We start from the raw sequence: 56528 nt of genomic DNA on the forward strand, positions 1-56528 counted from the left end.
TTACAAGCCTTGACGAAAGCATGTTCGCCAGTGCCTTTAAATTCTTTGCCGTTGTCTGAGTAGGTGTATTCGATGGTGTAAGGGCATTCATCGACCACCTGACGCAGAAAGAGTTCGGCACTGTGTTGTGTCTTGTCCGGGAATACCCCTGCATAGAGTTCCCGGGAATAATCATCAATGGCGACGAACAGATACTCGCGTGGCAGCGTCTGATCTTCGCCCTTGATCAACGGGAGCCGCTTGCTGTCGAAGTGAACCAGCTCTCCAGGATATGATTTGTTGTAGCGTCTGGCTTCTCTTTTTCGTTTTTCTTCGAGTTCGCGCTCGACTTTAGCCAGCCGCTTCAGCCCATACTTGAGGCTACGAAAACGATCGTTGACACTCTTGCGGGGTACAAACTCCTGCTTCCTGGCCCGTGCGAGTATCTTGTAGATCGTTGGCCTCGAAACCCGGTAGAGTTCTGCCAGGCGACTGACCTTGTATTCGCCAGTCTGCCAAAGCTGCCAGATCTTCTGCCGATCATGAGGCGTTAACCGAATGTTTTTGTGCATGACCATGTTTACAAAATCCTCCCCTCGATATTATCGGATTCTGTAAACAACGCGTCAATTTCTTACACCTAAGCACTCCAAACATATCCGCTGAACCTATGAAAACGCATCGGGTCTGACCCGGGTATGGCACATCGGTGCGGCAGTTGCAGTCTTTCGCAAATCTCATGAGTTTTGACCGTTGGCTTGGTTTTTGGGAGGTTTACGGGCGGCCAAAGGTCAGTAAAAAAATGACCCTTGGTCAGAATTTACTTTTTCTTCTGAACTCCATCCAGGTGTTTTTGCGTAAAACCTTTCACATGTTATCAGTCAAAACTATCCAGGCATTCTTGGTCTAACGCCATCCATCAATTATCATGGCTACTGGCTTCCCGAATTGGGGGTTCTCGCCTAAAAATAGTGTGATGTGATTTTTTTCTCTCATGAGGCTTCTGACACAGCTTTCAATGTATATAAGATTTGACAGATATAATAATTCCGGTAAATTGTCGTGCGAGTAAGCTTCTTGGTGAATGAGAATTCATACTTCTGTGAGGGCAAAATCAGAGTAACCTGATGACGCAAAGCGACGGGTCCTGACAATTGGACAGCCAGGCCACCAGGGGCAGATGTAAAGTTGCAGATGGCTTGTTATGTCTTGATAGCGTTTTGGGTGTTTAAAATTTGAGCTAGCGAGGAGGGCGGATGGATCCCGAACTATTCAATGTTGTCTTTTCAGGGGAAGTCAAAAAGGGGGCTTTGGTAGACGAGGTGCAACAGCGCTTGGCGGCAATCTTTAAAATGTCGCCAGAGAAGGTTTGTGCAATTTTCACTGGACGCCCTGTCACGATCAAGTCCAACCTTGAGCTAACCATCGCTCAAAAATATCAAAGAGCCTTTGAAAGTGCGGGTGCCATTTGCGAAATTATCCCTGCTCAAAAAGAGCCCGAACCGTTAAAGTCCGTTCCTGCTGAAAATGCGACTACCACCGCAGACAAACCCGCTGCAACTAAATCATTCCCGGTGCAACCAAAGACGTCGAAATCCACCATATGCAAACCGAACCTTTCCGGGTTCTGGAGAAGAATATTGGCCTTCGTCTTTGACACAATCCTACTGGGTGTTTGGGGGACGGTGCTCGGTGTCTTTTTCTTTGATCAATTTGCACAAATGGGGCAATTCGGGCGCTTAGTCGGGTTTGTCTTCGCTATCCTGTATTTCGGTCTGCTGAACAGTGCTGTTGGGAAAGGCCAGACGCTTGGTAAGCGGTTGATGAAGATCCGGGTTGTTGACGCTGAGGATGGTTCCCATATCTCATTGGCTAAGTCTGCATGGCGTTATGTTGTTCTCTCTCTACCATTCCTTTGCAACGGACTTGTCCTACCACTTGACAATCAGATCGTCACGCTGCTGTTGGCTTTGGTTGTTTTTGGAATGGGCGGTTTGTTGTTCTACCTGTACCTTTTTAATCGCAATACGCGTCAGTCCATTCATGATTTGGCCGCAGGCACATTGGTTGTTCAATGCAAGCCAGGTGGCAGGCTCTATAGGCCCGGTATCTGGAAAGGGCACATAGTCATAACTGTTCTTTGGGTTGGGTTGATTGCCGTTGGTGTGCTGGTCGGTTTCCCAATGATTTCGCAAACGGGAACATTCCCAGAGATGTTGACACTCCAGCAAGAACTTATGAAAAATAAGGACATCCATGTTGCATCAGTCGCTTCGGGTGTGACTTCTATCGATGGGAAAGAGGCTGATTGGACGGCGGTAACAATTGTTGTGACGGATAGCGAAAAGATGGGTGAGGCGACCGCGAACCAGGTTGCATACGAAACATTCGCCCATTTTCCTTCCGCGAAAGAGAAGGACCTGCTTCGGATCACCGTCAATTATGGCTATGATATCGGGATAAGTTCTCGATGGCAGAATGATCGCTATAGTTACCCTCCTGAAACGTGGGAAAGTGCGATTCATGAACAGCAAGCGAGAAACCCAAATGTCATTGTAGAGAAGCAAGGAAACATAACAAACTTACATGTCGAAGGCAGTTTGGGTAAATCGCATGATCTCCCGTGTATTACTATCGATCAAGCGAAGAACATCTATACGCCAGCGGACCTCTATGCGAGTGCCGCAAGGTGTGTCATGGACGGCAGAGATAGTGATGGGGCCCAGATTTTTTACTTGGCCAGTGTATATGCTGTATATGATGCTTCTCGTGTTTCTGATAAGACAGCCAGCGGGGCCAGGCAGGTCCTTATTTTAAACAACTTTGGCAGTTTAGATCAGGAGAAGAGGGACCGTTTCACCCTAGAGACAGAGAAGATAAAAGATAACAACACTCAGAAATCCAAAGACTTTTGTCGTAAAGTAAAAAACTTGGGCAAGCCGGATTATCATCCTCAATATATGATACTGCACGGGATGAGTAACTTTTTGGATGGCCCCGAGGGTGATGGCCTTATTTCCGACTATGATCCGAATAAAAATTGGGATGAAGCACTGAGTGCCCTAACGTGGTGTAACGATTAAAAGCCTGCAACGAAGATCCCCGTAACACGAGAATAGTTATGGCAACATGTTGAATGCTAGGGAAGGGCAATGACCAAAACTGACATCGTAGAAAGAATCACCCTCTAAGGAGATATTTAAGCTGGGCCTAATGGAAATGTATATGTAGCCATCTATTTTTTATGGATGGCTTCTTTACTGTGAGGTGGGTTAATGGGAAATATCTACCGCATTACTGACCAGCCGTTTTTCAGTCGTATATCAGAGCCGTTTACGCCTTAGCTCATCGAGGCTCCACGGCCCGCCGCCGACGACAAACAAATAGAGAAAAATAAAACAGTAGAGGACGGCCAGTTCGCCCTTGTTGATAATCGGTAAAAAGCCTTCCGGGGCGTGAACCATGAAGTAGGCAAATGCCATCTGCCCTGACAGGATAAAGGCGGTCGAGCGGGTAAACAGCCCGAGCAAAATCAAAATGCCGCCGAAAAATTCGAGGATGCCGGCGAAGCCCATCAGGGAAAAGAGTTCAGCCGCCTCCTTACCGCCTGGCATCCCAAAAAGCTTCTGCGTGCCGTGGGGGATAAACAGGAAACCGGTGATAATCCGCAACACACTCAACAGTCGAGGCGACCAATGATCCAGAAGTAGTTCGAAGTTTTTCATCTGGTACACCATCCTTTTCTTTTTCGATAGTTAGGTTGTGAAACCGCGCTGTACTTTAAATATATTCGATCTGGAGACGGTTTCCACTGAGTCGGCCGGTTTTCTCTCCAACTCGTTTTGACTTGGCCATAGGTGAGAGGCATTTTACTGCCTGAAATGGTTAGAAGTGCAGACACTCTGGAGCCCAACCTGAAATCACCAGGTTGGGCTGCCTTGTATTTTGTCCCATATCTGGGTCTTGTTTTACCTGGAACTCGTCAATCAAGTTGCTGAAGCTTCAGGGTAACGAAAGGTGGTCGGATTTCAAGTGGATTGGTTTGGCGAATACGGATAGCGGGTGAGAGCAGGTGGAAATTTTCGTTGATAATAAGCAGAGTCAGGAGGTTTTTTGCGACCCGTGCAATCCCGGCAGCGACCAGGAGCGCAATCGTGGGATAAGACCCCGTCGCGCGTCAGTCTTCGACCGGGCGGGCTGGCGATTCCAGGAGCAACTGATAGAAAGCCAGATCAAGCCACCGGCTGAACTTGAAGCCAACCTGCGGCAGGGTGCCGACATGCTTGAAGCCGATTTTTTCATGAAGCACAATGCTTCCCGTGTTTGTCGCCTCAATGCCGCCGATCATCGCATGGACATCCTTCTGCCTGGCGGTTGCGATCAGTTCGCACATGACATCGCGTCCAAGTCCTTTTTTTCGATGATCCTTGTGCACATAAACAGAATGCTCCACGGTGTATTTGTAGGCGGGCCATGCCCGAAACGTACCATAGCTCCCGAAGGCTAAAAGTCGTCCCTCGCTGTCTTCAACGCCAATGACCGGAAAACCACCGGCCCGTTTGGCGTCGAACCAAGCAACCATACTCTCGGATGTCCGAGGTTTGTAGTCGAAGAGTGCCGTGGAGTTCAGAATGGCGTCATTAAAAATGTCAAGAATCGGTTCAGCATGCCGCTCGAAGGTACAATGCACGATGGTTTTCCCGTCCATTCGGGTCTCCTTGGAGGTTATGGGATGGTGGTTATAGCCGCGAGAAAGCGCGCTGGTTTGCGCGTCGGATTGCTGAAATCGATCTGGTGGCAAGCGTCATGGCAAGGCAATCGCCCTTTTGAAGCAGCACCTGATACCTCGGAAAACAAGGCAGCCTGGGTGATCCACGGCAGATGCGAAGAGCCCGGATTCGTTTGGCACTGAGGGGATTGATGTCCATGGCTCCAATATATTGGAACACAAAATTATTTACACGCCCGTTCTCGGATTGTATTCAGGAACACCTCTATCGCCAACGCCAAGGGTTATAGGCTTTTCCCGTCACAGGCTGTCTCGTTTGACATCCCCAAGGCTGAGACTATTCTTTCTTCATTGAACACCCTAACACAATGGAGACGGATATATGTCCCGGCCTAACGACACGTCTTTTTACCGAACTCTCCCCTTGGCCAGTGATCTCGCCCTGCGCCGTGGTTTCATGGTCGTAAATGAACCCTTGCTCGGCAACTTTCGTTTCGGTCGTCTGTTGGAGGTCCTTGACAAAGTCGCGGAAGAAACGGCGCTCCAATACGTTTGCCAATTCTATCCCGAAGCCCGCGTGGTGACGGCCGCTATTGACGAAATTCTGATCAAGCATGCCGCCGATGTTGCCCGTGATCTCGTTATAAAGGCCCGGATCAATCATGTCGGTCGCACGTCAATGGAAGTCGGCATCCGGGTCGAACATCCAGGCGACCCGGAGGTCCATATTGCCTCCTGTTTTTTCACCATGGTGGCCAGGATCGGTGTCGGTAGTCAGTCGGAGAGCGTCACAATACCGCCGCTTGAGTACGCCGATGACCTGGAAAAACAGCGCTATGCGAATGCCATTGCCAGTCGCGAGGCTTACCGGACAGCGCAGAGCGTGGCGCAGGAGCCCCCCACGCGGGAAGAATATGACCTGTTGAATCGTTTGCATCGCGCCCAAGAGGAGCCGAACTTCAATGGCCTGGTCGCCAGTCAGCTGGTGGCCGATTCCTGGGAGCGCATGTACCCAGAGCAGGAGAATGTTCCCACCACGATTTTCGGTGGTTACCTGGTCCGACGAGCTTATGAACTCTCGTCGATCTGCGCGGAACTGGTGGCTCCCAACCGACCGGTCATTGTGGCGGTGAACCGGATCAATTTCTTTCACCCCGTCCGTCTCGGGGACAAACTCCACTTCACCACCCGTGTGGTTTACACCGGAAAAACATCGGTGTCCGTCGAGGCAAACATCCAGAGAATAAGCCGCGACCGCACCAGTCAGGCGCTTTCCAACTCCTGCCTGTTTACTTTTGTGAACGTCAACAAAGACTTGACTCCCCAGCCAGTACCGACCATTTATCCCACCACCTACAGTGAGGACGCCCGCTATCTGCAAGCGTTTCGTCGAAGCAAGGGGTTGGGGCGACACCAGCATTAGGCCCGAGAAAATATCAATTATAGGGTTACGGTTTTTTGGATAGCCCTTTCATGAGGTGAGCGCCAGGAATGGTGGGTAGCGCCTTGAACGGCATCCAATAAAAAAGAGTCCCCCGGAGTAGATCTCCGGGGGCTTGGCGTTGACGATTAGTTTTCGGAGGATAAACTGCCGCTCTCCGCGTCGTCTTCAACCCCTTTCTTTTTCTTTCGAAGAATCGCCGCAGTGGCCAGCAGGAGGCCCGGTCCGGCGCAGCCGAAACAGGCGCCGCAAATCCCCCCGCAACCCGCTGACAGCAATACGGCGCCCAGACCGCTTCCGGTGGCCAGCAGCGACCAGGTCCAGTTTTCAGCTCTTTTTGCCATAACGGATCGCCCCTTCGTCGCAGATTCGCTCGCACTTCCCGCAGGGCATGCAGGAGTGGTGATCGATGACCGCCTTTTTGTGTTCTCCCTGGCCCTCCATGGCGATGGCCCACGTCGGGCAGATCGGTTTGCAGGATCCGCAGCCGGTACACTTGTGCGTGTCGATGCGGATACGTTTGCCCCACCTGCCGCCAAAGCGATTGGCTAGTGAGTCGAGGGCCCCTACCGGGCAGAGAAAGTTGCAGTAGGCGCGGCCCCCTCGGGCGAGAAACCCAAGCAGGAAGAGCAGCACCAGGTTGACAATGCCGTAGATCCGGAAAAAGTAGACCAGGTCGGCCTGGGTGTAGAGGGCTCCAAAAAACCGTGGCACCGCGGCGAAATTGCAGTAGGTGCAGCAAAGACTACCGAGCCCTACTGCCGGTGCGATGAGATAGGCTGCCAGGTAGCCGTAGCGCACCGGTGGCGCCGGGATGGCGCTATAATTGATCTTTAACCAGTTGGGGACCAGCCGACTGCCCAGTTCGGTGGCGCCTCCGATCGGACACAGGTGGCTGCACCACCAGCGCCCGAAAAAGAAGGTCGCGGCCAGGATAACCAGAACCAGGAGGACGCCGAGGAAGCTGCGCGCAAACCCCATCAGGAAGGCGTTGAGACTCATCCCCTCCCGCCAGGTGAAGAACATGCGCGGGCACCAGCGCCCACAGAAGTCGCCATCCCCCGTCGAGACCTGGAAAATCAGGGCCAGGGGCGGAAGAAAGAGCAGCAGGCTGATGATTAGGATGAGGGTGCGGTGGCGTTGGAAGAAGCCCCTGTGAACCCTGGGGTTAGTGCGTTTCGCCATGGCCTGCCCCTCTCTCCGTCCGAAATCTGATCGGCATGCTGAGCACCTGCTTGCCGCTGCTCAGGTCGTAAAAAGCCAGCATCTGAGCCGAAGGCTCCGGCTGCGTCGAAACCTCCCCCGTAGGACTAGGGGAGGTTTCGACCACGGGACAGCATTCCGGGGAGGCTTCCCTGGCTTGCTTTTCTGAAATAGTCTGGCCTGCAGAAGCGACCCCCGGACCCTTGCGTTTCAAAACCACCCAGAGGGCGATGCGATCGCGGGGCTTCACATTGACCAAGACATCGTCGCGGAGTTGCGGTTGCCGGTGCGGCGAGAGATCGAGGGCCGGAACGTTGTTGACAATCTCCACCTCCATCTCTGGCATTCCTTCGACGGCTATACGCACGTCGCCACGATAAGGCGGGATCACGGTGGCGGTGGCGATCAGGGTATAGCGGTCGAGTCCCTGGTCGAGCACGATCGGGTGGCGGGCTCTTCCGCCGTCGGCTTTGATCAGTCCCATGCTGTGGGCCGAATCGTAGAAGCGGGTGGAGGCGGCGACCAGGAAAAACACCAGGGCTCCGAGAAAAATTACAATTGTTTTCCATCGCATAGGCGTTCTCCTAGAACCGGTACATAACCTTGCCGAAAGCCGTGATGGGGGCTCCGGGACGGTAGGACACCTTGCCCGTGGTGTCTTTGGTGACCTCCATGGCGTAGCGTTTGTCAAAGATGTTGGCGATATCGAAGACGATATCCCAGGGGCCCTTTTCCCAGCCGACCATCAGGTTGGTGAGAAATTCGTAGCCGGGATATTTCTCGGTATTGGCGTTGTCCATGTAATAGGACCCCCAGGTGTTGGTGTCGATACGTGCCTTGAGGCCGGAGGGGTGGCGCCAATAAGCGAACAGACTGTACTGGTTTTCCGGAATGTAGGGCAGGGCGTTACCGTCGCGGGAGATATTCTCGGTAACAAAGGTCGGCGGCACGGTGGGCAGACGTGTGGTCACCGGCTCGCTGAAGGCGTCAAAGGTGAAGTCGCTGTAGGTGTAGGTGCCGCCCAGCTGTATTCCTCCCATCGGCCGGGTGTGCAGGGTAAGCTCGATCCCTTTCTTCTCGGTCTTACCCGCGTTGCTGTAGGTCGACACACCCCCTTCGGCGATGGTCTGGATGATTTCGTCGCTCACGGTCATGTAGAACACAGCGAGATCCAGAAAATCCCCCCCCTCGGTGCGAGCTTTGATACCCGTTTCGTAGTTGACGGTTACCGCCGGATCTAGACGCGGGTTGGTGGAGATCTCGGTGGATTGAGGCGTCTGGAAGCCCGTTGAGATGTTGCCGTAGAGGTTCACCTCGTCGGTCAGCTTGAAGACCGCGCCGATGCGCGGGCTGACGTAGTTGTAGGTCTCGCTGATGTCGATGTGCGGGTCGTCGGGAGTCACGTAATTGCCGGTGCTCCAGGAATATTCCTGGGTGATGTCGGCAGAAATATCGAAGAGAACCTGGTCGAAACGTACCCCGGCGTCCACCAGCCAGTGTTTGCCTAGAGAAAGCGACTCCTGCAGGTACACGCCCCATTTGGTCACCGTGTCGGCATCCTCTTCGATCTTGGCGCCTTTGCTGTCTGAGAGGGTTGCGGTGATGCGCCCGGTCAGGGGGTCGCCCGTCGTGGTGGTGTAGTCGCGATAGGCGTACTTGTCCCCCTCGGAGTCGTCGATCTGCAGGGTCACGCCGGTTACCAGCGTAGCGTCCGCACCAAACAGGGAATGCTTGAGAGTGAGCTGCTGGTCGGTGCCGTAGACCTGGGCGCCACCGTCATTGATTACCCCTGGAACCGGGTGCAGGTGATTCCAGTTCTGGTAATAGAAGATCGGCTTGTAGGTCAATGCATGAGTGAACTCTTTGTTCCCTTTTATCGACAGGAAATAGATCTCGCTATAGCGCCCATTGTGGCGGAAGGGTTCACTGGTACGCTGGCGGATGTTCTCCTCGAACTCTTCCCTGGTCAGGCTGCCGGGCAGCTGCAGATCGGCGGCGGTATAGGTCAAGGATACGTCGACCGATGTGCTGGCGTTGACCTGCTGACCGAATTTGAGGCCAGCTTGGGTAGAGTCGAAGGCGTTCCAGGCGCGCCAGCCGTCCGAAGACTTACGGGTGCCGAAAAGGGTCAGGTAGGAGGTGTCGTCAAAATTCTTACTGAAGATGAGGTTACTGAGGGTCGTATTGTTGCTGCCGTAGCCTAATTTAAAGCTGCGGATCTCCTCGTATGGGTTGACGGTCTGGATGTTGACTACCCCGCCAGCGGCGTTGGCGCCGTACAGAGTTGAGTTGGGGCCCTTGAGCACGTCAATGCGTTCAATGAGCTGGGTATCGACGAAGTCGAAGCGTGAGAGCCCATCGGGATCGGTGATTGGCACGCCATCGAGCAGGACCATGATTTCGCGCACGCCATAGCGGGCCTTGAGGCCGGCCCCTCGAATAATAAGGCGGGAATCGTAACCGTCGTTCTTTGTTTCCGATTGCACGCCGGCGATGCCGGACAGGCTCTCCTTGATGCCCAGCATACGGCTGTTTTTGATTTCATCACCGGTAATGACGGTGACCGCCGCCGGCACCTCATCAACCTGGCGCTCGGTGCGGGTCGCCGTGACCACGACCCCCTCGAGGTCGTGTGTGGATGGCTTGGGGAGTTCCTGGGCCGGACAGGTTCCGGCCCTGAGCGCCGCAAGGGCGCCCAGAATAAGCAATGACTTTTTCATGGAATGGTCTGTCTCCTGTCTTTGGATATAAGGGCTCGGACCTTCCCGAAGGAAGGATAGAAAATGCCCATCATGCCAGCCCCTGTGAAAAGGGGTGACCCATAACATGCGAAAAGGGATCTGATTTCAGGTGACAGGAGATATCTTTGGGGGAGGGATCTGCGGTCTGGGGTACTGGTGGATTGGATATTCAGGCGGTGTCGGCGGGTATTTCTCGAGGTGATTCAGCGCAACCGTCATGATCTTCCGGGGCATGAGAAAAACGTCCACGGTCTGCATCATAACCGGGTCACTGATGCCGCAGGGAAGAGATGCGATGGCTGGGCCCTGATCTGTTTGGTTTGGAGAGGGTTCTTTCTGACAACAGGCGGGTCGCTTTGCTATGGCGCAGCAGCAGGTCCCGGTGGCAATACGGGAGGGGGGGCAACCACACAGAGCGTGATCTCCCTGACAGACGTTGTAGGGCTTGGCCGTCGCCAGTGCTATGGCTATTGGTGGGGTCAGAAGGGCTACCTGGAGGACGAACAGCGCCAGCAGCTGCATGACAGCGGCGATACGTGCTCGTTTTTTTCTGATCAAGCCTGGCATTCGCTTCTCCGGGCGACAGCAGGGAGATCACCTGACATGACCTTTTATGCGCATTAAACGGGCATCAGAGTATCGGAAGCCCGACCAGCGTGATGACGCGATAGGCGGTTGTCAGGGCAAGATTTAGCATTTAGGTCAAGAAAGCCAGAATTCACCAGAACCCATCCCTGATGTTTAGCCTTTTTGTGCTGTCAAATCAGCGTTAACGCGGGAAAGGAGGCGTCCATTTCTGGGCTTCATATCATAAAATGCGCTAGACCAATGGATGGATATTTACCTCTTTTATTCCTTGAACTGTAGAATACGGCGAGCGCCTTTAAGAACGATCAGGCCGATGATGGTGCCGATTATGAAATCAGGTTAGGGGAACCGGTCCAGGCGACGAGTCCGCCGGCGATAATGACAACCAGGTTGACGATAACATCGTTGGCGAAAAAAATATAGCTTGCTTTCATGTGGGCGCCGCGTTCTTTTTTGGGGGAGTCGAGAAACAGGGACGTGACATTGGCCATCAGCGCCACCAGACCCATAACAATCAAGAGTTCGGAAACGGGTTCGCTTCCCGGAATGATGCGGAGCAGAACCTCGCCCAAGGCGCCGAGGCGAGCACCAGCTGCAGTAGCAACTTCAGACTTTTTGGCGACGTCAATAGGTGTGGATTCGAGGAGTCGTGCGCCCAAACCCAGGGCTTCCCGTTTTTAGAGAATGCTTGCCGAATCGCCCGTGTGGATAACGGCGACCTTTCTTTGAGAGAAGTCAAAGGAGATGGAAGTGATGCCCTGGGTTTTTCCAAGACCGTGCGGATAAGGTTCTTTTCGACAGCGCAGTCCATTTTGGGCACGGACAAAATAGTGCGGTGGTGGCTCTCGGCCGAAGTTGTCGCGGTAGAAAACCTTCTGAGATATTTTTTGAGGTCCAGTTAAAAACTGAAATGGCATTGTATCCCAGGGAAGTAGAAAAGATGGAATGTTTTTTGCTCTAAATTCAATGGTGCCCGGCAATTTTGCCCGAGCCAGTATCTCCGGGATGTGCCGAGTCAAAGGTTTGACAATCACGCTGTTGGGAGAGAGTGGTTTTGCCAAAGCGGCTATATACCTCCACTGCTGTAACAAAAAAATGCTCTGTCTCAATTTCTCTTGCCAAGAGGTGCCGCATGGATGAAACGCGTTCCATCGAAAAGAAGCTAGCGTCTACGCCCATCCCTGAACCTCGTATCCCTGCCCATCTGAAGGTTCGTTTTGGCGTCGAAGGAGAGAGGGCTCTGGAGGACTTTTCCGTTAATCTGAGTTCGGGCGGGATGTTTCTCGAAACACAGCGCCTGATGCCCCCCAATACACCCCTTCGTTTGGAATTTGATCTGCCGGCACCGCGGTGCACCATTCAATGCCGGGGACGGGTCGCCTGGGTCAACGAACTGCGCTCTGAAGGGCGCTGCAATCCCCATCTTCCTGCCGGCATGGGGGTGCAGTTTGTCGACCTGCCGCTGGACGACCTGGCTCTGCTACGGGAGTATATCCGGGGCAACAGGGTGTTGTCCGACTGGTAGGTGCATTCTTTGCCTCTGTCATAAATGCTGTATGGTGGGGGGTATTTCCTGTCTTGTTATGAAAGACTGTTTGTGCCTTGTTGGGTTTTTGTTTATTTTGACGGTTGTTTTGAAATTCGGTTTGGCATTGTTATGCCCAGGCGATGAGGGAAGATAGACCCTATGCATAAACCAGGCTTTTTACACGCCAAAGTGACGGAAAGCGCGATCACCTCGTTTTTTATTTACCTGCTTCTGGTGATGGTGGGGTTTATCTCAGCGGTTTATCTGGGTATTTTCCTCACCAACAAACAGACCATCGAAGACGGTCTTCTTACTCAAGGGCGCTGGATCTCTGAGAGCATCATTTTTGCACGAAACTGGAATTCACGATACGGGGGCGTTTATGTAGAAAAGGGACCGGGGGTCGAATCCAATCCGTATCTTGCCAACCCTGATTTTCAGGCCGTCGACGGCACCATCTACACCAAGAAAAATCCGGCGTTAATGGTTCGGGAAATTTCTGAAATGGTGGCCAAAGAGGGCACTTTTGATTTTCGTATAACCAGCCTAAACCCTGTCAACCCCGGCAATGTTCCGGATTCTCTGGAACGAGCGGCCCTGGCAGGTTTTGAGTATGGTGAAAAAGAGTTTTTTGCGCGGGAGCGCCAAGGGGAGGAAATCTATTTTCGCTATATAGCCCCCTTGGTTTTTGAATCTTCCTGCCTGGAATGCCACTCATCGGGATATGAGGTCGGCGATGTTCGGGGGGGGATCAGTGTCCGTTTCAATATTGGCGAGGTTGAACGGGCTTTACAGCGAAATCTTTATTTCATTGTTGGCTTGGCCATTTTGTCCTTCATCTCTCTGCTCGGTATTATCTACCGCCTGGTATATGGTTTGCGTGCTCGGCTGGTCGAGGCGGAAGACCGGTTGCATCGCCTGGCGGTGACCGATGAGTTGACCGGCCTGAAAAATCGCCGATACCTCCTGGAGCGGCTGCGTATTGAGCTGAAAAACGGTCTCCGTTACCATAAGCCCCTTGCCTGCATCATGTTCGATCTGGATCATTTCAAGCGCGTGAACGACTCGTATGGCCACGAGATAGGGGATCGCGTACTGAAGACTGTGGCGGATGTCGCCGAACTCTGCCGTCGGGAAAGTGATACCCTGAGCCGGTTTGGTGGTGAGGAATTCATGATTCTGTTACCGGAGACGGATGCAAGCGGGGCTGAAGTCGTCGCGGAGCGTCTTCGAAAGCAGATCGCGGATAACCCTATACCCTTGCAGGATGGTCGTACCTTGCAGATAACCGCCAGTTTTGGTGTAGCCGATCTGCGGCGAGTTGAAGAGGGGCTGAGCGAAGCGGAGAAGGATTTACTGCTGCGCGTGGATCATGCCCTCTATCAAGCCAAAGCCCATGGTCGCAACTGTGTGATAACACAAAAAGGCAAGGCCTAATCCATGAAAGATACCGAAACGTTTGAGGTTTGATGGGGTTTATTGTATTTTGTCCGCACTCAGATTTTGGCGGATACTGAATGGTGTGGCCGGTTCATTGTTGAACATGATTGAAAGTGGATTTGAATGAAGGATTGGTCGGGGAAAGAGCTCTGCTTTGAGTGTGCCGGCAAGTTGGGCGCCAATATCAATATAGGCCGCAAGATTAAGGGACGCTGTCATCGGTGCCACAGTGAGCAGACGCTGTTTAAGGTAACTGATATGCCCGTTGTCCCGGTTGCCGGCGAGGATGTCTGCGAGGAGTGCGGCCATCCTATCGGCACCCATGCTGCCAGCTGCCGCCGTTCGGAGCTGAAGGTGCTGCTCAATGAACGACAGGAGCTCATCGGGCTGCTGGAGGAAGAGGGCGTCTATCGCTCGGAGGAACCGTTGGCGGAGCAGTTTCGCCAATTGCTGCAAAAAGTCCGTAATGGCCGGCGCTCCTAGACCAATGATCTACTTTCCTTCGGCTGCTCTGGCGCAGTCGATGCACACCGGCGTGGCCGGGTCTATCTGCAGGCGCCCGGCGGGGATTTCCTCTTCGCATTTCACACAATACCCGTAATTGCCCGCCTGCAGACGGGAGAGGGCGGCGTGGAGCCGTTGTATTTCCTGTCCGATGCGGCGGGCCGAGGCCTGGGCCATGGCCTGCTGCTGCATGGCGTCCATGCGCGACAGGCGACCGACCCTGGTCTGGTCCAACTCCACCGGATCACCTTCCTTGCGTTGTTCGTCCCGGGCCTGCCGTATGGCGGCCAGTCGCTCTTCCAGTAATTTACGATAGTCTTCCAGATTCAGGTCTTCACGCATTGTTCGATCCGCTCGTTTGTTGGGGTGGATGGATGGCGCCCATGGTATAGAAAGACACTCAGGCTGTAAACGCTGTGTTCTTCGACCCCGCCCCTCCTTGGAGATGTCATGCCTCTCGACAGTCTGCCCGCGGTAAACAAAACCTCACCGACGGATGAAAGCCGTACCGCCCTGGTCCTGCTCACCAACGGTACCACGGACCCGGAAGGCCTGGCCGTGCTGGAGGAGATCGACGGCTGGATGCGGCGACGGTTTCCCGACAAGGCCCTCTGCTGGGCCTTCAACTCGCCCCGTATTCTGGCGGTTCTGCAGAATCAAGGGCTTCGGGTGCGCGGCCTGCCGCAGATCTTGGATGACCTGCGGCAGAAAGGCTTTGCCGCTGTGGTTGTGCAGCCGCTGAGCGTGGCCACAGCAGGGGAGGTCGCTTGTATCCCCGCCAGCCTGCAGGTGCAGACAGGGGGCCCACTGCTGGAGGCGCCGACGGCCGTGGCGGAGTTGATCGATACACTGACGCCCGGCCTCGATGCCGCCGAACCGACGGTCGTGGTTGCCCATGGCAGTGGGCACGATGCCGGGGCGCGTGAGCGCCTGCAGAGGTTGGCGGCAGAACTGGAAGCCCGTTTCCCCCGCCTGGTGGTGGCGAGTCTCAGGGGCTGGCCCGGTCTTGCCCCGCTGCAGCGCCTGCGGGCGCTGGTACAGAAAACCGGCCGCGTCCGCTTTGTTCCTCTGCTGCTGACCGCCGGTCACCATCTCCGTACCGATATTCTGGGCGACCAGCCGCAGAGCTGGCGGCACCAGTTGGGCGCGCGAGAGGTTTGTTGCAGCGAGCCTCTCGGCCGTAACCCGACCGTTCTGGAGATCTTTGCCCGGCAGATCGAAGCCGCGCTCCAGCGCCTGTCTCATCGTTAAGAGTTTTTATAATAGCGTTTTTATTCCATTCATTCCCGCCTGCTCCTTCTGCTGTTCATCCCCTAGTCTTGTCTATCTTGTTTGGGTTAAATTCCTCTATTTCGCAAAGAGCGGCGGCCTTTTGGTCGTCATTTGACGCTTTGGCAATTTTTGTAAAAAATTGTTTTAAAACCACTTGACGTAAACGTAAGGTTTGTGTATAGCTTGACACAGGAGTGCAGACAAGAAGGGGGGATCTGTCATGCATGAAGTGCCTTATCGTTCGGTCCCGGGGATGATCCGGGAAAACGCCGTCAGGTTTGCCGGTCGCACGGCCATCAGCTACAAAAAAGGGGGGCAGTATATCTCCCTGACCTACGAGCACTTCTACGAACGGGTGCTCATGGCGGCGAGGGGACTGCGCAAGGCGGGGGTCAGCCCGGGCGACCGGGTGGCCATTTTTTCGGAAAACCGGGCCGGCTGGGCCATTTCGGATATCGGCTCGCAGGCGGCTCGCGCTATCACCGTGCCGATATACGCCACCAACACGCCGGAGCAGGCGGCTTATGTCATCAACCACGCCGAGGCGAAGATCGTCTTCGTCTCCAATCGGGTCCAGTACGAGAAGCTGCTCAAGATTCGCGAGCAGATTCCGGGGGTCCGTCTGGTGGTCTCCTACGAACGGTTCATGGGGGACCTGTCCTTTCCCGTCTATACCCTCTATCAACTCTCTGAAATATCCCACCCGCTGACACCGGCGGAAAAAAAATCCATCGAAGACGATATCGAGGCCATTGGGCCGGACGATGTCCTCTCCATCATCTATACTTCTGGCACGACCGGGCCGCCCAAAGGGGTGGTACTCAGCCACGGCAATATGCTTTTCGACGCTTATTACGGGTCCAAAAGGCTGGGGGACGTGCAGCGCGAAGATGTGTTTCTGAGCTTTCTGCCCCTGAGCCATGTGCTGGAAAGGACGGCGGGCTATCATGCGCCCCTGATGCTGGGCGCCCATGTCGCTTTTGCCGAGAGCGTGGAAAAGGTGGTGGAGAATATGCAGGAGGTGCGGCCGACCACCATGGTCTGCGTACCGCGTCTGTTCGAGAAAATCTACGCGCGCATTCACGAGAACGTCCACCAGATGAATCCGCTGCGGCGGCGCCTTTTTTTTAGCGCCGTGGAGATGGGGCGACGCTATGTGGAGCTGCGTTATGTGAAGAGGCAACCGGCAGGTGGGCTGGCGCTGCGCTACCGCCTGGCCGACCGTCTGGTCTTTCGCAAAATTCGCCAGAAGTTCGGCGGGCGGCTGCGTTTCTGCATCAGCGGGGGGGCGCCTTTGGACAAGACTATCAACGAGTTCATGTGGGTCATCGGTATCCCGGTGTTTGAAGGCTACGGCCTGACCGAGACGAGTCCGGCCCTGACCCTGAGTACGAAGGACGCTTTACGCTTCGGTTCGGTGGGCAAGGCTCTGGAAAAAACCGAGCTGGCTCTGGCCGCGGATGGCGAGTTGCTGGTACGCGGGCCGCAGGTGATGCGGGGCTACTACCGCAGCGAGGAGGAAACGGCAGCGGTCTTTCAGGACGGCTGGTTGAAAACGGGTGATATCGCCCGCATCGACGGCGAAGGTTTCGTTCACATCATCGACCGTAAGAAGGAGATCATCATCACCTCGGGAGGCAAGAACATCGCCCCGCAGCCCATCGAGAGCGAACTGAAGCTGGACAAATACATCTCGCAGGCCATGGTGTACGGCGACGGCCGCCCCTATCTGGTGGCTCTGCTGACGCCCTATATCGAGCGCCTGCTTGAATTGGCCCAGCAGGAGAATATCCACTACTTCGATGTGGAGGACCTGGTTTCCAACGAAAAGGTGCTGGCTCTCTTCGAAGAGCGCATCGCCGCCGTGAACGGGCGACTGCCGAGCTATGAGACCATCAAGAAGTTTGCTCTTATCCCCCGGGACTTCTCCGTGGATGGCGGCGAACTGACGCCGACCCTCAAGCTCAAACGCAAAGTTATCTATCAGAAATATCAGGATAAGATCGATCGATTGTATCTGGAACCCGGCAATGGCTTCCCTGAAAGGGAGGCGTCAGACAATGGAGGAAACAGATGATAAGGATCAAACGGGTAGCCGTACTCGGTGCCGGGGTGATGGGCAGCACCATCGCCGCGCACCTGGCCAACGCAGGACTGGACGTCCTGCTTCTCGACATGGTCCCCCGCGAGCTGAAAGAGGAAGAGAAGGCGCGAGGACTGACTCTGGACAGCCCGGCGGTGCGCAATCGTCTCGCTGCGGACGGACTGGAGGCGGCCGCGCGCATGAAGCCGGCGGCCTTCTATGTGAAAGAGTACGCCCGCCGCGTGGAGGTGGGCAACTTCGCGGATGACATGACCCGTCTGCGGGAGTGCGACTGGGTAGTCGAAGTGGTGGTGGAGAATCTGGACATCAAAAAGACGCTCTTTCGCGAGCAGGTGGCGCCCAACCTCAAGGAAGGAGCCATTCTCTCCACCAATACCAGCGGGCTTTCCGTCAACGCCATGGCGCAGGCCCTGCCTGAGGCGGTGCGCCAAAACTTTCTGGTGACCCATTTCTTCAATCCGCCCCGCTACATGCGCCTGCTCGAAGTGGTGGGGTGCCAGCAGACGGATCCGCAGGTGCTCGAGGCGATGACCCAATTCCTCCGTCAGCGCCTGGGCAAGGGGGTGGTCGCCGCCAAGGATACGCCTAACTTTATCGCCAATCGCATCGGCGTCTATGCCATCTTCAAGTCGGTGCAGCACATGCTTGAGATGGGGATGACAGTGGAGGAAGTGGACGCCGTGGCCGGTCCCGCCACCGCTCGGCCCAAGAGCGCCGCCTTTCGCACCGCCGACCTGGTGGGGCTTGATACCCTGGTGCATGTCGGCAACAATTCCTACGAACTGCTGCCCGACGACGAGGAGCGCGAGGTCTTTCGGGTGCCCGAGTTCATGCAGGACATGGTCGGCAAAGGGCTGCTCGGCAACAAGAGCAAAAAGGGCTTCTACCGCAAGGAAAAAGGGGAAGGGGGCTCGCAGATCTTCTACTACGACTACCGCAAAGGCGACTACCAGCCGTCGGCGCGTCCCCGTTTCGCATCCGTCGACGCGGCCCGCCAGATCGACGATCCGGCCAAGCGTCTGCAGATGGTGGTCAGTGGTGCCGACCAGGGGGCCGAGTTCGCCTGGCGCAGCCTGCGCGACACCCTGCTCTACACTCTGCGTCGTCTGCCCGAGATCGCCGATGATATCGTCCATGTCGATAACGCCATGCGCTGGGGCTTCAACTGGGAGATCGGTCCCTTTGAGATGTTCGACGCCATCGGGGTGGCGGCCTTCGTCAAACGGGCACAGCAGGACGGCGTCGAAATCCCCGCGGTGCTGACCCGCCTCGAGTCCTTCTACCGTTTCGAAGACGGTGTGAAGCAGGCCTACGACCTGGCCGCCGGGGAGTACCGGCCGGTGGCCCTGGATCCCGGGCAGATCCGGCTGGATATTCTCAAGCGCGGCGGGGCCGTGGTGGAAAAGAACGCCAACTGCTCCGTCATCGATCTGGGGGACGGCGTCTTCGGCCTGGAGTTCCATTCGAAGATGAACGCCATCACCGGCGACATCCTCAGCATGACCCACAAGGCTCTGGCTCGGGCCGAGGCTGACGGCGTCGGCCTGGTCATCGGCAACCAGGGCGCCAATTTCTCGGTGGGGGCCAATTTGATGATGCTGGCCGTGGCCCTGGCCGAAGGCGCCTACGAAGATGTGGATTTGGCGGTGCGGGCCTTCCAGAAGGCGACCATGGCCATCAAATATTCTCCCATCCCGGTGGTGTCGGCGCCTTTCGGTCTGGCCCTCGGCGGCGGCTGTGAATTCTGCATTCATGCCGACGCCATCGCCGCCCACGCCGAGACTTACATGGGGCTGGTGGAAATCGGCGTCGGCCTCCTGCCTGCCGGCGGCGGCACCAAGGAGATGGCCTTGCGCGCGGCCCGCCTGGCGGCGACCTACGGCACCGACGTCTCTCCCTTCGTCTTCAAATTCTTCCAGAACATCGGCATGGCCAAGGTCTCTATGAGCGCCGCCGAACTCTATGAGCTGGGCTACATGGACGAGGGCGACGCCATCAGCATGAACGCCGACCGTCTCATTGCCGATGCCAAGCAGAAGGTGCTGGCTCTCGCCCGCAACTACCGGCCGGGCCGCCCCGAAGAGGGGGTCAAGGCGGCGGGACGCAGCGTGGCGGCCAGCATCCGCAGCCAGCTGTGGAACCTGCAGCAGGGGGGCTTTGTCACTCCTTACGAGGCGGAGATGGGCGGCGTTATCGCCGGCATCATCACCGGCGGCGACGTCCCTGCCGGCACGCCGATCAGCGAGCAGTACCTGCTCGAACTGGAGCGCGAAGGGTTCCTTAAACTCTGTGGCAATAAAAAGACGGCAGAGCGCATTCAGCACATGCTCAAGAAGGGCAAGCCGCTGCGCAACTGAGCCAGCCGTCTCTTTTAGACCGACACCATCGACACACACACGCAATTGGAGGTTTCCATGAGAAACGCCTATATACTGGCCGCCTACCGGACCCCGGGATGCCGGGCACACAAAGGAAAATTCAAGGACATGCGCCCGGATGACCTGGCCGCCGCCGCCATTGGAGGTCTGCTGGAGCGCACGGTCATCGAGGCGATGACCGTCGACGACGTGATTCTCGGCTGCGCCTTCCCCGAAGGGGAGCAGGGCATGAACGTGGCCCGCGTGGCCGCCATGCGGGCGGGCATGCCCTACCAGGTGCCGGCCCAGACCATCAACCGTTTCTGCTCATCGGGGCTGCAGGCCATCGCCCTGGCCGCCGAGCGCATCATGGCGGGTTTTGCCGACTGCATCCTGGCCGGTGGGGTCGAATCGATGACCACGGTCCCCATGGGAGGCAACAAGTTCAGCGCCAACCCGACGCTGGTCAGTCAGTGGCCGGAAGCCTACGTCTCCATGGGGATCACGGCGGAGCTGGTGGCGGAAAAGTATGGGGTCTCACGGGACGATCAGGATGCCTTCGCCCTGGCCAGTCACCAGAAAGCCGCCCAGGCCCAGGCGGAAGGACGCTTCACCGATGAAATCATCCCCGTCGACGTCGAGACGGCGACTCTGACCGGCAGTAAGGTGGCGAAAAGCCGGGAGACGGTCGCCGCCGATGACGGTGTACGGGCTGACACCAGCCTTGACGGGCTGGCCCGGCTCAAGCCGGCCTTCAAGGTCGGGGGGACAGTGACGGCGGGCAACGCCTCGCAGATGACCGACGGCGCCGCCAGCGTGCTCGTGGTGTCGGAGGACTATCTGAAGAAGACGGGCAAGGAACCCGTGGCCCGCTTCCTCTCTTTCGCTGCCCGCGGCGTGCCGCCGGAGATCATGGGGATCGGGCCGGTAGAGGCGGTGCCCGTGGCCCTGAAAATGGCCGGACTCAAGCAGGATGACCTCGGCCTGGTCGAACTCAATGAGGCCTTTGCCGCCCAGGCTCTGGCCGTGGTCCGTGAGCTGAAGCTGAATCCCGAAATCGTCAACGTCAATGGCGGCGCCATCGCCCTCGGCCATCCTCTCGGCTGCACCGGAGCCAAGCTGACCGCCACTCTGCTGGCGGAGATGGGGCGACGTCGCGAAAAATACGGCATGGTCTCCATGTGCATCGGCGGCGGCATGGGCGCGGCCGGCATCTTCGAGCGGCTCGGCTAGCCGCCAGCCTGAATCCTGAAATGAGGTGACTTATGACGACACGATTATTCAAGGGCGGAGAGTTTCTGGTAACCGAGGTGACAAAGGACGAGGTCTTCACCCCGGAGGACTTTAGCGACGAGCAGCGGGCCATCGGTGAAACCACCGAGCAGTTTGTCGCCAACGACATCGCTCCCCATATCGAGGAGATCGACCAGCAGAACTTCGACCTGGTGGTGGAGGGGATGCGCAAGGCCGGCGAACTCGGCCTGCTCATGATCGACGCCCCGGAGGAATACGGTGGCCTGGAGCTGGACAAGGCCACCAGCATGCTGGTCGGCGAAAAGATATCCTACGCCGGCTCCTTCTCGGTGGCCTACGCCGCCCATTCCGGCATCGGCACCCTGCCGCTGATCTACTACGGCACCGCCGCCCAGAAGGAGAAATATCTGGAGAAGATCATCAGCGGCGAGTGGATCGCGGCCTACTGCCTGACCGAGCCCGAGTCGGGCAGCGACGCTCTCGGGGCGCGGGCCACGGCCACCCTGTCGGAGGACGGCCAATATTACCTGCTCAACGGCACCAAGCAGTTCATTACCAACGGCGGCTTCGCCCAGCTCTTCACCGTCTTCGCCAAGGTGGACAAGGAGCACTTCACCGCCTTTCTGGTGGAGCGGGATTTCGACGGGCTGGTGATCGGGGCCGAAGAGAAGAAGCTCGGCATCAAGGGATCTTCCACCACCCAGATCATTCTCGATAACTGCAAGGTGCCGGTGGAAAATGTCCTTGGTGAAGTCGGCAAGGGGCACAAGATTGCCTTCAACGTCCTCAATGTCGGCCGTTTCAAGCTGGGCGCCGGGGTGACCGGCGCCGCCAAGATGGCCCTGGCCGAAGGGATCCGCTACGCCAACGAGCGCAAGCAGTTCGGCAAGCCCATCGCCTCTTTCGGGGCCATACAGGAGAAGTTCGCCAACCTGACCGCCGCCACCTTCGCCTCCGAATCCCTCGTCTACCGTCTGGCCGGTCTGCTCGATAACCGCCTGGCCACACTAGATAAAGGGGTGGACAACTACTACGATCTCTATCAGAAGGGAATCGAGGAATACGCCACCGAGTGCGCCATCTCCAAAGTGTACTGCAGCGAGGTACTGGCCGAGGTCGTCGATGAGGTGGTGCAGATCCACGGCGGCTACGGCTTCGTCAGCGAGTATCCGGCCGAACGCTACTACCGGGACGAGCGCATCAACCGCATCTTCGAGGGGACCAACGAGGTTAACCGTCTGCTCATCCCCGGCATGATCCTGCGCAAAGCCATGAAGGGGGAGCTGCCCCTGCAGAAGGAAGCCATGAAAGCCCTGGAAGGCCTGATGACGCCCAGCTTCGAGGAGATCGACGACAGCCTGCCTTTTGCCCGCGAGAAGGTGCTGCTCAAGAATCTCAAGGCCGTCTTCCTGCTGCTGGCCGGCGCGGCGGTGCAGAAGTACCTCATGCGCCTGCAGGATGAGCAGGAGATTCTCACGGCCGCCGCCGATATCGCCATCGAAATTTTCGCCCTGGAGAGCGCCGTGTTGCGGGCAGAAAAGTCATTGGTCAAAGCCAGTGACAAACGCCAGGAACTGCTAGCGGCGGTGGTGAAGGTCTGCGCTTTCCGAACGGCGGAGGAGGTGGGAACAGCGGCCAGGCGGGGAGCCTTCTATGTGGAAGAAGGGGATAATCTGACCATGATGCTCAGTGGCATCCGCCGCTACACCCGTTATGACGCCACGGGTCTGCTGCCGGCCAAGCGGCGACTGGCCGAAGAGGCCATCAGCGCTGAAAAGTATATTTTTCAGTGAGCCACAGGGCCCTCATGATGCCTGCGGATAAGCCCGTTTTTGCGCCTGTTCCCGAGTCTCCAGGGGAGGAAAGCCTGCGCAAGCACACGGTCAACACACCCTACATGGTGGGTGAGGTCCATTTCTATGCGACGGAACTCCAGGGCGAGCCGGTATTGTTCGATACCGGCCCGCCCACGGAGGAGGGGAGGCAGGCCCTGTGCCGCAGTGTCGACCTCGCGCGGCTGCGTCATGTGTTTATTACCCATTGTCACGTGGACCACTACGGGCTGGCGGGTTTTATCGCTGAAAACAGCGACGCCGTCATCTATGTGCCGCGCCTGGACGCGCTCAAGATGCGTCATCATGCACAGCGCCTGGCGTTCATGGAGGATGAGCTGAGACAGCTGGGCTTCGCGCCGGGCTTTGTCGACGCTTTTCGCCGGGGGCTGGAACGCAGCGAACTCTTTCCCCGCCTGCCCAAGCGGATGGAGATCGTCGAGGATTCAGACGTGCCGGCCCGCCTCGGCATCGGGGTGCTGGCGGCGCCGGGCCACTGCCAGAGCGACCTGGTCTATCAGGCCAATGGCTGCGCGGTGACGGGCGATATCCTGCTGCGTCACATCTTTCAGGCGCCGCTGCTCGACTTTGACCTGCAGACCCTGCAGGGGCGCTTTGCCAACTACCGGGCTTACTGCGACAGCCTCAAAAAACTGCAGGCACTGCAGGGACTGCGCATTCGGCCCGGGCATCGGGATTATGTGACCGGGCTGGAGGAGACGATCCTGTTCTATGTCAACAAGCTCGTCCAGCGGGCCGCCAAGGTGGCGGCCTTTCCGGTCGAGCTGCCCGTGGCCCGGGTGCTGGAACGCATGCTTCCCGTCCCCGCTCCGGATCCTTTTATCGCCTACCTGAAAGCCTCGGAAGTGGTCTTCATGCGCGATTACCTGGCCGAACCTTGGCGGCTGCAGGAAGCGCTGGCGGTCTTGGGGCTGCTGGACCGGTTCAGCCAGGGACAGGGCCACTCAACCAACAAAGGGGAGGATTTATGATCGTTCGTCTGTTGCTGTCCCTGCTGCTGCTGGCGCCACTGCCGACCTTGGCGGTCGAAGTCGAAGGCGTTCAACTGCCGGACCGGCTGGAGGTTCAGGGAGAAACCCTGCACCACAACGGCCACGGCATCCGCAAGAAACTCTTCTTCGATATCTATATCGGTTCTCTCTATACCGCCACGCCCGTGCATAGTCTGTCGGAAGTCCTGGCCAGTCCCGGGGCCAAGCTCATCCGCATGGACTTTCTCTACAAGAAGGTGGAAAAGGAAAAAATTATCGAAGCCTTCCGCGAAGGGCTCGCCAACCAGTCCGCTGCCCTGGCCGCCGGAGAGGAGGCCCAGGCGTTTCTGGGCTGGTTCGGCCGGGATTTCGTGCGGGGTGACCGGGTAGAGCTGGAACTGGGCGGCGACGGCACCGTGGCGGCCCGCCACAATGGCGAGCTGTTGGGAACGCTGCGCTCACCGGCTTTTGCCGAGGCGGTGCTGGGGATCTATCTGGGGGACAAGCCGGCGGACGCTCGTCTCAAGGCCGGCATGCTGCAAGGCAAAGAGCGCTGATAAAAAAGGAGTGGATGGTATGGGAAGTCTGAAGGGCAAAACTCTGTTCATTACCGGCGCCAGTCGGGGCATCGGCGCGGCCATCGCGCTGCGGGCCGCCCGCGACGGCGCCAACATCGTCATTGCCGCCAAAAGCAGCCGGCCTCATCCCCGCCTGCCCGGCACCATCCATACCGTGGCGGCTGACATCGAAGCCGCCGGCGGCCGCGCCCTGGCGCTGCAAATGGATATTCGCGACGAACAGCAGGTGGCCGCCGCGGCGGCGCAGGCGGCGGAAACTTTCGGCGGTATCGATATCCTCGTCAACAATGCCTCCGCCATTTATCTGGCCGGCACGCTTCAGACGCCGCCCAAGCGTCTTGATCTCATGTTTCAGGTCAACGTGCGCGGCACCTTTCTGGCCAGCCAGGCCTGCCTGCCCTACCTGCTGCAGGGGGACAACCCGCATATCCTGAATCTGTCACCGCCGCTCGATCTGAGCCCGCGCTGGTTCAAGGATCACACCGCTTATACCATCAGCAAGTACGGTATGAGCCTGTGCGTGCTGGGGATGGCGGCCGAGTTTCAGGGGAAGGTGGCGGTCAACGCCCTCTGGCCGAAGACGGTCATTCACACCGCCGCGCTGGCCATGCTGGGTGGTCTGGTGCCGCCCGAGGCCTGTCGGACACCGGAGATTGTGGCGGATGCGGCTCATGCCGTGATCTGTCGGCCGTCGGCAGTCTGCAGCGGCCGTTTTTTCATTGACGAGGAAGTGCTGCGTGAAGAGGGGGTGAAGGATTTCGAGGGCTACGCCGTCTCGCCGGGGCACCCGCTGCATACGGACCTTTTTCTGGCGTCCGACTAGGTGGTCTTGCCGGCCGACTGTTCCGCCAGGATGCCTTGAATGCGGGCGCGGTAGTCGACGATATCCTTGCGCAGGGAGGCGAGGCGGGAGATCTTTTCATCGACTTTGTTGATATGCAGGTCGAGCATCTCCAGCAGTTGGGGCGTGATGGTGCTGAAATCCTGGTTGTGGGTGTCGAAGTTGCGGGACAATTCCTGCATTTCCTTGAGGCTCAGCCCCAAATCCTTCATTTTGAGGATAAACTTGAGGCGCAGAATATCGTTGCGAGAATAGAGCCTGGCGCCGCCTCCCAGTCGTTCGGAGGGGCCCATCAGGCCGATCTCTTCGTAGTAACGGATGGTTCGCGTCGTGATGCCGAGGCGGATGGCGAGTTCGCCGATCTGGACCAGTTCAGCCGATGTTGAGGTCATAGTCTTCCCTTTACGTAAGGTTTTATTGGTTTGATTATCACCGGGATAACGGGTTGTCAATCGAAAAAAGACCTTTCCATAAATAAGTTATATAAAAGTAAAATGATGTTATAAAATAATTTGACCTTAACGTAAGGTCGTGGTAAAGGTTTGAGCAGGAGGGCCTGCTATGGAATTTACACGGGAGATTTACTGGAATATCGGCCAGGGGGCACTGGTGCTTGTGCCCATGTATGTGTTGGCGCTTATGGCGGTGGCCGTCCTGCTGTGGGGGTTCTGGCAGCGCGTCCGGGTGTATCGTCAGGGGAGACGCCCCGTGAACCGGACCGACGTTTTGGAAGAGCGGCTGCTGGACATGGTCAAAGGGGTGCTGCTGCAGGGGAAAGTCATGCGCGTGCCGGGAGCCGGCACGGCCCACGGCCTCTTCTTCTGGGGGTTTTTCCTCCTGTTTATTGGCACCTGTCTCATCCTTCTCCAGGCCGATTTCACCGAGCCCTTGTTTGATGTCCGCTTTCTCCAGGGCAATTTCTACAAAGGTTTCTCCCTGGTCCTGGATGTAGCCGGCCTGGTCGCCCTGCTCATGCTCGGCGGCCTGTTCGTGCGGCGTTACCTGCGACGGCCCGAGGGGCTGGAAACGGGACGGGACGACGCCCTCATGCATGGGCTGCTATTTGCCATTCTGATCAGCGGTTTTCTCATCGAAGGCGCCCGCATGGCTGTGACGGAACTCGGCACGCCGCTGGCGGCCTGGAGCCCGGTGGGGAAAGTCGTGGCGGTCTCCCTGGCTGGCCTTAGGGAGGAAACGCTGCGCAGTATGCATGTTGGTCTCTGGTGGGGGCACCTGCTGCTCGGAGTTGCTTTTATCGCTCTCATCCCCTTTACCAAGTTCCGCCACATTTTCACCACCAGCGCCAATTATCTGCTGGCCGATCGCGGGCCCCGGGGCAAGATGGTTACCCTCGATCTGGAGGACGAGGAGGCCGAGAGTTTTGGCGTGGCCCGTGTTCCGGATTTATCCTGGAAAGATGTCTTGGACGCCGATGCCTGCACCCTGTGCAAACGCTGTCAGGATCGCTGTCCCGCCTTTGCCACGGACAAGCCTTTGTCGCCCATGAAGATCGTCAATCAGATCGGGGAGACGGCTTTCCAATTCCCCGAGAACAGCCTCATCGAGACCGTCTCCACCGAAGCCCTCTGGGCCTGTACCACCTGTCGGGCCTGTCAGGATATCTGTCCGGCCGTCATCGAGCATGTGCCCAAAATCCTCGACATGCGCCGCCATCTGGTGCTCATGGAAGGGGCTTTTCCCGGCGAGGAGGTGATGACCGCCGCCGAGAACACGGAGGTCAACGGCAATCCCCTGGGCATGGCCTATGCCTCCCGCGGCGATTGGGCCGCCGACCTGGGCGTGAAGACCCTGGCCGAAGATGCCGATGTCGATGTCCTCTATTTCGTCGGCTGCTACGCCTCTTTCGACAAGCGCAACATCGCCGTCGCCCGCAGTTTCATCCGGTTGTGCCAGGCGGCGGGCGTCAAGGTGGGCATATTGGGCAAGGAGGAGAAGTGCTGCGGGGAGCCTCTGCGCAAAATCGGCAATGAGTATCTCTACCAGAGCCTCGCGGCGGAAAACGTGGAAACCCTGCGCCGGTACGGGGTGAAAAAAGTGGTCACCACCTGCCCCCACTGCTTCAACACCCTGGCCAAGGACTATCAGGATCTCGGTCTGGGGCTGGAGGTCGAGCACTACACGGTCTTTCTCGAACGCCTACTGGAAAAAGGACGTCTCAAGCTGCGCCCCGAGGCTTTTGCCGCCACCTGTCACGACTCCTGCTACCTGGGGCGTTACAATGACATCTATCAGGCGCCGCGCACGCTGCTGGCGGCGGCTGGCGGCCGCCTGGCTGAAATGTCGCAGAACCAGGCGAACAGCTTCTGCTGCGGCGCCGGGGGCGGCCGTATTCTGGCCGAAGAGAATCTGGGCTCGCGCATCAACAACCGCCGGGTGGCCATGGCCGCCGACACGGGGGCGCCGTTGCTCGTCTCCAATTGCCCCTTCTGTCTGACCATGTTCGAGGACGGTGTCAAGGGCGCGGATCTGGAGGGGCGGCTGGCGACCAAAGACCTGGCTGAGATTCTGCTGGAGCGCCTGGTCCGTTGAGTAAGGCGCCGAAACGGGCCGAAATCGCGTTGACTAACATTATGCAAGGGGAGGCAGCCTATGAAAATCCTGGTGTGTGTCAAGCAGGTACCCGATATGGAATCGAAGTTTGCGGTGAACAGCGCCGGTACCTGGATTGACAGTGCCGACCTGGCCTGGCGCATGAATGAGTACGACGAATACGCTGTGGAGCAGGCCGTACGGCTCAAGGAGCAGGTGGGGGAGGCGGACATCACCGTCTTGTCCATCGGCCCGGATCGGGTGGTGGAGACGATCAAGAAGGCCCTGGCCATGGGGGGTGACCGGGGCATCCATGTAAAGGATGAACTCAGTCACGACAAGGACCCTTTCCAGATCGCCACCCTCATTGCCGGTGTGGCTCGGGAGCAAAACTTCGACGTCCTCTTCTTCGGTATGCAGTCGCAGGATCGGGGCTCGGCCCAGGTCGGGGTGCTGGTCGGTGAGATGCTGAAGATGGCGGTAGTGACCACCGTTGTCGAGTTCGGCTTCGAGGACGGCCGTATCACGGTCAAAAGAGAACTGGAAGGGGGCAACCGGGCCAAGGTGCGTCTGGGCCTGCCGGCGGCGGTGACCTGCCAGTTGGGTCTTAACACGCCGCGCTACCCGACCCTGCCCAATATCATGAAGGCCAAGAAAAAGGAGCTGACCGTCGTCGAGGTCGCCACCCTGGCGCCGGCCGAGGCGCTGGTCCGCACCCGGAATATGTATCCGCCAAGCAAAAAGGGCGGCGGCCTGGTGCTCGAAGGGGACGCGGCAGAACTGGCCGACAAGCTGGTGCGGATTCTCAAGGAAAAGACCACGGTTCTCAAATAGGGGAGGCGCCATATGAAAGTACTGCTGATTGCCGAATACAGAGATGGAACCCTGATGGGTTCCACCTACGAACTGCTGGCCTTCGCCGACAAACTGGGGGCAGAAACGGTCATGTTCCTGGCCGGTAGTGAACAGGTCCAGCCGGCCTATGACGGCACCCTCTATCTGGCGGAGGCCACGGACTGCGGCGAATACAATCCCGAGGGCCACCGGGAGCTGATCCTGTCGGTGGTGGAGAAGGAAAAACCCGACCTGGTGGTCTTTTCCCACTCCTCCTATGGCTGGGATCTCGCCCCCCGCGTGGCGCTGGCCTTGCGGGCTCCTCAGATCTCCGAGGTCGTGGAGATCGGCGAAGAGGGCGATTACGTGGTGCCGGCCTGCAACGCCAAGCTGCGGCGACGCCTTGCCGGCGAAGCCCCGGTGACGGTGCTGACGCTGCAGGCCGGCGCATTCAACCCCCAAGGGGCACCCTCGGGGACGCCCCACCTGGAGAAACTGACGACAACGACATCCGCTTCCCTGGAGTTTTTAGGCTACGAAGAGGCGGAGAAGGCCGAGGTCGATCTGGCCAAGGCCGAAGTCATCGTCAGTGCCGGGCGCGGCATCGGCAAACCGGAAAATATGGCCCTTGTCGCCGCCCTGGCCGAAGCCCTTGGCGGCGAATACGCCGCCAGCCGCCCCGTGGTGGATGCGGGCTGGGCCGATCACAGCCGGCAGGTGGGCACGACGGGGCAGACCGTGGCACCGAAGCTTTATGTGGCCTGTGGCATTTCCGGGGCGATTCAGCACCTGGCAGGGATGAAAAAGTCGGGATTTATTGTCGCTATCAATACGGACAAGGATGCGCCCATCGGCGAAGTCGCCGACGTGCTGGTCGTGGCCGACCTCAAACAGTTCGTGCCGGCGCTGACGGCGAAGCTGAAGGGGTAGACGCTACCGCCCCGTTGACCTGACGAAAAAAAAAACGGGGACCGCTCTCAGTTGCGGCCCCCGTTTTCTTTTGTATCAAAGCGTGACGACGCCCTCTTCAGCTTTTTTCCAAGAGATTGTCGGTGATCAACTTGTCGAGTTGTTTCTTCTTGATCTTTTCCAGCAGAGTGGTGCGTTTGAGGTTGAGCAATTGCGCCGCTTCTTTCTTGTTGCCGCCCGTTTTCATCAGGGCCTGAAGAATGAGCCGGTCCTCGAATTCGCTGACCCGGGTGTTGAAATCGGCCCCTTCCTGCATTTCATCCGTGTCCGGGGTATCTATCTCCGGGGCCAGATTGAAAGTTTCAGGCAGGTTTTCCGTGTATTTCTCCGGCAGGTCTGCCAGTTGAATGGTTTCGCCTCCGTGCAGGATGACCAGCCGTTGCACCAGGTTTTCCAGTTCGCGTACATTGCCGGGCCAGGGATAGGCTATCAGCGCTTGCATGGCTTCAGTCGAAAATCCCTGCAGGGGGTGCTTTTTGCCGCGGTTGTACACCTGCATGAATTTCTTGATGAGAACAGGGATGTCTTCCCGGCGATCGCGCAGCGGCGGGATGGTTATGGGGACGACGCTTAACCGGTAATAGAGGTCTTCGCGGAAGGTGCCTTCTTTAACCGCTTTTTCCAGGTCCCGATGGGTGGCGGCCACCACCCGTACATCGACCTTGACCGGTTTGACGCCACCGACCGGTTCAAATTCTTTCTCCTGCAGAATCCTCAGCAGCTTGGCCTGCAGATTGGGCTTCATGTCGCCGATTTCATCCAGAAAAAGCGTACCGCCATCGGCGTACTGCACCCGACCCTTCTTGGCCTGGTTGGCGCCGGTAAAGGCTCCCTTTTCATAGCCGAACAGCTCGCTCTCCAGCAGTTCGTCGGGGATGGCGGCGCAGTTCACCGGAACAAAGTTCTTGCCGTCCCGGGGGCTCAAGGCATGAATGGCCTTGGAAATGAGCTCTTTGCCGGTACCACTCTCTCCTTGGATGAGCACCGTACTCATGCCATCATCGGCGATTTTCTCTACCAGGCTGAAAAGCTTCTGCATCCTGGGCGACCTGCCGATGATGCCATGAAATCCTTCGCTTTTGCGGATCTTGGCCCCCTTGCTCTCTTTGTGGGTCTGCAGATCGTGATGCGTCAGACTGCGGGCGGCAACGATGACCGCCTCCTCCAGATCGAAAGGACTGTTGATGTAGAAGAGGGCCCCGGCATTCAACGCTTCGAGAATGTATTGGCGGTTGTCCGCGGGCAGGCTGATAATGGCCATCACCGCCGGGTAGCGCTGGCGAATCTCCTGCATAAGTACCAGTCCGCTCTTGTCGGGCAGAAAGATGTCGGTAATGAGCAGAGAGATGTCGAGGCTATCCACGGCCTGCAGAGCCATGGCGGGATTGTCAGCCTCGATGACCATGCATTCGATGTCCTTGCGCAATTTGATGGCGAGGGCCTGTCGCCCGGCAAGATCGGAAGAAACCAGTAGAATACTGCGCACGCAGGTCTCCATGGGCTAGAGATGGGGTCAACCTGGCGGGTCTCGAAGACACCAGCCGGCAATTTGGCGGGATACTGCCTTTTAGCGGGATTGCGCCTGAGAGGTGCTCAGATGGGCCTGGGCTTTCTGCACGATCTCGCCGCCGTCGCCTGGGGTCACCAGAATATCGGTGACGCCATATTTAACGGCCTTGATCACGCTGGACCGGGTCCACTGGGGGCCGGCGGCGATCAGCGGTTGCCCTTTTTTAAGGGCGGCCCGCACCTTGATGATGGCGGCCAGGCTCTGAGAATTTACATCCCGCATAACCAGGAAAACGATACGGGCGTCGCTGGTGGCAAACGCCTCGTTAAAGTTTTCTTGGAATGTGAAATGTTTACATTGATACCCTGCCCCTGTCAAGTTTTTGACAAAAGGTTCCGCGTCTTTTATCTCCTCGGCGACCACGATGGCCGCCCCGGTGCCGGAGTCATCCTGCGGTTCAGGGGGAGTGGGAACGGTGGCCTCGGCCGTGCCGGGACCGGAAGAAGAGGACTCTTGAGCAACGGGGGCCGCTTGGGGCGTCGCCTTGCGCTGCTCGGGAGGGACATAGCCCAGGATGGAGAGGGGGATCAGAATGTCCAGCTGTCCCAGGTCCTTGCTGCCCATGCGCATGGAGCAGGACGAAAGATAATAGTCGTCGGGAGGGAAGGGAGAGAGACCCTGGGCATCGGTCTCCTCGGGGACAAAGGTTTCCACCTCGGTTTTGACAAAACGGATCTTGCGCGGAAAAATCTTGGGGAATATCTGGCTGTAGGTGCCGGCAATCAGGTTGCTGATTTCGCCGAAGGCATCTTTCTCTTCCCCTTCCAACAGAGATTTTCGCAGGTTTTTGGCGATGGTCTCCGGTGGCAGCAGGATCAGGGTTCCCCCCAGGGTGATGGCGCTCTTCAGGTCGATCACCAGGTAGGCCTCGCCGCTGGCATCACCGGAAACGGCCAGGGTGGTGGAGACGGAGTAATCCCTCGGCAGGGTCAGGTAGGCCTGCTTGCTGACAACCCGGCCGCTGTAGCCTGAAAAGGTGATTTCCTGACCGAGGAAGGCCCCGAGCTCCTCCTCGATCTGGTTGAAGCCAGTCTGCAGGGTCTTCTCAATGTCCTTGGCGGTGATGCCGGGGGCTTCATTCGGAGGGGAAGGTTCGGCAGCCGCAGCCGCAGGCGCTTCTGGGGGGGCTTCGGCCGCCGCCGGCCAACCCGGTGCCGCGGCGGAAGACTCCGCTTTTTTCTTGTCCTCCGTTTTGTCGTCAGGTTTGACCGGAGCGGCGGCTGTTTCGTTCTCCTGGTATTCCAACAGATCCAACGGAAAGAGGGCTTCAAGCTGACCGAGGCTTTTCCCCTTAAGCATCAGCTCGGAGGTCGACAGATAATAGCGGCCTTCCGGAAATGGCTCGTCCGAAACCGGATCCATCTCCTCCGGGATGTAGGATTTGACCTGGGTCTTTTTGAAGTGCAGCTTGTGGGGGAAGTGTTTGGCGAAGGTGTTGGAATAGGCCCCGGCAATGATATTGGCCACTTCGCCGAAGGCATCGGCTTCCTCTTCCTCCAGGGTGGCCTTCATAAGGCGCTTGTTGATAAGATCCTGGGGCAGCATGACCAGGGTGGAGCCCAGGGTGATTGCCGCTTTCAGATCGAGAACAAGGTAGGTGGTGCCCTTGAGCCCGCCGGAGACTTCCAGCTTGGAAACGACGAAGTAGTCCCGTGGACCGGAGAAGAAATCAGCCCGCGAGACGGGCCGGCTGCGATGTTTCTGCAGAGTGACTTCGGCGCCGAGCAGGCCGGAGATTTCTTCTTCGATGTTTTCAATGCTGGCGTTGAGTACTTTTTCTACAGCTACCTTGGTCGTCATGCAAGCTCTGCGTGTCAGGACTTTTGCGGTTTGATCTTCAGTTCAACCAGGAAGGTCCCTTCCGCTACGGTAAAGGGGATGATCACCCAGTCGGCGTCGGTCAGATTGTTGATGTTGTAGGATTTGCCCGCGACCACGGTGGGCACGGACAGCTTGATGTCCTGGTTGTTGGCGCTGAACGCCTCTTTGATGCCACCAGTGACCATGTTGGCCAACTCGCCGATCGCGTCAATCACATCGTCGTTGACCTCCTTGACATCCATGCCCAGAAAATTCGCCGTAATGGCCATGGCGACGGCATCCGGACAGTGAATGGTCACCATGCCGCGGATATCCCCGGAAAAGCCGAGGATACCCGATACGTGGCAGCGAAACGACTGAACCTGTGCCGTGGCCGGAGGCCCGGCAGACAGGTCCATGGGGATCATGGTGTCAAAAATCTCACGGGTTGTACTGACGATTATCTGTTGCAGTTCTTCCTGCAAAGGTTCCTCCTGGAGACCATCACCCGCCGGCCGGGGTAGCATCATACGTCAAACGCCACCGGAAGGCGAGGGTTAAGGTGCCGAAAAGACCGGGCTGAACGCGCGGTCAGCGGGCAATTTGCAGTTCAACCAGAAAATCCCCGGCGGGGATGGCAAAGGGAATGGTCACCCAGTCTGCATCCGCCAGGCAGTTCAGGGTGTATTCCTCACCGTGAACCGCAGAAGGGATGGACAGGGTAATATCTTTGCCGTTGCCGCTCAAGACCATTTTGATGTTGCCAGCCAGCATGTTGGCCAGCTCGCCGATGGCGTCCTTGACGTCGTCGTTGATTTCCGTGGTTTCCATACCGAGAAAACTCGTGGTGATGGCCATGGCCACCGAATCCGGCGTGTGAATGGCCACCATCCCCTTGCAGGTTCCCGCCAGTCCCACCATGGCCGAAACGGAATTCCGAAAAGAGGTCATTTTTTCGGTGAGAGGCGCCTTCGGGGTCACGTCGAGCATCACCATGGTTTCAAAGATCTCCTTGGTGGCCTCGATAATGTTCTGTTGCAGTTCCAAAACGTCCTCCTCGTGTTAAAGAAGGCCCCCGAGGGTCTCTTCGATCTGCTCCGGGGTGAAAGGCTTTTTAATGCTCCCCTTGGCACCAAGGGACTTGGCCTCACCCAGAATATCCGCGCCGGCTTCCGTGGTGATCATGACCACGGGAATGTCTTTGATGTCGGCGCGGGTGGCCTTCTGACGCAAAAATTCGATACCGTCCATATTCGGCATATTGATGTCGCTGAGAATCAGGTCGACCTTCTGGCCTTCAAGCAGGGCCAGCGCTTCGGCCCCATCCCCGGCTTCGACAATTTCTCCTACATCGATGCCCGCCTGCCGCAGCGAACGGGTCACGATCTTACGCATGGTGTTGGAGTCGTCGACGATCAGTATCTTTTTACCCATTTTTTGTCTTCTCCTTGTTGAGTGTCGGTGGATGTCCGTTCCGTTTATTTTTTGTTCGATCGAACCAGATCGGTCAGGTTGTCTGTCAAGGTGCCCAGCAGGGTGACGGCAAAAGTTTTTTCGCTTGCTTCAAAATGCCACTGCATCAGGGGAACGTCGGCAATGGCGCTGTCGTAATCGCAGGATTCCGGCAGTCCCAGGTCGAATTCCTGGTTGTCAACGAGGACTTCGGAGAGGAAGCGGCCCGCGGCGGTATTGAGAATTTCAAACAGCAGGTCGTGAAGACTGCTTTCGGCCAACTCTTCCCGCGGCTCAGCATATACGGCTTCGCCCATTTCTTCGAGCAGGTTTCTGGGCATAAAAAGCTTGAACTCCCATTGCACCGGTTCGTGAACAAGCAGGCTGACGCAGAGAAGCTCTGCCAGGGCTATCTCGGAGTCTTCGCTGGCGAGCTCCTCAACGGGCATGAAGGTCATGCCTTCCAGCACCTCGCGGATAGCGCGGGTCATGCCGGTTCTGAGTGTGGCTTGGATCGGGTCCATGGTGTCTCCTGTTTATTTCAGCAAAAAGCTGAGAGTATCCATCAGCACGGTAGGCGTCACCGGTTTGTTGATGACCCGCAAAGCCCCGAGTTCCAGAAGCCTGGCCTCCTTGGCCGGGTTCCCGGCGCTGGTGATGACCACTACGGGCAGGGTGGACAGCTTGGGGTTGGCTCGGATCCATTTCAGCAAGGCCTCGCCATCCATCTGGGGCATGTTCAGGTCGGTCACCAGCAGGTCGGTGGGGGCTTCTTTCAGCTGCGCCAGAGCTTCGCGTCCGTTGGCCGCTTCGACAAAGGTTTCATCGCGCAGGCCGATGATTTCAAGGCAGCGGCGAATGAACATCCGGGCGGTGCTGGAGTCGTCCGCTATGACAATGCGTTTCACTTCAATTCTCCTTCGTCTCGTGAAAAGAGGCTTCGATGCGGCGGAACTCCTCTTGCGTTTCCAGCAGTATGAGGGCCAGGTCGTCGAAGGTCAAATCCAGGTAGTCGCTGTATCTCTGGTCCAGGGGGTATTGCAGTGTATCGGCACCGGTACCGCATCCCCCCATCATGGCGATGATATCACCGACATGAACCGCATAGACCAGGGCGCGATAAGCTTCCGGGGCTTCCTGAGGCTGATGGTGGTAACGGATGATCATTTGCAGGGCTTCCGGCAGTTGCCAGCACTTGGCCACCTCGAAGCCGGCCTCGGCGTGATCGATCCCCAGCAGGGCTCTTTCCCCTTCCAGATAGTCGACGATGGCATGTTTCTCCAGTTGTTCGACCAGTTCCGGTGCCGTGTCGTGCAGAAAATCGGAGAGGATGCCTTTGCCGATATCGTGCAGAATGCCCCCAGTAAAGGCCAGGCCGGCGTTCAGTTCAACCCGGGCCTTCTGACTGACCTGACGGGAAGCCATGGCGGTGAGCAGATCGTGGCGCCAGAGGGCCCCTTTTTCGCCGTCATAGCCAGCCAGGGGTTTGTTGAAGAGAGCACCGGCGTTGTCGCCCAGGGCGATGCTGATCACCAGCCGTTCGCCCAGGTAAGCCACGGCCCGGTCGATGGAGTCGACCTTGTTGAGCAGACCGAAAGCAGCCGAATTGACGATGCGCAGCACGTGGGCTGTCAAGGGGGCGTCGCATTTGACGATGTCAATGGTTTGACTCAAATCGTGGTCGGGATCGGCGGTCAGTTCCAGCAGTCGCGAGGCGCTGGGAGACAGCAGCGGGACCCTGCGGATGGCCTCAATAATGGTATCGCGATCGAATTTTCTATCCATGGCAGTCATCCCTAAAGTGTCCAGTTGCTGCGTCCCGGCGATGACAGGGTAATGATACCCGTATCGACGGAAACGGAGACGGTGCGGCTGTAGTTGCCACCCAGGTCTTCGGCGACGGCACCCATGCCGTGGGCCCAGAGAATCTTTTTGATGGCCAGCTCGTTGCGCTTGCCGATATTGAAGGTGTCGTTGGGATCCATGATTTTGGCGCCGCCGGCGAGCTTGACGATCAGTCCGCGGCCGCGGGGATCGCAGCCGAATTTGGTCATCTCCCGCAACAGGGCAGGAATACCCGTATCGGCGAAGTAGCCGGGACGCTCGACGCTCTTGCCCGGATTGATGCGCGATTCGGGCAGGGCCACGTGCACCATGCCCACCGTGCGCGTCTTGGGGTCCATCAGGACGACGGCGACGCAGGAGCCCAGCGCGTAGGTCTTGACCTGGTCCCCCGTATGATTGCTGGCGCCGAAATCGCCGACGCCGAGGACGATAGAGCTCATTTCTTCTTCTCCGTCAGCAGGCGGATAACCTCGTCGGCCATATCGTCAATTGGCAGGAGTCGCTCGGCGCCCCCTTTGTCGAAGGCGACTTTGGGCATACCGAAAACGACAGACGTCGCCTCGTCCTGGGCGATGTTGCGAGCCCCGGCCTGGCGCATGGCCAGCATGCCGGTGGCGCCGTCCGAGCCCATGCCGGTGAGCATGACACCCACAGCGTTGGCTCCCACCTGCTCGGCGACGGAGTGCATGAGGACATCGACGGAAGGGCAGTGGCCGCTGACCTTTTCGCCGGCTTCGCAGACGACCTGGTAGATGCCGCCGGAACGCCGCACCCGCATGTGCAGGCCGCCGGGAGCGACGAGGATGCGGCCCGGCATGATGCGGTCCCCCGACTCGGCTTCCTTGACCTCCATAGCGCACAACTGATTGAGGCGGTCCGAAAACATTTTGGTAAAGCCCGCCGGCATGTGCTGCACGATGACCACGCCCGGCATGGTGGAGGGAAACTGGGTGATGACTTTCTTGATGGCCTCGGTTCCCCCGGTAGAGGCGCCGATGGCAATAACCTTGTCCGTCGATTCGGCCAGGGCGCCGCTGCCTGGCGCCGGTTTCCGGCTGGGCAGGGTGGCCCGTTTGCTCTTCCAGTGCGAGACATTGGCGGTAGAGGCGATTTTGACCTTGGAGCGCAGCTCCAGCATCATGGCGGCCAGACCCCGCGCCATATCCGTGGTCGGCTTGGCGACGAAGTCAACGGCGCCTGCTTCCAGGGCGTCGATGGTGATCTGCTTCCCCTTCTGGGTCAGGGAGCTGACCATGACCACGGGTAGGGGATATTGGGGCATCAGGCGGCGCAGGAACTCGACGCCGTCCATGCGTGGCATCTCCACGTCAAGGGTGAGGACGTCGGGTTTGAGCTCGACGATCTTGTCCCGGGCCATATAGGGATCGGAAGCGGTGCCGACGACTTCGATCCCCGGATCCATGGCAAGACCACTGGACAGGATCTGGCGGACGAGAGCGGAATCATCGACAACGAGAACGCGGACTTTATGGGCCATCAGAGAGTTCCCTTCTGGTAGGCGGCGGGCATCAGGTAGCGATAGAGGGACTGGTTGCGCCCCAGGGTTTCGGAATGCCCGATAAAGAGATAACCCCCCGGCTCGGTGTGTTGGTGGAAACGTTTCACCAGAGCGTCACGGGTCGGCTGGTCAAAGTAAATCATGACATTGCGGCAAAAGATAATGTGGAACGGTTTTTTGAACGGAAATTGGGTATTCATCAGGTTGAAACGGCGAAAGGTCGCTTCCTTCTTCAGGGTATCGACCACTTCCCACTGATTTCCCGAGATCTTGCGGAAATACTTGCGCCGCCAGGCCTCTGGCAGGGAGGCGATACGATCTTCCGGGTAGACGCCGGCGGCAGCTGTTTCGAGCACCCGTTGCGAGATATCGGTGGCCAGAATGCCGGCATCCCACCGGCTGTACTCCTGTCCCAGGCATTCGTGCATGAGGATCAGCAGGGTGTAGGCTTCCTCCCCGGTGGAGCAGCCGGCGCACCAGACGCGCAGGTCCCGGCGGTTTTCCTGTCTGAGACGGGTCAGCACCGTGGGCAGGGCCGTCTGCAGAAAATAATCGAAGTGATCTTTCTCGCGGTTGAAGTAGGTGTAATTGGTCGACACCAGGTTGATGAGATCGCTCAGTCCCTTTTCGCCCGGCTCCTTGACGAGAAAATCGTAATAATTCTGGAAGTTGGCAAACCCCTGCTGCCGCAGCAGCTTCTGAAGGCGGCCCACCAGCAGGGACTTCTTCTGGTCGGTGAGGTTGATGCCGAAACGGTTGTAGATCAGGGTGCGCAGCGCATTGAACTCCGCGTCCGAGATCGGCATCATGTTGCCGCCAGGCTCCTGCGTGCCCAGATTTGCGTTGATCGATGGTCCCTGCATGAATGACTCCTGTTGCCTGCCCTTGCCGGCTCAGCTGTGTTCGCTCTTCTTTTCTTCGCTGATTTCCATCAGGGTACCGACATCCATGATCAGGCTCACTTCGCCGTTGCCAAGGATGGTGCAGCCGGAAAATCCTCTGACATGGCCGATGTAGTCCGACAGGCCCTTGATGACCGTCTGCTGCTGCCCCAGGATCTCGTCGACGAAGACGCAGATGCGGTTGTCCTGGTATTCGAGGACGATAAGGATGCCCTGGTCGAGCTCGAAGTGGTCCGGTTTTTTGCCCAGCACTTCATGGAGACGGATAACCGGGAAGAAATTCTCCCGCACCCGCGCCAGTTCTTCGCCATCGGGAGTGATGGTGATGGCGGAATTCTGCGGGCGGAAGGCTTCCTTGATCGAGAGGATGGGGACGATGCATTTCGTCTCGCCCACCCGCACCAGCATGCCGTCGATGATGGCCAAAGTCAGCGGGATACGCAGGGTCATGCGGGTGCCGACACCGGGCTTGCTGTGGACCTCGACTTTGCCCTTGATCTTTTCCAGGTTCTGCTTGACCACATCCATGCCGACGCCGCGACCGGAGATGTCAGTGATCTTTTCCGCCGTCGAGAAGCCAGGCTGAAAGATCATATTATAGACGACTTTGTCACTGAGGTCAGAACCGTCTCCCTCGATCATGCCGTTTTTGATGGCCTTGGCCAGGATTTTTTCGCGGTTGAGGCCGCGACCGTCGTCTTCGATGGTGATCCAGACCTCACCCTCTTCGTGGCGGGCCGAGAGCTTGACCGTGCCTTTTTCGGGCTTGCCGGCGGCCCGGCGCTCCTCGGGAGGCTCCAGTCCATGGTCGAGGGAATTGCGCAGCAGGTGAACAAGGGGGTCGGTGATGGTTTCGATGACCGTTTTGTCCACCTCGGTCTCTTCGCCGAAGAGTTTCAGTTCCACCTTCTTGCCCGATTTGACCGAAAGGTCGTGCACCAGACGGATCATGCGGCGGAAAAGACCGGAAACGGGGATCATGCGGATGACCATGGCCATCTCCTGCAGTTCCCGCACGAGCTTGCTCATCTGCTGGGCCGCCTTGTTGAAGTTCTCCAGTTCCAGACCCTGCAGATCCGGGTTGTGAATCAGCATGTTCTCGGCGATGACCATCTCGCCGATGAGGTTGATGAGGTTATCCAGTTTTTCCAGATCGACGCGGATGTCCTGCCGCTTGACGGCAGCGCCTTTTTTCTCCTGATCCCCCTGGCTTGCCTGGGGCTTTTTCTTCTTCTGCTGTTCCTCCACGATGGCGGTCACCTGCTCGGGCTGGACCTTGCCCATATCCACCAGAATTTCGCCCAGAGGTTTTTTCTGGGTGTTGACGGCGGCTTCCACCGTCTCGCTGTCGACCAGACCGCGTTCGACCAGCATCTCGCCCAGACGCGGGCTCAGAAGTTTTTTGAGCCGTTCCAGATGCTCTTCCAGGCTGTCGATGCGGCCACTGCCCTCCTGGGCCACGTTGGCGATGGCTTCGCGCAGGACATCGACCAGGTCGAGCAGAACGGCAGCGGCCCCTACCTCACTGAAATCGCTGCCTGACTTGGCCGCGTCGAGGACCGTTTCCATCTGGTGACTGAGTTTTTCCATGTCTCCGTAACCGAAGAAACCGCAGTTGCCTTTAAAGCTGTGCACATGGCGGAAGAGATCGGCAAGAACGTCCCGGTCTTCGGGATTTTCCTCCCAGGCCAGCAGACCCTGTTCGGCGTTCTGCAGGAGTTCGTCGGCTTCCTGAACAAAGCGCTCGACCATCTCGGCCGTCAGCACCATCTGCAGGTCAAAGTCGGCGTTTTCGGCACCTTGCCCCGACTCGGCCGGCGCCTGGTCGGCCGAGTCGTCGCTGCCGCCCCCTTTGGCCAGAGTGATAGCTTCCTCCAGGCGTGAGCCCATGACCTCGGCGGCCTCGGCCATGGCTTCATCTTCGTAGGAGTTTTCCACGTGCTCCAGGGCGTCCTTAGCAAAGTCGCAGGTCTCGCACAGCAGGCTCACATGGGAAGTCTGCAGGTCGATGGTGCCAGAGCGGACCAGGTCGAGCAGGTTTTCGGCGGCGTGGGCCACGCGGGTAATATGATTGAATTCCAGAAAGCCGGCGCTGCCCTTCATCGAATGGAAGAGCCTGAACACGGCGTTGATGGTCTTTTCATCGCCGCCGCTGTTAGCCAGCTCGATGATGGTCGGCTCGAGCTGTTCGATCATGTCCCGGCTTTCCTGGACAAACTCCTGAATGATTTCGATCTGGTCGTCTGAAATCTCGGAACTCATGGGTCTCCTCATGACTCGCCGGACTGGGCGGCGGTTTAATCTCCTCCTCTTCGGGTAGAAGCGAAGTGAGGGGGCTGTTTTTGGGGTGTCGCGGCCTGCCGGAACGGGCCTGACACAGGATCTGACACAGGGCTGTGACACACTCGTGCTCTGGCGCGATCGCCGTTTGGGCCGTAATCGGCAGCGACACGGGTATTCACGACATGGCGAAGGCCTGATTGCAGGGTTTGTAGCAAAAAGCCTGCCGATTTTGGCTGGCACTGCGCCCTTTCTGTCAGGCCCCGGTAACCGGTCTGTTAAGGCCCGGCGAGGTTGGGAACGCCCGGGGGGTGCCGGCAACAGGGCGAGAAAAAGTCAAAAAGATGACTTATGGAGCCTCTTCGTGTCGGTTGGCCGCGAGGGAAGGGCCGTTATGCGCCGTCCGTTGGCGTCGTTAGGGCGACCGGGTACGCACTGGCGTGGTTGGAACGCATTTTGCTCTACTGGGACAAGCGTAATCTTGCCTGTCGGTCATGGGAGTGAAAATGTTTAGTCGCTTTCTGGTTTTGTGTCTCGGTTTAACCCTGCTGGCCCCGGTCGTTGTCTCGGGGGCCACGGAGAAGAACAGGATCCCCCTGTTGGAAATGAGTAAAACCATAGCGCCTGGTTTTACGCGGATTTCCCTGCTTTTCCCCGAGATCCCCGAAGCCCGGGTCAGCACCTCGGGCCAACGGGTCGATCTGCTGCTGCCAAAGACCTATGTGCCGCCGACCTTCAGGCCTTTGGCGCTTGACAGCGAGATTGTCGAGGTCCTGTTCGGTGAACGTCAGCAGGAAGCCATTCTCTCCTTCCTGGTGCGCCGGGCGGTGCGGCGGGTCGAAATAAACCCTGACCCGAAGACCCGGCAGCTTCATCTCGATATCTTCTGGGTGACCGATGACGCCCGCTCTCGCCCGGCCATCGCCTTTGGTCTGCCGGGCGGTCCGGTCCTCGATGCCGGTCGCGCCAGTGTTCGCAAGAGCGTATCCTCTCCCTATGCGGGCCGGTGGCCTGCCTTTTTTGACGAATACGAGACCCCCCTGTCTTTTCCCCTTGCTCCCGGCTACTCCCTGCCCCCCTTTCCCCTGGTGGCGCTGGCCGAGCAAGAGTCTTTGCCTTCCGCCCTGTCGGAAGTGGTCGAGAAGGGGAGGGAAGGTCTGTGGGGAGCGGCTCTGACTCTGCTGGACGGACCGGGCGGTTCGCTGGTGCAGGAAACCAGGCCCGACCTCTATCGCCTGCTACGGGGAGAATTGCTGCTGCGGTCCGGGCGTCCCGCCGAGGCGATGAACCTGCTCAAGGCGGGCATGGCGGGTTCGTCAGACGCGCTGCGCCGCTTCCTGCTGGTGCAGGCCGAGGCGAGGGCGGGCGAACCCTATAAGGTCGTCCACCAGGTACGGGACAACAACCTGGGGCTGCCGGAGCAGAGCCCATTGCGTTCCTATCTCGAACTCTTTCGGGCTGAACTCGACCTGGCTCTCGGCCGGTTGGAGGCGGCTGCCAATCGTCTTGACGCCGTGGATTCCAAGTTGCCGGCCGAGGTTCAGCCTTTGCTCAATCTGCGTCAGGCCGATCTGCGCTTTGCCCGTGGTGAGAAGGCCGAGGCCTTAAAAGCCTACAAGGCGTTGGCCCAAAAGGGGGAGATGTCCCAGGAAAATCTTTATTCTCTGAGCCGCTATGCCCAGCTGCTCTATGAAGAAAAAGAGCATGTGGCGGCGGCGGAGCACTACCTGCGCTTGGGTCTGAGCCTGTCCGGGCAGGCCGGAGACGATCTGGCTTATTTTGCCGCCGCCCGGGCCCAGGTGCGGGCAGGGCGTGGGGAACCGGCCCTGCTGCAGCTGCAGAACATTGTCGATACCTTCGCCGGCCAGGAAGGGGCCTGGCGGAGCCAGCTGCTGCTGCACGACCAGCAGGTGACGGCCGCCGGAGACGAGACGTCGATGGCTCGCGCCGCTCGCGGTTATCGCCAGCTGGCAGACCAGATCCCTTATCGGGAGCTGCGGGAGGAGGCAACCTTTAAATATGCCCTGACCGAATATTTAAGCGGCCGCAAGCTGGAAAGCGTGGAGACCCTGCAGGTTCTGCTGCGGGACTATGCGGCGGGACGTCTCCGTCGCGAGGTCAGTGCGCTTATGGCGGAAGCGTTGCCTGACGTGGTGCGAGAGTTGGTGGCCAACGGCCATTACGTTGACGCCCTGGTGCGGGTGGAGCGCAACCGCGAGCTGCTGCTGGCCGCCCAGGTGGGCCGGGATTTTATGCAGGAGTTGGGCGGCGTCTTCATGCGGTTGGGGTTCTGGGATCGGGCCGCGCGCCTCTATCTGTTCCTGCTCGACGCGGAAGACGACGGTTCCGGTGCCGAGGCCGCCTATATGCCCCTGGTGCGATGTTTTCACCGCCTCGGCGATCTGCCGCGGGTCGAGCGCTATGTCGCCCAGTATGGCGAGCGTTATCCCCAGGGCAAGGATGCTCCGGAACTTTTCTATCTGCGGCTTAAAACCCTGGCGGATGTCGATAAAGGCCAGGAAGCGGCTGCTCTGTTGCTGAAAACCGGTCCTACACCGCACAGGGAAACCGAGCGACTGGCCGCCCGCCTGTTCATGGCGCTTGAGAACTATCCCGAGGTGGAAAAGCGTCTGGCGCCGCTTATGGACAGGAATTTGCAAGACGCCCTTCCTGAGGACATTTTCCTGCGGGCCGAAGCCCTTTACCGTGATAATAAGCCAAAGTCGGCGCTGACCTTTTTTACTCACCTGGCGGAGACATTGGCCGATGCCGACCAGGCCCGCTTTCGGGCCGGTCAGATTCATCTGGCGGCGGGTAACCGCAGCCTCGGCCTTAAGTTTTTGCGACAATTGGTCGAAGAAGGACGTAATGAACTTTGGCGCAAAATGGCCCGGGAGACCCTGGCCCTGCAGCTGGAAAAACCCTGACGCCGCTCGTGTCATTTTTATGACTGGTGACAGACGCCTGACGTCATGAAAGGAAGAACAACATGTCGAACCTGGGACTTTTCGATAAAACGGTAGGTCTTCTGCACAAGGTACTCGATCTTCGCGACCGGAACCAGAAGGTGATTGCCTCGAATATCGCCAACGCGGATACGCCCGGCTACTCACCGGCCCGTCTTGAGTTCGAGGAGCAGCTGCGTCAGGCCGTGAAGCATCCCGGCGTTACCCCTGCTGTCACGCATCCGGCCCATTTCCCCATCGGCGGCGGCCGTCTGGAGCAGGTGCAGGGGACCCTCGTCCGCACTCCCGATCGCTCCGGGATCGGCGACGGCAACGGCGTCAATGTCGATCAGGAGATGGTGGCTCTGGCGGAAAACCAGATTTTGTATGAAGCAGCAGTGCAGTCTCTCAACAAGAAGATGGGACTGTTGAAGTATGTGGCCGGCGACGGCCGCTAAGGAGGTTCAGGATGGATGTCTTTCAATCGCTGAAAATCGGTGCAAGCGCCCTTAAGGCCCAACAGACCCGGCTCAATACCATCAGTTCGAATCTGGCCAATATCGAAACGACACGGACTCCCGAGGGGGGGCCCTATCAGCGTCGAACCGTGCAGTTCCAGAGTGCCGATCTGAGTTTTGCCGAGCGTCTCGAACAGAGTATGCGCGGCGTCGCCCAGGGCGTGGAGGTGACCCGCATCGTCACCGATCCGTCGCCCCCGCGCATGGTTTACAATCCGGCCCATCCCGACGCCGGTGAAGACGGTTATGTGGCGATGCCCGACATCAACCTGATGGAAGAAATGACGGACATGATGACGGCCACCCGCGCCTATGAGGCCAACATCACCACCATCAAGACCGCCAAACGCATGGCCTTAAAGGCCCTTGAGATAGGAAGGTAGGATAAGCGATGAACGACATCACCCTCGTCAGTCACCTCAGGTCCCTGCAGGGACCTGGTGTCGCCACCGCCACCAAGGCCGAACCGGCAGGAGGTTTCGCCCGTACCCTGAAGGAAGTCCTCGATCAGACGAACCAGGCCCAGGTGAATGCGGACAAGGCCGTCGAAAAGCTCCATACCGGCGAAGCGCAAAACCTCCATGAGGTGATGATCAGCCTGGAAGAGGCGGACATCTCCATGCGCCTGATGGTCCAGATGCGTAACAAGGTGGTGGAAGCCTACCAGGAGATCATGCGCATGCAGGTCTGACGCGGTCAGGTCGCCCGGATTTTATTAAAATACCTGAGACTGTGGTATTTCAGGAGGTTGTTGGTTCATGGCGGAAGAGAAGAAAAAAATCCCTGCTGAAGGGGAAGATAAAAGGACGCTGCTGCAGAGTCTCAACGAGTGGCCCCTGTCGCGCAAGCTCAGCCTGGTGGCGGTGGTTCTCGTCTGCGTGGCGCTGTTTGCCACTCTCATTCTGCAGGCGCGGGTTGCTGACTACCGGCTGCTGTATGCCAATCTGTCCGACAGCGACGCCTCCTCGGTGGTCTCCTGGCTGAAAGAGCGCAAGATCCCCTATCGTTTCGACGACGGCGGTCGCTCCATCCAGGTTCCGGCCGATCAGGTCTACGAGGTGCGCATCGAGCTGGCCGGCTCGGGCATTCCCCAGGGTGGCGGCATCGGCTTCGAGCTTTTCGACAAGCAGAGCTTCGGCATGACCGACTTTGCCCAGAAAGTCAATTATCAGCGGGCCCTGCAGGGCGAGCTGTCCCGAACCATCACCTCGCTGGCGCCGGTGGAAGGGGCGCGGGTCCATCTGGCGCTGCCGGAAAAGCGGCTGTTCAAGGAGCAGCAGAAAGAGGCCACCGCCTCGGTCATCCTCAAGCTGGCCACCGGGCAGAAGCTCAAGGAAGGGCAGATCCAGGGAATTATCAACTTGGTGGCGGGCAGTATTGAAGGCCTGGAGGCCGAGAACGTCACGGTCATCGATTCGAGCGGCGGCGTGCTGTCCCGTCGCAGCCAGGAAGGGCCGAGCGGTCCCATGACGCCCGGCATGCTCGATTACCAGCAGATGCTGGAACGGCGGCTGGAAGAGCGGGCGCAATCCCTGCTGGACCGGGCCCTGGGGGTGAGCAATTCCCTGGTCAAGGTGACGGCCGAGGTCGACTTCTCCCAGGTGGAGAAGGTGGAGGAACTCTACGATCCCAAGGGCGCAGTGCCCCGTAGCGAGCAGGTCTCGGAAGAATCCTCCGGCGCCGAAGTCAACGGTGGTATCCCCGGCGTTGCCGCCAATGTGGGCGGGGCTGCCGCCACGGCGGGCGCGGTGCCCAGCAACCGCAGTTCGGAAACGATCAATTACGAAATCAGCAAGGTGGTCAATCGCATCGTGGAGCCGGTGGGGACGGTCAAGGCCCTGTCCGTGGCGGTGCTGGTCGCCGACCGCCTGGTGCCCGGCGCTGAAGGAGAGTCGTCCAGTTACGCGCCGCGCAATGAACAGGAACTGCTCTCCATCGAGAATATGGTCAAAAGTGCCCTGGGCATCGATCAGGGACGGGGTGATCAGATCCAGGTTGTTTCCATGCCCTTTGAGACAGGTTTCGCTGACGAGATCGTCTCGGCCCCGGTTTCGTCCCCTTCATTGTATGACTACCTGCCCTATGTCAAGTACGGTCTGATCCTTCTGGGCGGGCTGCTTGCCTACTTCCTGCTGGTGCGCCCGCTACTGCGCACCCTCAAGGGCGAGGTGACGGAACATTACAAGACGGTCGAACAGCTCGAAGCCGAACTGCTGACCCACGATACCGCCCATTCGGTCACGGTCGACCCGGCTCAAGAGCTGCGCACGGCGACGATTGAAGGAAAAACAACCCCGGCTCAGGTGATCAAGACCTGGCTCAAAGAAGGATGACCAAGTTAGGATACGGACATGGCAAAACCGCCTATGCAATTTTATGACCTGTCTGGTGTGGAAAAGGCCGCCATGCTGCTTCTCTGTCTGGGGGAGCGCGCCACTTCCATGGTGTTCAAAGAACTCTCCGACGCCGAGGTGCGGGCGATCAGCCGCTGCATGGTGAGCATGGAACACGTGCCGGCTCCCCTGGCCCGAGAAGTGATCGGGGCCTACGAGAAAGCCCAGGTCGAATACGCCGGCATCTTCGTCAAGGGGGATGAGTTCGTCAAGAACGCCATTTCCGAGTCGGGCGATCCCAAGCGCATCGAGCAGCTCATGGAGCAGGTGGCCGCCGCCACCGAGAAACGTCCGCTGGAGACCATCGCTCTCATGCAGCCCCGGGTGGTGGCGAGCCTTTTGGCCAGCGAGCATCCGCAGACCATGGCCCTGATTCTGTCGACACAGAAGCCCGACCACACCAGCCGCATTCTGTCCTATCTCCCTGACGATGTGAAGTCGGACGTCATGTACCGCATCGCCAAGATCGAACAGGTCTCCCCCGATGTGATCAAGCACATCGAAGATGCCCTGCAGCGGGAAATCGGCGTCGTGTCCGACAAGGAACAGCAGGAACTGGGCGGCATCGATACGGTGGTCGATATCCTGGCCCGTATGGAGAAGGGGGCTGACCGCAATATCCTGACGCGCATCGACGAGGTCGATCCCGAAATGGCCGAAGCCATTCGCAAGAAGATGTTCACCTTCGACGACCTGGTCATGCTGGACAACCCCTCGCTGCAGAAGATTTTGCGCGAAGTCGACAACGATACCCTGACGCTGGCCCTCAAGGCCGCCACGCCGGAGGTCAAGGAGAAGATCTTCAGCAACATCTCCATCCGCGCGGCGGAGATGATCGAAGAGGAGCTCGAAGCCATGGGGCCGGTGCGGCTGTCCGAGGTGGAGTCGATGCAGCAGACCATCGTCAAGATCGCGCTGCGTCTGGAAGAAGAAGGCACACTGATTATCCCGGGTCGGGGCGGAGACGATGTCCTTGTCTAAGATCTTTCGTAGCACCGAAAATCGCACCTTTTCGCCTATCCTCTTTGCCGATTTCGACGACTGTAGTGACGCTGGAGTCGATGAGTCTGTCGTCGAGGTGGGGCCGTCTGCAGCCGTAACCGCGGCTCCGGTCCGTCCGGAGGTGCCTTCACCGCCCCCGGTCGATGTCGAAGCGATGGAAAAAGCCGCCTTCGAGAGAGGGCGTCAGGCTGGCCGGCAGGAAACTGAAGCCCTGCTCGGGCAAAGCGCCCAGGCTTTAGCCGAAGCGGCCTTGGAGATCAGCCAGCTGCGGGAGTCCCTCCATAAAAGCAGCGTCGAGGACATGCTGCGGCTGGTGATGGCCATCGCCGAGCGGGTGATTCATGTCGAAGTGGAAAAGCACAGCGAGATGATCGTCGACGTGATCGAAAGGGCCCTGAAGGCCGCCATCAAGGCCGATGAATACCACATCCGGGTCAATCCCCAGGATCTCGCAGTGGTCAAAGAGAAAAAGCCCCTCTTCATCGCCAGCATCAGCGGCCTCAAAAACATCATCTTTGAGGGCGATGCCGCCATCGCCCGCGGCGGTTGTCTGGTTGAGTCGACCCTCGGGCAGGTGGACGCCACCCTCGAAAGCCAACTGGCCCAGATCCGCCAGCATCTGGCCGAGCAGACAGGCGGTGAGTAATGAAAGAACTGGCCGCCTCCATAGAGCACCTTAATCTGCTCCAGGTGCGGGGCAAGGTCACCAAGATCGTCGGCCTGGTGGTGGAGGGCTATTGCCCCAACGCCTCTGTCGGCACGCTGTGTGAGCTGACTCCCCTCGATGGCGGCGACCCCGTGCCGGCCGAAGTGGTCGGTTTTCGCGAATCCCGTGCCCTGCTCATGCCCTTGGGTGAACTGCGCGGTCTGGGGCCGGGCAGCCTCATCCGCGTCTGTCAGAGTTGCGCCTCCATGGAGGTTGGCGAAGAACTGCTCGGCCGGGTGATCGATGCCATGGGCCAACCGATGGATGGCGGTCCTCCGCTTAATCTCAGCCGGCGCCTGCCCCTTTATGCCCTTCCGCCCGGTCCCATGCAGCGCAAGAAAATCAACCAGCCCCTCGACCTGGGGGTGCGCGCCATCAACGGCCTGCTCACCTGCGGCATCGGCCAGCGTATGGGCGTCATGGCCGGCTCCGGGGTGGGCAAGAGCGTGCTGCTGGGGACCATGGCCAAGCACGCCCGCGCCGATGTCAACGTCATTGCTCTGATCGGTGAGCGCGGCCGCGAGGTCATGGAGTTTATCGAGCGCGACCTGGGTCCGGAAGGCTTGGCCCGCTCCGTGGTCGTCGTCGCCACTTCCGACCAGTCGCCGCTGCTGCGCATGCGCGGGGCCTTCGTCGCCACCACCATCGCCGAATATTTCTGCGGTCAAGGTCAGGATGTTCTGATGATGATGGATTCGGTCACCCGATTTGCCATGGCCATGCGCGAGGTCGGTCTGGCCGTCGGCGAGCCGCCCACCACCAAGGGCTACACGCCCTCCGTCTTTGCCATGCTTCCCAAACTGCTCGAACGGGCGGGCAGCTTTGCCGGCTGCGGCAGTATCACCGCCCTCTATACGGTTTTGGTGGAAGGGGATGACATGAATGAGCCGGTGGCCGATGCCGTCCGTTCCATCCTCGACGGGCATATTGTCCTGTCCCGCGACCTGGCGGCCAAAAACCACTATCCGGCCATCGATGTCATGGTTTCCGCCAGTCGCGTCATGCGTGAAATTGTCGATCCCGAGCACGTCAAGCTGGCAGGGCAGCTGCGGGAGATTCTGGCGACCTACCGCGAGGCCGAGGATCTCATCAATATCGGCGCCTACGCCAACGGCAGCAATCCCAAGATCGATTATGCCCTGACCCGCATCGAGGCCGTCAACGACTTCCTCTGCCAGGGGATGGACGAGGCCGTGGATCTGGAATCCACTTTGGGCCAGCTCCGTCAGGTCGTGCTGGATCGTCGACAACAACTGCGGGAGTAACCACCCCCGCGAGGTGCCGTCATGAAGCCGTTCAAGCTCGAATCCGTCCTGAACTATCGCCGTATTCTCGAAAGCCAGGCCCAACAGCAACTGGCGGAAGCTTTTGACCGGGAGGCTGCCCTCATTACCGAAATCAATTGCGAGGAGGAGGAGCTGCGCCAGCTATACAGTGAGCGGGAACAGCGCCAGCAGGTGGGGATGTCGGTGCACGAGATGCAGTTGTACGAAACCCGTATCAGTCACCAGGTTCAGCAGTTGGCGGCCCTCGTCGATGCCCTGGACCTCTGCCGGGACGCCATTGCCGCCTGTCGGGAAAAACTGTGCGAGGCCAGCCGCGAAAAAAAGCTGATGGAAAAAGTCAAAGAAAAACATCTGCAGGAACAGCAGCAGGCCATGAACCGCCGGGAGGCCAAAGACCTTGACGAACTGGCCGTTCTTTATCATTCCAAGGATTAAGTCATGAAGAATCTCCGCCTATTACCCGTTCTATTCGCCTGTTTGACTGCCCCCCTGTTCCTCGAACCCTCTCTGCTCTGGGCCCAGACCGAATCTCTGGCCCTGCAGCCGATCCAGTCCGTTGAAGAGCGTCGGATCCTCCTCTCCCTGCAGGAAGAACGGACCCGTCTGGAGGAAAGGGATCGCCAGCTCGACCAGCGTGAAATGGAACTAAAGTCTTTGCAGGCGGAGGTCGATAAGAAGCTGGACGAGTTGAATGTTTTGCGTCAGCAGTTCGAACAGCTGCTGGCTGAACGGGAGAACCGCGAAGCTGAGCGTCTTGGGGAGTTGAGCCTGATGTACGAAAAAATGGATCCCGTCAAGGCCGCGGCCATCATCTCGACTCTTGATGAAGAACTGGCCATCGGCATTCTGGCCGGGATGCGCAAAAAATCGGCGGGCAAACTGCTCAACAACATGGAACGGAAGAAGGCGGCCAGCCTAAGCCGCCGTTTCAGCAGCATCGAACCGGAGTAATCGCCGGTTTTGCAGGGCCCCCTGTCCGCAGGGGAATGTCAAAAGGAAAGGAGGTGAATACGATGATGAACATGATGCCTATGGCAACAATGACCAGTCAGCCCATGCCAGGGCGGGTCAGCGGCAGCAAGGAACAGCCGGCCGGAGATTTTCTCCCTTTTCTGCAACAGGCGCAGGGGGAGGGGCTCGCCTGGAACGGCAACGACGCCTCCCAAGAGCTGTTGGCGGCGATGCTGGCTGCCGGACTGGGGATGGTTCCAACGCGCGGGTCGAGTGAAGCTCTTTTCCCAATGCCGCAGCAGGGGAACCTGCCCATCGGTGACGGCTCCATGCTGCCAGGTCAAAACGCTCTGGCCATGGACGGTTCGCAACTGCAGAATCCCCTTGTCTTTTCCCGTCAGGAACTGAAGGCGGCTGAGGGAGCCGGGCCGTTTCAGGGCAAGGGTGCAGACATGGCTGGGGCGGACCTGTCTAACCAGGAGGCCGACTTTGACCTGAAGATGCTCATGGCCAAAGCCGATGGCAAATCGACAGAGACAACCGGTGGCGAAGGAAGGGGGGCTGCCCCCCTGTCTGACAGCCGTTTCGCCGAAATCCTCGGCGTCAAACCCGTGGAGGTCAAACCTGAAACGGTGGTGCCGAACAAGGATGCCGCCGGAAGCTCGGCCCTGCGTCTGGCTCAAAACGGCCAGATCGAAGAAGCCGCCGCGGAACCGACACTGTCTTTGGATGCTACTGCCGACGAGTCTGGAGAAGTTTCGGAACTTTCTCTCGGCCACAAGTCGACCGCTGCTGGCGAGATCGACGGATTTACCCACAAGGGTCAGGACCCTCTGCTGGCCGACACCGGCCGCTCCCAGCAGGCTCCGGTTACGGGCTCTGAGAGCAAAGGACCCGAAGTCCGGCTGAACTCGGGCATGGTGATCAGCGAAAACCGCATCGTCGAGCAGACAATTGACAAATTCGCGGTGAACCAGGCCAAAGAAACCGGCAGCGTCACTCTGCGTCTGCACCCGGAAGAATTGGGGCAGGTCAAGGTGGAACTGGTGATGGACAAGGATAGTGTCCGTGCCCATCTGCATGCGCAGAGCCAGCAGGTTCAGGAAGTGCTCGAACGTCACCTGCCGCGTCTGCGCGATGCCCTCGAACAACAGGGCCTGAAGATCGACCAGCTGCAGGTCAGCGTCGATTCTCAGCATAACGGCAACCGGGGAGCATTTCAGCAGCACGAGCAGCAAAGTTTCGCCGGACACCAGAAAATGCCCGCTACCTTGGCGGGATATAAGGGGACACCGGCAGAAGCACCTTCAGCTCAACCCATGGCTCGACAGGGCTCGGGATTGAGTCTGAGAATCTGACAGAAAGGAGGCAAGTCAAAATAATGGCAGATATCAGCAGCATTAACAGTACAACCAGCACGTCTGGCTTTTCCAGCCTGACCGGCAACACTCTGGGCAAGGATGATTTTCTCAAGCTCCTGGTGGCCCAGTTGCAGAATCAGGATCCGCTCAACCCGCAGGACGCCACCGAGTTCACGGCCCAGATGGCCCAGTTCAGCTCCCTGGAACAGCTTATCGGTATCAACGAAGGGATTGGCGGCTTGTCGGCGGCTAGCGGCGAAGTGGAAAAACTCTCGGCCCTGACCCTTATTGGCAAGGACATCGTGGCCAATTCTGCGGGCTTCCAGCTCGGCGAAGGGGGCAGCCTCGATGGCCGCATCGGTTATCGTCTGACTGCCGCCGCCGCCGAAGTGAACGTGGCCGTGGTCAACGCCAACGGCCAGGCCGTAGCCACCATCCCCTCCCTCGGCACCACTGTCGGCGAGCATTTCGTCAGCTGGGACGGTCGTGACGCCAGCGGTCAATCGCTGCCCGCCGGCCAGTATTACCTCGCGGTCATGGCGACCGACGGCAATGGGGATACCCTGCAGACGACCCCCCTGGTGGCCGGAACGATCGCCGGGGTCGATTTTGACGCCAAGGGGAGCCGCCTTTACAGTGCCATAGGTGAGTTCCGCATGAGCGACGTGACCTCGGTGCGGGAGATCTAGTCATGAGCGACAAGGTCTTTCTCTATCCCCGACCGATTCTCCCCCCAACGACTCCGGCAACGCGGTCGCCGGAAAAAGCAGGTGGACATCTTAAAGGACCTTCTTTTGACCAGGTTCTGCAGCAACAACTGGAACCAAGCTCATCCCTGCGGTTTTCCAAACATGCGCTGAGTCGCATGGAAAGTCGAGGCATCCAGCTGAGTCCGGAAGCCATGAACCGTCTGGAAGAGGCGGTCAAAACAGTGGACGCCAAGGGCAGCCGCGATTCCCTGGTGCTGCTCGACCAGACGGCCATGGTGGTCAGCGTCAAGAACAGCACCGTAGTGACGGTGGTCGACAGGGACAGCCTCAAAGGCAACGTCTTTACCAACATTGACAGCGCGATTATCGCTTAACTGAACCGGTCCTCACCGAGGAGGTTCACGGAAAGCCAACCGACTGCGGCTTTCCCTCAAGGAGGATAAATCATGGGTATCTCAAGCTCTCTTTATGCCGGCATCAGCGGTCTCAACGCCAATGGCAACGCCATGAGCGTCATCGGCAACAATCTGGCCAACACCAATACGGTTGGTTTCAAATCGGGGCGCACGGTCTTCGCTGACATGCTCTCCAGTTCGATATCCGGCAGCGGCGGCACCTCCCAGGTCGGCCGCGGCGTCACCCTGTCGACGGTGGACAACATCTTCTCCCAGGGCACCTTCGAGACGACCGAGTCCAATACGGACCTGGCCCTGGAAGGCGAAGGCTTCTTCGTGGTCTCGGCGCCCGGTTCCGAGGAAAATCTCTACACCCGGGCCGGCGCTTTCGGCTTCGACAAACAGGGTTACCTGGTCAATCCCGAGGGCTACCGCGTACAGGGTTATCCCTATGACGTGGATGGCACCACCCTGCTTTCGACTCTGGAAGATATCCGGGTCGATGGCACCTCCACGGTACCGGCGCAGGCGACCACCGAAATGACCCTGAGCAACAACCTCGATTCCAATTCCACCATTATTGGGGCCTTTGACCTGACCGACCCCCAGGGAACATCCAACTATTCCAGTTCCATCCAAGCCTATGACACCCTGGGCAACAGCCATCTCCTGACCACGTATTTCACCAAAACGGCTGACAATAACTGGAGCTGGAATACCGTGGCCCTTTCCAGCGAGGTAACGGCACCTGCCACCACACCGCTGGTCTCCGTCGGGTCAGGGACCTTCACCTTCAACACAGATGGCACCTTGACGGCACCGGCTACCGGAACCTTGACCTTGCCGGCCTGGCTCGGCGGCTCTGCGGCTGGACTGCCCGTAGACATCAACTTCAATGCCACCCAGTACGCTCGCGATTCCTCCACGGTCGGCCAGGAACAGGACGGCTATGCGGCCGGTGACCTCGTCAAGGTGGCAATCGAGTCCTCCGGCGACGTGGTGGCGAGCTATACCAATGGCGAACGCATCTCCGTCGCTCGCATCGGCCTGGCCCGGTTCGCCAACATAGGCGGCCTGTTCAAGGAAGGGGGCAACCTCTACTCGGCGACGACCGCCTCGGGGCTGCCCAGCGACGCGGCGGCCAGCACCAAGATCTTCACCAACTCCCTGGAGCAGTCCAATGTCGACATGGGACTGGAATTCGTCAAGATGATCACCACCCAGCGCGGCTTTCAGGCAAATTCCAAGATCATCACCACGACGGATGAAATGCTGGCCGAACTGATCAATCTCAAACGATAGGCGAAAGGCGGCCGGTTTCGTGTCAAAATTATGACCAGAGGAGCAGCCACCCGGTGGCTGCTCCTTTTTTTTAAGGGCCTTTTTGCTGGTGTTTTGGGCCTTCAGCCGGTGACCGGCCTTTAAAGGTGCTGCTGGCATGTATTGTGCTATTGCAGGTGTCTGCAGGTTCTGTACGGAATTAACTTCAATCCTCTGAGGGTCAAGAGATGGATCTGTCAACCATTCTCGGAATAATGGCGGCCTTCGCCCTGATGATCTCAGCAATCATGATGGGCGGCTCCATCTTTCTGTTCATCAACATTCCGTCGGTCGTTATTGTGCTGGGTGGAACTATCGGTGCCACCCTGGTGCATTATCCCTTCAAAAATGTATTCCGGGCTTTTGCGGTTCTCAAAAAAGCCTTTTTTCACCAAAGCGAATCTCCCAACGAGATCATTTCACGCCTGATCACGCTGGCTACCAAAGCCCGCAAGGAAGGCATTTTGTCCCTGCAGATGGCCATGTACGACATCGAAGACGCCTTCTTTCTCAAGGGGCTGCAGATGGCTGTCGACGGACAGGAGCCCGAAACCCTCAAGGAGATGCTCGACCGGGAGATCGAATATATTCAGGAGCGTCACGAAGATGGGGCCGACATTTTTTTGGCTATGGGCACCTACGCCCCGGCCATGGGAATGATTGGCACCCTCATCGGCCTGGTGCAGATGCTGCAGACCATGGACGACCCATCCACCATCGGGCCGGCCATGGCCGTGGCCCTATTGACGACCTTTTACGGTGCCGTTATCGCCAACGTCATCTGCATCCCCGTGGCCGGCAAGCTCAAGAACCGTTCCCAGTCGGAGGTGCTGCTCAAAACCCTCATCGCCGAAGGAATGAAATCGATCCTGGTCGGTGAAAACCCCCGTATCATGGAGCAGAAACTGCACGCTTTCGTGGCCCCCCAGCTTCGAGAGAGCAACTTCAACAAAAAGTAACGATGGCTTGGCATTAAGGAAGGCAACGTGGCGAAGAAACCCAAAAAAAAGCAAGAAGGAGCCCCCGCCTGGATGGTCACCTACAGTGACCTGGTGACGCTGCTGCTGACCTTCTTCGTGCTGCTGTTGTCTATGGCCAGTATGGACCGCATCAAGTTCAGTGCGGCGTCAAACTCCCTGAAGGGGGCTTTCGGTATTATGGGGGGGAAGCAGCAGACGGAGATCGCCCCACCCGCCATCATCGATTTTTCGCCCATTGACGACGATATGTTCCAGCGGGTCTACAAGAGGATTCTGGAACAGCTCAACCGCTTGCGTCTGGACAAGACCATCACGCTGGTCAAGGACCGGGGTGCGATTGTCCTGCGGGTCAACGAGGCGATCCTCTTCGATGTCGGCCAGACAGAGGTCAAACCCGCGGCCTATCCGGTGCTGCGCAAAGTGGCGGACATGGTGCGTCCCTTGCCCATGCAGCTGCGTGTGGAAGGGCATACCGATGATGTTCCCGTTGCTTCCGGCCAGCGAACCAACTGGGACATTTCGGTGCAGCGGGCCGTGTCGGTTCTTAAATTTCTGCAGCAGGAAGATCTCTTCCCCCTCGATCGCATGGCTGCCGTGGGCTATGGTGAGCAGAAGCCTCTCGCCCCCAATGACTCGGACGAAAACCGCGCCCTGAATCGGCGTGTCGAATTTGTGTTGGAAAGCATGGGCAAGCATCAGGAAAAGCTGCCCTATCTTATTGACGCTAAAGATCAGATGCCTTTTTGAAACAGATAAGGGAGTAAGCGTATGGCCAAAAAAGACGCGGAACAGACAGAACAGCCCGAAGGGAAGAAAAGCAAACTGACCCTGATCCTGGCCATTGTGGGCGGAGTGAT

The 56528-nt window shown here is 58.3% G+C and carries 56 protein-coding genes and 1 riboswitch (1 of these 57 running past the window's edge); of the genes, 33 read left to right on the forward strand and 23 right to left on the reverse strand.

Annotated features, from left to right (window positions below; all coding sequences use genetic code 11):
* Window positions 1-557, reverse strand: a 557-nt coding sequence (locus MJO47_RS14665) for a DDE-type integrase/transposase/recombinase (RefSeq protein WP_253961906.1), incomplete at its 3' end; no start/stop codon positions are given.
* 519 nt (window positions 558-1076) lie between these two features.
* Window positions 1077-1154, forward strand: a riboswitch (cyclic di-GMP riboswitch).
* A gap of 81 nt (window positions 1155-1235) precedes the next feature.
* Between MJO47_RS14665 and MJO47_RS14670 the strand changes: the two genes are divergently transcribed.
* Window positions 1236-3062, forward strand: coding sequence for an RDD family protein (locus tag MJO47_RS14670; protein WP_253961907.1), 1827 nt, complete (start codon window positions 1236-1238; stop codon window positions 3060-3062).
* 240 nt (window positions 3063-3302) lie between these two features.
* On the opposite strand, the gene MJO47_RS14675 is transcribed toward MJO47_RS14670, so the two are convergent.
* Window positions 3303-3704: a DoxX family protein gene (locus MJO47_RS14675; protein ID WP_253961908.1), complete on the reverse strand. Its 402-nt coding sequence runs from the start codon at window positions 3702-3704 to the stop codon at window positions 3303-3305.
* 452 nt (window positions 3705-4156) lie between these two features.
* Window positions 4157-4687 (reverse strand): GNAT family N-acetyltransferase, encoded by a 531-nt coding sequence (locus MJO47_RS14680; protein ID WP_253961909.1) that lies wholly within the window; start codon window positions 4685-4687, stop codon window positions 4157-4159.
* Between the two features lie 403 nt (window positions 4688-5090).
* Between MJO47_RS14680 and MJO47_RS14685 the strand changes: the two genes are divergently transcribed.
* Window positions 5091-6131 (forward strand): hotdog domain-containing protein, encoded by a 1041-nt coding sequence (locus tag MJO47_RS14685; protein ID WP_253961910.1) that lies wholly within the window; start codon window positions 5091-5093, stop codon window positions 6129-6131.
* Between the two features lie 146 nt (window positions 6132-6277).
* Here MJO47_RS14685 and MJO47_RS14690 read toward each other — a convergent pair whose 3' ends face one another.
* From MJO47_RS14690 to MJO47_RS14715, 6 genes are all read right to left on the reverse strand, one after another.
* Window positions 6278-6493, reverse strand: a complete 216-nt coding sequence (locus MJO47_RS14690; protein WP_253961911.1) for a hypothetical protein — start codon at window positions 6491-6493, stop codon at window positions 6278-6280.
* Complete coding sequence (locus MJO47_RS14695; protein ID WP_253961912.1) at window positions 6477-7334, reverse strand: 4Fe-4S binding protein; 858 nt, start codon at window positions 7332-7334, stop codon at window positions 6477-6479. Before MJO47_RS14695 ends, MJO47_RS14690 begins: the two co-directional genes overlap by 17 nt.
* Window positions 7318-7926, reverse strand: coding sequence for a hypothetical protein (locus MJO47_RS14700; protein ID WP_253961913.1), 609 nt, complete (start codon window positions 7924-7926; stop codon window positions 7318-7320). Before MJO47_RS14700 ends, MJO47_RS14695 begins: the two co-directional genes overlap by 17 nt.
* 10 nt (window positions 7927-7936) lie before the next feature.
* A complete protein-coding gene (locus MJO47_RS14705; protein WP_253961914.1) occupies window positions 7937-10072 on the reverse strand; it encodes a TonB-dependent receptor in 2136 nt (711 codons plus the stop codon).
* Window positions 10073-11007: 935 nt separating this feature from the next.
* Window positions 11008-11340, reverse strand: a complete 333-nt coding sequence (locus MJO47_RS14710) for a hypothetical protein (RefSeq protein ID WP_253961915.1) — start codon at window positions 11338-11340, stop codon at window positions 11008-11010.
* 18 nt (window positions 11341-11358) lie between these two features.
* On the reverse strand, window positions 11359-11742 hold the full coding sequence (locus MJO47_RS14715; protein ID WP_253961916.1) for a hypothetical protein: 384 nt from the start codon (window positions 11740-11742) through the stop codon (window positions 11359-11361).
* Between the two features lie 71 nt (window positions 11743-11813).
* Here MJO47_RS14715 and MJO47_RS14720 point away from each other — a divergent pair, with 71 nt between their 5' ends.
* The 3 genes from MJO47_RS14720 to MJO47_RS14730 all read left to right on the forward strand — a co-directional run bounded on the left by MJO47_RS14720 (window position 11814) and on the right by MJO47_RS14730 (window position 14132).
* The gene (locus MJO47_RS14720; RefSeq protein ID WP_253961917.1) at window positions 11814-12206 is read left to right on the forward strand and encodes a TIGR02266 family protein; all 393 of its coding nucleotides are present in this window, start codon (window positions 11814-11816) and stop codon (window positions 12204-12206) included.
* Between the two features lie 162 nt (window positions 12207-12368).
* Window positions 12369-13646: a diguanylate cyclase gene (locus MJO47_RS14725; protein ID WP_253961918.1), complete on the forward strand. Its 1278-nt coding sequence runs from the start codon at window positions 12369-12371 to the stop codon at window positions 13644-13646.
* Window positions 13647-13772: 126 nt separating this feature from the next.
* Window positions 13773-14132, forward strand: coding sequence for a hypothetical protein (locus MJO47_RS14730; protein ID WP_253961919.1), 360 nt, complete (start codon window positions 13773-13775; stop codon window positions 14130-14132).
* Window positions 14133-14141: 9 nt separating this feature from the next.
* Here the strand turns inward: MJO47_RS14730 and MJO47_RS14735 are convergent, their stop codons facing one another.
* Complete coding sequence (locus MJO47_RS14735) at window positions 14142-14495, reverse strand: TraR/DksA family transcriptional regulator (protein WP_253961920.1); 354 nt, start codon at window positions 14493-14495, stop codon at window positions 14142-14144.
* A gap of 108 nt (window positions 14496-14603) precedes the next feature.
* On the opposite strand from MJO47_RS14735, the gene MJO47_RS14740 reads away from it, so the two are divergent.
* From MJO47_RS14740 to MJO47_RS14775, 8 genes are all read left to right on the forward strand, one after another.
* Window positions 14604-15404 carry a sirohydrochlorin cobaltochelatase gene (locus MJO47_RS14740; protein WP_253961921.1) on the forward strand — a complete coding sequence of 267 codons (801 nt, stop codon included), beginning with the start codon at window positions 14604-14606 and terminating at the stop codon, window positions 15402-15404.
* Window positions 15405-15645: 241 nt separating this feature from the next.
* On the forward strand, window positions 15646-17502 hold the full coding sequence (locus tag MJO47_RS14745) for a long-chain fatty acid--CoA ligase (protein ID WP_253961922.1): 1857 nt from the start codon (window positions 15646-15648) through the stop codon (window positions 17500-17502).
* Window positions 17499-19886 carry a 3-hydroxyacyl-CoA dehydrogenase/enoyl-CoA hydratase family protein gene (locus MJO47_RS14750; protein ID WP_253961923.1) on the forward strand — a complete coding sequence of 796 codons (2388 nt, stop codon included), beginning with the start codon at window positions 17499-17501 and terminating at the stop codon, window positions 19884-19886. Before MJO47_RS14745 ends, MJO47_RS14750 begins: the two co-directional genes overlap by 4 nt.
* 57 nt (window positions 19887-19943) lie before the next feature.
* On the forward strand, window positions 19944-21119 hold the full coding sequence (locus MJO47_RS14755) for an acetyl-CoA C-acyltransferase (protein WP_253961924.1): 1176 nt from the start codon (window positions 19944-19946) through the stop codon (window positions 21117-21119).
* Window positions 21120-21151: 32 nt separating this feature from the next.
* Window positions 21152-22933, forward strand: a complete 1782-nt coding sequence (locus MJO47_RS14760; protein ID WP_253961925.1) for an acyl-CoA dehydrogenase family protein — start codon at window positions 21152-21154, stop codon at window positions 22931-22933.
* 14 nt (window positions 22934-22947) lie between these two features.
* Window positions 22948-23964 (forward strand): MBL fold metallo-hydrolase, encoded by a 1017-nt coding sequence (locus tag MJO47_RS14765; RefSeq protein WP_253961926.1) that lies wholly within the window; start codon window positions 22948-22950, stop codon window positions 23962-23964.
* Window positions 23961-24521, forward strand: a complete 561-nt coding sequence (locus tag MJO47_RS14770) for a chalcone isomerase family protein (protein WP_253961927.1) — start codon at window positions 23961-23963, stop codon at window positions 24519-24521. Before MJO47_RS14765 ends, MJO47_RS14770 begins: the two co-directional genes overlap by 4 nt.
* A gap of 19 nt (window positions 24522-24540) precedes the next feature.
* Window positions 24541-25365, forward strand: coding sequence for an NAD(P)-dependent oxidoreductase (locus MJO47_RS14775; protein ID WP_253961928.1), 825 nt, complete (start codon window positions 24541-24543; stop codon window positions 25363-25365).
* Here MJO47_RS14775 and MJO47_RS14780 read toward each other — a convergent pair.
* Window positions 25362-25775, reverse strand: coding sequence for a MerR family transcriptional regulator (locus tag MJO47_RS14780; protein WP_253961929.1), 414 nt, complete (start codon window positions 25773-25775; stop codon window positions 25362-25364). The two genes, MJO47_RS14775 and MJO47_RS14780, sit on opposite strands and share 4 nt — an antisense overlap.
* Before the next feature lie 169 nt (window positions 25776-25944).
* Between MJO47_RS14780 and MJO47_RS14785 the strand changes: the two genes are divergently transcribed.
* The 3 genes from MJO47_RS14785 to MJO47_RS14795 are packed head-to-tail and all read left to right on the forward strand — an operon-like array spanning window position 25945 to window position 29697.
* Window positions 25945-27933 (forward strand): heterodisulfide reductase-related iron-sulfur binding cluster, encoded by a 1989-nt coding sequence (locus MJO47_RS14785; protein WP_253961930.1) that lies wholly within the window; start codon window positions 25945-25947, stop codon window positions 27931-27933.
* A 60-nt stretch (window positions 27934-27993) separates the two neighbouring features.
* Complete coding sequence (locus MJO47_RS14790; protein WP_253961931.1) at window positions 27994-28767, forward strand: electron transfer flavoprotein subunit beta/FixA family protein; 774 nt, start codon at window positions 27994-27996, stop codon at window positions 28765-28767.
* Window positions 28768-28779: 12 nt separating this feature from the next.
* On the forward strand, window positions 28780-29697 hold the full coding sequence (locus MJO47_RS14795) for an electron transfer flavoprotein subunit alpha/FixB family protein (protein ID WP_253961932.1): 918 nt from the start codon (window positions 28780-28782) through the stop codon (window positions 29695-29697).
* Between the two features lie 97 nt (window positions 29698-29794).
* Here the strand turns inward: MJO47_RS14795 and MJO47_RS14800 are convergent, their stop codons facing one another.
* The 12 genes from MJO47_RS14800 to MJO47_RS14855 all read right to left on the reverse strand — a co-directional run bounded on the left by MJO47_RS14800 (window position 29795) and on the right by MJO47_RS14855 (window position 41086).
* Complete coding sequence (locus MJO47_RS14800; RefSeq protein ID WP_253961933.1) at window positions 29795-31222, reverse strand: sigma 54-interacting transcriptional regulator; 1428 nt, start codon at window positions 31220-31222, stop codon at window positions 29795-29797.
* Window positions 31223-31303: 81 nt separating this feature from the next.
* Window positions 31304-33106: a hypothetical protein gene (locus MJO47_RS14805; protein WP_253961934.1), complete on the reverse strand. Its 1803-nt coding sequence runs from the start codon at window positions 33104-33106 to the stop codon at window positions 31304-31306.
* A gap of 14 nt (window positions 33107-33120) precedes the next feature.
* Entirely contained in the window at window positions 33121-33636 is a 516-nt protein-coding gene (locus MJO47_RS14810) for a chemotaxis protein CheX (RefSeq protein ID WP_253961935.1), read from the reverse strand.
* A gap of 61 nt (window positions 33637-33697) precedes the next feature.
* Entirely contained in the window at window positions 33698-34153 is a 456-nt protein-coding gene (locus MJO47_RS14815; protein WP_253961936.1) for a chemotaxis protein CheX, read from the reverse strand.
* A gap of 15 nt (window positions 34154-34168) precedes the next feature.
* Entirely contained in the window at window positions 34169-34540 is a 372-nt protein-coding gene (locus tag MJO47_RS14820) for a response regulator (protein ID WP_253961937.1), read from the reverse strand.
* Window positions 34541-34584: 44 nt separating this feature from the next.
* The gene (locus MJO47_RS14825) at window positions 34585-35082 is read right to left on the reverse strand and encodes a hypothetical protein (RefSeq protein WP_253961938.1); all 498 of its coding nucleotides are present in this window, start codon (window positions 35080-35082) and stop codon (window positions 34585-34587) included.
* A gap of 12 nt (window positions 35083-35094) precedes the next feature.
* Complete coding sequence (locus tag MJO47_RS14830) at window positions 35095-35466, reverse strand: response regulator (protein ID WP_253961939.1); 372 nt, start codon at window positions 35464-35466, stop codon at window positions 35095-35097.
* A gap of 1 nt (window position 35467) precedes the next feature.
* Window positions 35468-36343, reverse strand: a complete 876-nt coding sequence (locus tag MJO47_RS14835; protein WP_253961940.1) for an HDOD domain-containing protein — start codon at window positions 36341-36343, stop codon at window positions 35468-35470.
* A gap of 11 nt (window positions 36344-36354) precedes the next feature.
* Window positions 36355-36843, reverse strand: coding sequence for a chemotaxis protein CheD (locus MJO47_RS14840; protein ID WP_253961941.1), 489 nt, complete (start codon window positions 36841-36843; stop codon window positions 36355-36357).
* Window positions 36840-37901 (reverse strand): chemotaxis response regulator protein-glutamate methylesterase, encoded by a 1062-nt coding sequence (locus tag MJO47_RS14845; protein ID WP_253961942.1) that lies wholly within the window; start codon window positions 37899-37901, stop codon window positions 36840-36842. The genes MJO47_RS14840 and MJO47_RS14845 overlap by 4 nt, the downstream gene beginning before the upstream one ends.
* Complete coding sequence (locus tag MJO47_RS14850) at window positions 37901-38785, reverse strand: protein-glutamate O-methyltransferase CheR (protein WP_253961943.1); 885 nt, start codon at window positions 38783-38785, stop codon at window positions 37901-37903. Before MJO47_RS14850 ends, MJO47_RS14845 begins: the two co-directional genes overlap by 1 nt.
* A 30-nt stretch (window positions 38786-38815) precedes the next feature.
* The gene (locus MJO47_RS14855) at window positions 38816-41086 is read right to left on the reverse strand and encodes a chemotaxis protein CheA (protein ID WP_253961944.1); all 2271 of its coding nucleotides are present in this window, start codon (window positions 41084-41086) and stop codon (window positions 38816-38818) included.
* A gap of 524 nt (window positions 41087-41610) precedes the next feature.
* Here MJO47_RS14855 and MJO47_RS14860 point away from each other — a divergent pair.
* The 17 genes from MJO47_RS14860 to fliL form a co-directional block, all read left to right on the forward strand.
* A complete protein-coding gene (locus MJO47_RS14860) occupies window positions 41611-44031 on the forward strand; it encodes a hypothetical protein (RefSeq protein WP_253961945.1) in 2421 nt (806 codons plus the stop codon).
* A gap of 62 nt (window positions 44032-44093) precedes the next feature.
* Window positions 44094-44507, forward strand: coding sequence for a flagellar basal body rod protein FlgB (gene flgB / locus MJO47_RS14865; protein ID WP_253961946.1), 414 nt, complete (start codon window positions 44094-44096; stop codon window positions 44505-44507).
* An 11-nt stretch (window positions 44508-44518) separates the two neighbouring features.
* The gene (gene flgC / locus MJO47_RS14870) at window positions 44519-44950 is read left to right on the forward strand and encodes a flagellar basal body rod protein FlgC (RefSeq protein ID WP_253961947.1); all 432 of its coding nucleotides are present in this window, start codon (window positions 44519-44521) and stop codon (window positions 44948-44950) included.
* Between the two features lie 8 nt (window positions 44951-44958).
* Window positions 44959-45258 carry a flagellar hook-basal body complex protein FliE gene (gene fliE / locus MJO47_RS14875; RefSeq protein ID WP_253961948.1) on the forward strand — a complete coding sequence of 100 codons (300 nt, stop codon included), beginning with the start codon at window positions 44959-44961 and terminating at the stop codon, window positions 45256-45258.
* A 67-nt stretch (window positions 45259-45325) separates the two neighbouring features.
* Window positions 45326-46900 (forward strand): flagellar basal-body MS-ring/collar protein FliF, encoded by a 1575-nt coding sequence (gene fliF / locus MJO47_RS14880; protein WP_253961949.1) that lies wholly within the window; start codon window positions 45326-45328, stop codon window positions 46898-46900.
* Between the two features lie 18 nt (window positions 46901-46918).
* Window positions 46919-47941: a flagellar motor switch protein FliG gene (fliG, locus tag MJO47_RS14885; protein ID WP_253961950.1), complete on the forward strand. Its 1023-nt coding sequence runs from the start codon at window positions 46919-46921 to the stop codon at window positions 47939-47941.
* Window positions 47934-48608: a FliH/SctL family protein gene (locus MJO47_RS14890; RefSeq protein ID WP_253961951.1), complete on the forward strand. Its 675-nt coding sequence runs from the start codon at window positions 47934-47936 to the stop codon at window positions 48606-48608. Before fliG ends, MJO47_RS14890 begins: the two co-directional genes overlap by 8 nt.
* The gene (locus MJO47_RS14895) at window positions 48608-49933 is read left to right on the forward strand and encodes a FliI/YscN family ATPase (protein ID WP_253961952.1); all 1326 of its coding nucleotides are present in this window, start codon (window positions 48608-48610) and stop codon (window positions 49931-49933) included. Before MJO47_RS14890 ends, MJO47_RS14895 begins: the two co-directional genes overlap by 1 nt.
* 21 nt (window positions 49934-49954) lie before the next feature.
* Window positions 49955-50389 (forward strand): flagellar export protein FliJ, encoded by a 435-nt coding sequence (gene fliJ / locus MJO47_RS14900; RefSeq protein WP_253961953.1) that lies wholly within the window; start codon window positions 49955-49957, stop codon window positions 50387-50389.
* Window positions 50390-50392: 3 nt separating this feature from the next.
* Entirely contained in the window at window positions 50393-50905 is a 513-nt protein-coding gene (locus MJO47_RS14905; RefSeq protein WP_253961954.1) for a MotE family protein, read from the forward strand.
* Between the two features lie 62 nt (window positions 50906-50967).
* Window positions 50968-52263: a flagellar hook-length control protein FliK gene (locus MJO47_RS14910; protein ID WP_253961955.1), complete on the forward strand. Its 1296-nt coding sequence runs from the start codon at window positions 50968-50970 to the stop codon at window positions 52261-52263.
* A 23-nt stretch (window positions 52264-52286) separates the two neighbouring features.
* Window positions 52287-52955: a flagellar hook assembly protein FlgD gene (locus MJO47_RS14915; protein WP_253961956.1), complete on the forward strand. Its 669-nt coding sequence runs from the start codon at window positions 52287-52289 to the stop codon at window positions 52953-52955.
* Between the two features lie 2 nt (window positions 52956-52957).
* A complete protein-coding gene (locus tag MJO47_RS14920) occupies window positions 52958-53350 on the forward strand; it encodes a TIGR02530 family flagellar biosynthesis protein (RefSeq protein ID WP_253961957.1) in 393 nt (130 codons plus the stop codon).
* A gap of 72 nt (window positions 53351-53422) precedes the next feature.
* Window positions 53423-54673: a flagellar hook protein FlgE gene (locus MJO47_RS14925; RefSeq protein WP_253961958.1), complete on the forward strand. Its 1251-nt coding sequence runs from the start codon at window positions 53423-53425 to the stop codon at window positions 54671-54673.
* Window positions 54674-54879: 206 nt separating this feature from the next.
* Entirely contained in the window at window positions 54880-55650 is a 771-nt protein-coding gene (locus MJO47_RS14930; RefSeq protein ID WP_253961959.1) for a motility protein A, read from the forward strand.
* Between the two features lie 27 nt (window positions 55651-55677).
* Entirely contained in the window at window positions 55678-56418 is a 741-nt protein-coding gene (locus MJO47_RS14935; RefSeq protein WP_253961960.1) for a flagellar motor protein MotB, read from the forward strand.
* Between the two features lie 21 nt (window positions 56419-56439).
* Window positions 56440-56528, forward strand: the start of a protein-coding gene (gene fliL, locus MJO47_RS14940) for a flagellar basal body-associated protein FliL (protein WP_253961961.1). 421 nt of this gene lie beyond the right edge of the window; the window shows 89 of its 510 coding nt (coding positions 1-89); the start codon lies at window positions 56440-56442; its stop codon lies beyond the right edge, outside the window.

Origin of the sequence: Desulfuromonas sp. KJ2020 (assembly GCF_024197615.1) — a bacterium.
Lineage (GTDB): Bacteria > Desulfobacterota > Desulfuromonadia > Desulfuromonadales > SZUA-540 > SZUA-540.

Bases quoted from the DNA above. Each gene is read 5' to 3' on its own strand.
- MJO47_RS14670 (WP_253961907.1), top strand. From the start codon at position 1,236: ATGGATCCCGAACTATTCAATGTTGTCTTTTCAGGGGAAGTCAAAAAG.
- MJO47_RS14675 (WP_253961908.1), bottom strand. From the start codon at position 3,704: ATGAAAAACTTCGAACTACTTCTGGATCATTGGTCGCCTCGACTGTTG.
- MJO47_RS14680 (WP_253961909.1), bottom strand. From the start codon at position 4,687: ATGGACGGGAAAACCATCGTGCATTGTACCTTCGAGCGGCATGCTGAA.
- MJO47_RS14685 (WP_253961910.1), top strand. From the start codon at position 5,091: ATGTCCCGGCCTAACGACACGTCTTTTTACCGAACTCTCCCCTTGGCC.
- MJO47_RS14690 (WP_253961911.1), bottom strand. From the start codon at position 6,493: ATGGCAAAAAGAGCTGAAAACTGGACCTGGTCGCTGCTGGCCACCGGA.
- MJO47_RS14695 (WP_253961912.1), bottom strand. From the start codon at position 7,334: ATGGCGAAACGCACTAACCCCAGGGTTCACAGGGGCTTCTTCCAACGC.
- MJO47_RS14700 (WP_253961913.1), bottom strand. From the start codon at position 7,926: ATGCGATGGAAAACAATTGTAATTTTTCTCGGAGCCCTGGTGTTTTTC.
- MJO47_RS14705 (WP_253961914.1), bottom strand. From the start codon at position 10,072: ATGAAAAAGTCATTGCTTATTCTGGGCGCCCTTGCGGCGCTCAGGGCC.
- MJO47_RS14720 (WP_253961917.1), top strand. From the start codon at position 11,814: ATGGATGAAACGCGTTCCATCGAAAAGAAGCTAGCGTCTACGCCCATC.
- MJO47_RS14725 (WP_253961918.1), top strand. From the start codon at position 12,369: ATGCATAAACCAGGCTTTTTACACGCCAAAGTGACGGAAAGCGCGATC.
- MJO47_RS14730 (WP_253961919.1), top strand. From the start codon at position 13,773: ATGAAGGATTGGTCGGGGAAAGAGCTCTGCTTTGAGTGTGCCGGCAAG.
- MJO47_RS14735 (WP_253961920.1), bottom strand. From the start codon at position 14,495: ATGCGTGAAGACCTGAATCTGGAAGACTATCGTAAATTACTGGAAGAG.
- MJO47_RS14740 (WP_253961921.1), top strand. From the start codon at position 14,604: ATGCCTCTCGACAGTCTGCCCGCGGTAAACAAAACCTCACCGACGGAT.
- MJO47_RS14745 (WP_253961922.1), top strand. From the start codon at position 15,646: ATGCATGAAGTGCCTTATCGTTCGGTCCCGGGGATGATCCGGGAAAAC.
- MJO47_RS14750 (WP_253961923.1), top strand. From the start codon at position 17,499: ATGATAAGGATCAAACGGGTAGCCGTACTCGGTGCCGGGGTGATGGGC.
- MJO47_RS14755 (WP_253961924.1), top strand. From the start codon at position 19,944: ATGAGAAACGCCTATATACTGGCCGCCTACCGGACCCCGGGATGCCGG.
- MJO47_RS14760 (WP_253961925.1), top strand. From the start codon at position 21,152: ATGACGACACGATTATTCAAGGGCGGAGAGTTTCTGGTAACCGAGGTG.
- MJO47_RS14765 (WP_253961926.1), top strand. From the start codon at position 22,948: ATGATGCCTGCGGATAAGCCCGTTTTTGCGCCTGTTCCCGAGTCTCCA.
- MJO47_RS14770 (WP_253961927.1), top strand. From the start codon at position 23,961: ATGATCGTTCGTCTGTTGCTGTCCCTGCTGCTGCTGGCGCCACTGCCG.
- MJO47_RS14775 (WP_253961928.1), top strand. From the start codon at position 24,541: ATGGGAAGTCTGAAGGGCAAAACTCTGTTCATTACCGGCGCCAGTCGG.
- MJO47_RS14780 (WP_253961929.1), bottom strand. From the start codon at position 25,775: ATGACCTCAACATCGGCTGAACTGGTCCAGATCGGCGAACTCGCCATC.
- MJO47_RS14785 (WP_253961930.1), top strand. From the start codon at position 25,945: ATGGAATTTACACGGGAGATTTACTGGAATATCGGCCAGGGGGCACTG.
- MJO47_RS14790 (WP_253961931.1), top strand. From the start codon at position 27,994: ATGAAAATCCTGGTGTGTGTCAAGCAGGTACCCGATATGGAATCGAAG.
- MJO47_RS14795 (WP_253961932.1), top strand. From the start codon at position 28,780: ATGAAAGTACTGCTGATTGCCGAATACAGAGATGGAACCCTGATGGGT.
- MJO47_RS14805 (WP_253961934.1), bottom strand. From the start codon at position 33,106: ATGACGACCAAGGTAGCTGTAGAAAAAGTACTCAACGCCAGCATTGAA.
- MJO47_RS14810 (WP_253961935.1), bottom strand. From the start codon at position 33,636: ATGATGCTACCCCGGCCGGCGGGTGATGGTCTCCAGGAGGAACCTTTG.
- MJO47_RS14820 (WP_253961937.1), bottom strand. From the start codon at position 34,540: ATGGGTAAAAAGATACTGATCGTCGACGACTCCAACACCATGCGTAAG.
- MJO47_RS14825 (WP_253961938.1), bottom strand. From the start codon at position 35,082: ATGGACCCGATCCAAGCCACACTCAGAACCGGCATGACCCGCGCTATC.
- MJO47_RS14835 (WP_253961940.1), bottom strand. From the start codon at position 36,343: ATGGATAGAAAATTCGATCGCGATACCATTATTGAGGCCATCCGCAGG.
- MJO47_RS14840 (WP_253961941.1), bottom strand. From the start codon at position 36,843: ATGAGCTCTATCGTCCTCGGCGTCGGCGATTTCGGCGCCAGCAATCAT.
- MJO47_RS14845 (WP_253961942.1), bottom strand. From the start codon at position 37,901: ATGGCCCATAAAGTCCGCGTTCTCGTTGTCGATGATTCCGCTCTCGTC.
- MJO47_RS14850 (WP_253961943.1), bottom strand. From the start codon at position 38,785: ATGCAGGGACCATCGATCAACGCAAATCTGGGCACGCAGGAGCCTGGC.
- MJO47_RS14855 (WP_253961944.1), bottom strand. From the start codon at position 41,086: ATGAGTTCCGAGATTTCAGACGACCAGATCGAAATCATTCAGGAGTTT.
- MJO47_RS14860 (WP_253961945.1), top strand. From the start codon at position 41,611: ATGTTTAGTCGCTTTCTGGTTTTGTGTCTCGGTTTAACCCTGCTGGCC.
- flgB (WP_253961946.1), top strand. From the start codon at position 44,094: ATGTCGAACCTGGGACTTTTCGATAAAACGGTAGGTCTTCTGCACAAG.
- flgC (WP_253961947.1), top strand. From the start codon at position 44,519: ATGGATGTCTTTCAATCGCTGAAAATCGGTGCAAGCGCCCTTAAGGCC.
- fliE (WP_253961948.1), top strand. From the start codon at position 44,959: ATGAACGACATCACCCTCGTCAGTCACCTCAGGTCCCTGCAGGGACCT.
- fliF (WP_253961949.1), top strand. From the start codon at position 45,326: ATGGCGGAAGAGAAGAAAAAAATCCCTGCTGAAGGGGAAGATAAAAGG.
- fliG (WP_253961950.1), top strand. From the start codon at position 46,919: ATGGCAAAACCGCCTATGCAATTTTATGACCTGTCTGGTGTGGAAAAG.
- MJO47_RS14895 (WP_253961952.1), top strand. From the start codon at position 48,608: ATGAAAGAACTGGCCGCCTCCATAGAGCACCTTAATCTGCTCCAGGTG.
- fliJ (WP_253961953.1), top strand. From the start codon at position 49,955: ATGAAGCCGTTCAAGCTCGAATCCGTCCTGAACTATCGCCGTATTCTC.
- MJO47_RS14905 (WP_253961954.1), top strand. From the start codon at position 50,393: ATGAAGAATCTCCGCCTATTACCCGTTCTATTCGCCTGTTTGACTGCC.
- MJO47_RS14910 (WP_253961955.1), top strand. From the start codon at position 50,968: ATGATGAACATGATGCCTATGGCAACAATGACCAGTCAGCCCATGCCA.
- MJO47_RS14915 (WP_253961956.1), top strand. From the start codon at position 52,287: ATGGCAGATATCAGCAGCATTAACAGTACAACCAGCACGTCTGGCTTT.
- MJO47_RS14920 (WP_253961957.1), top strand. From the start codon at position 52,958: ATGAGCGACAAGGTCTTTCTCTATCCCCGACCGATTCTCCCCCCAACG.
- MJO47_RS14925 (WP_253961958.1), top strand. From the start codon at position 53,423: ATGGGTATCTCAAGCTCTCTTTATGCCGGCATCAGCGGTCTCAACGCC.
- MJO47_RS14930 (WP_253961959.1), top strand. From the start codon at position 54,880: ATGGATCTGTCAACCATTCTCGGAATAATGGCGGCCTTCGCCCTGATG.